We start from the raw sequence: 43,966 nt of genomic DNA, 5'->3' as shown, positions 1-43,966 counted from the left end.
CTCCACCCCACGCGACTCAACCTCCGGTATAGTTGCCATAGTGTCGGTCTTGCCCTCACCCCAGCACCCGCAACACCCGACTCACCGTGCGCTGGCCTGGACACAGGATGGCTCCCACCAACATCACTGCCCCCTTCTGCCAACGCCGCTGCGGCACAAAGAAGACTGGAAACGGAGCAAGCACTTCGGCCCTCTCTTTTGATAGACTCAGCATCAGTTTAATGAACAATCACAATGGAGCCAAGCCTATTGTTCGGTGCTGGCTTGACTCCATTTTCTTCACATTTTGTGGAGCCTATTGCTCCGCCCAAATGGCTAAAGTCGAGTTCAAAACCTTCGAGGTCTGAACATGAACTGATTGATCCCTTGATGTCGTCCAGATAGCCATGCTGAAACGCCTCCCTAGTCGTATGCTGCTCATAGCTGCACTGTCAGCCTTGCTCAGCCTCCTGACTCTGCTTCCAACCCCTGCCATGTCTACAAAACCAACCCTCTTGACCGAGCCATTTCTGCAATTGCCCACCGAGTCGTCGGTGCGCGTCGTCTGGTTCACCGATTTTGCAGGCAGCAGGCACACCGTTACCTATGGTGCAGAGTTGTCTCGAAAGGCGATCGCCCATACCACGCAGCTCAGCCGCACTCGCGAAGATGCCGCGTCCAAATTGGCTAAAAAGTACTCTGGTTTAACGGTTCGTCCCATCTGGCGGCACGAAGCCGAAGTAACGGGTTTGAAGCCCGATCAGCCTGCACCATACCAAGTGACGAGTGTGCGTGAAGATGGTATGGCAGTAAGCAGCGAAACGTATACGTTAGCGGCGAAACCATCACCCGGAAAACCACTCAAGATCTTGCTGACCTCCGATCATCAAATCAAGCCGCTGGTGGCAGCGAATTTGCAAAAAGTGGTGGAGACGATCGGGCAGGTCGATCTCGTCCTGTTTGCGGGTGATCTGGTCAATGTTGCCGATCGCGCCTCCGAATGGTTTGATGACGAATGCGGTGGCTCTCTCTTTCCAGCCCTGCAAGGTCGTGCTTGTTATGAACTAGAGAAAAACGGCATCAAAACTCGCTACAAGGGTGGAGCCATTATTCAAAACGCACCCATGTATACGGCGATCGGTAACCACGAAGTCATGGGACGCTTCTCCACTAAAGAGTCTCTCAACGAGCAGTTCTACAATACGGTACCGCATAACGTTGGCGAGGGTTCCTTCTACGATGCCGTTCTGAACGCATCTCGTTCTGCCGACCCGATAGCAACTGACAAGGAGTTGGTAGCCAAGCGCAAGGAATGGGTCAAAGATCATTCGTTTAATACAGACACCTACGAAGAGATTTTCACGTTGCCCCAAAGCCCCCAGGGTGGCAAGCGCTATTACGCAGAGACCTTTGGTGATATGCGCTTGGTGGTTTTATACATTACCAATGTCTGGCGTACACCCAGCCTTGCAGCCGATGCAAAAGGGAAATATCAGGAACGGGATCAGGACATTAAAGATACCCACGCTAGAGAAAACTGGGGCTGGGGGCAGCACCTTTTTGAACCGATCGCTAAAGGCAGCCCTCAACACAACTGGCTAGAACAAGAACTCAATAGCCCAACGTTCAAACAAGCCAAGTATAAGCTGGTCATGTTCCATCATCCACCGCATTCTTTAGGTGAGAACATCGTTCCTGCCTACACTGATCCAGTGCAAATAATGGCTACAGAAGAAGTAGCGGTTAAACCAGATGCTTCAAGGAGATTTGCTTCTTTAGGCAATCAACCACCAGCGCCAATAGACCCATCTAAACCCCTCAAAGAGACCGTCATTAAAGGCATTCATTATGAATATCCCAAGCAGGACGATTACATCATTCGCGATGTCGTGCCACTACTCGAAAAAGCGAATGTGCAACTCGTGCTTTACGGGCATTCGCACCTATGGAATCGCTTTATGAGTCCCAGTGGCATGCACTTTTTAGAAACCTCTAATGTAGGCAACTCCTACGGTGCTTTTGTCGGCGATCGAAAGCGTAACGTGCCAACTGGCTATAAGGAAGAGTACGCTGCAACTGGTAATCCGAATGGGTTAAAGCCGATCGTACCCACGATCGCCCCACTCCTGGATGCCAAAAAGCAGCCCATGCCCTACATCGCCAGCAACGATATCACGGCCTTCAGCATCTTCGATACAGGCACAGGATCGATCAGTAGCTATCGTTTTGATATACGTGAACCAAAATCTGCGGTGATTAAATTTGATGAGTTCAAGCTCAAGCCGTAAACTGATCGCCAGTCTAAAACCTTTGACTCAAAATCATCAGCCTAAACTAATGCCCCAGTGTTTGAGCAGCGCACTAAGGATCTTTTGTAGTAAGCCCAGCAATGGCGCAATCAGCGGAGTCGGTGCTGTCAAGAGATAGCGACGAAACGTTTGTGTATCAAAGGGCCAGATGGGAAACTCATCGGTCAGCGTATACACCGCACGCAGTTCACGAATTTTTTCGGTTCGTTTTTTCAGTGGCTCGGCTTCTTCGGTCAAACTGTTACGAATCTGTGTGTAGTCTGCTTGAAATTGTTGAGCAATCTCATGTAGAAGAACTTCCTTTGCTTGCTCCATTCCTTTGTGAGCGGTTACTAAGGGCCCAAAAAAACACGCGATCGAGAGCGAAATGTAAAGTAAAAAGATCAAACCGGCAAACCAATAATTCTGGCTGTTGCCCTGCGTAATCGTTTGATAGCCTATAACGCCGACCCAAATGCCAATAATGGCAATTAAATACGCTGTTTTAAGTGAATAATGGCTCAATGGTCTAAGACCACCACAGCGATCGGGGTGAAGCGGATTTACATTCAACCTTTTTCTTCTTAAAATGCCGTGAAGAATGCGTATATTTGTGATTAGGTTGAGCACCAGCATACTACCCATATAAACAACGATGAACGTGGCGGCAGTGATTCCCAAATTGGGCAAGAAGCCCGAACCTGTCCAACTTTTCTTCAGACTTGGTTGCGTGACAAAGACAACAACACTGAACGCAACAGCGCTACCCAGCGCTAAAAAAATACGCCATTTTTTGTGATAAAGCGTTGACGTAACGCGTTCAATATCTGCCTGCTCGATTTCGACAACCTTAGATGTTTTAAGGTCTTGAATTACGCGATCGATCGCGTGAAAACTCCACAAGTAATAACCTACAACCACTGGATTAATCAGTACTGCTGCAATCCAGGGAACCCAATCTTGGAGGAGCCCTACTGTCCCTGGTTTAGACCACAGCGTATGGCTAACCCATGCAATTAATAAATAGAACCCAGTAGCGATCGCAATTGACCACAGACCACCAACCAGAGGAAAAAACCGTAACTTTTCAATGAGTAAATAGGCAAAGGGGTCAGAACGATAGAAGTTGTGTCCCGGCGATTGATTACAGTCCACCATCTTTAGTTTGTTGGTAAGTTAGGCGCAGAATGCTCCATACAATTTAGACCAACAGTTAGTGTAATAGCAGTTACATTCCATTAACCTTTTTCCGATAAATTTATGCGAAAGGGCTGTGGGGCCACGACTAACCGTAGTGGTTGATTAGTTTACCGATGATCACTTCTTCGATTATTGTCCCCATCGGCTGCTGGAGGGTCGAAGTTTTTGCCCTTACTCTGCTGCCTCAAATTCTCTCGCGGCGACTTTGAAGAGATTTATAATGGATCGATCGCATTCGATCAAACCCTAAATAACAACACGTTGGCGTGTAAAATGTCTGATCAAGGCGAAAAGAAACCCGGTGAAAGTAAATATCGGCCCTGTTAGACGCGCTACGACAGAACGATCGCTTACAAGTCACTCTGACGTTTACCGAAATCGAAGCCCTGTTGGGTGAAGGCTTGCCACTCTCTGCTCGTAGCAAACGTGGTTGGTGGAGCAATCGTAGTAAGGGTTCACTGCAAGCCACCGCCTGGATGTCGGCAGGTTATCTGGTGGAGACGATGACTCCACCTACTATGCTGACACCTTCCTGAAAAGTTGTCTCGCTTCTGATCTGAGGGTTTAGCGATCGCTCTAATGTCAATTTGATACTGGCAATCTGTAGGGACGTTCCTGTAATGTCCATACAGATTCATATGGCAATCACGTCCTGTCTCGAAAAACAGTTTTCCACGCTTCAACCGTGCCTTTGCCGATTTCAATATCTTTTGTTTTGCCGTTATTCCAAACGAGTCGGATTCTCATATTTCCAGCTGGTGCGTTAGCAAGGGCAGTGACTAACTCAGGCGCGATCGCGCCATCTTCGTAAGTGTAAAGCTGACCGTTGACGGCAAACATAATGGCTTTGGGCGTGTCGTCAAAGCGCGTATAGCGATAGACGGGTTCTTGCTCAGGGTACTGCTCTTCAACCTTTTTACCCTTTCGATGCACCCAGCGACTCCGCCAAACCGTTCGATAGCCATCGATCGCTGATTCATACCAGGTGTAAGTGGCACGGATGCCCCCTTTTGACCAACTGGTGACAAAGACATACCCGTGATCAGACGGGCTAAAGTTTTTGTCGTAAACAACCGTACCGTCAAAGGGATCGCTAATGACCTTAGACCACTGCACGTTTGCATTCCCTTCAACTGGTGCAGGCTGAACCGCTCCAGCGGTCGAACACAGGCTCAACGCGAGTCCCGCACTGAGTCCCAAACCAAAGAATTGTTGCTTCATCTCAATTTACTTTACGAATGCGGCAGGTGATTTAGAGGTACGTATAGTGATGCAACTGAGTCTCTCTACAGTTGTTGTAGGGGCGATCGCGGATGGTTATGCAGGAGAGGGCAGAAGGCAGGAGGGGGCAAGGGAAGTAGAGGGCAGAAGGGGTTGTTGGTTGTTGGTTGTTAGTTGTTAGAAAAAGCTGACTGCTGACCGCTGACCGCTGACCGCGCAATCAACTCAAAACTTCTCCACCTCACCGCTTTGCGATCGCTTCCACCACCGCCGCTATCGCCTCTTCCTTTTGCGGGTCGCGTCCTTGTGCGTAGGGGACTGCAAACGGGACATCGATATCAGGGGCAACACCTTTACCTTCGATGCGCTGTCCGTCTACCAAAACATCGGCAACGGCGAGGTACAGCAGACTGCCATCCTGCATGATGTAAGCGCGTCCAGCTAACACGGCTCCAGCGGTTTTGCTGCCCACGATTTTGCCGACCCGAAACTGTCGAAAGCCGTAGGCGAGGATTTCCTTACCGCTGCGAGAACCCTGGTTAACGAGCATCACGACGGGCTTTTTCCAGGGCAGGTTAAAGCCACCTTTGGTACCGTCGCGATTGGTAAATGTCACAGTGGGCGCGGGTGCTGTAAAAGGATTCAGGTAACTAGGTTCGGCTCCGCCCCAGCCGTCGCGCAGATCCCAGACGAGTCCATCGACTTGGCTGAGGCGATCGCTCAATTCTTGCTCAAGTTGACGCTGATAAATGTCATCGGCATACGACCAGATATGAACGTAACCAATTTTTTTGCTACCGCGATCGATCACCTGGACGCTGGCTTTCATGGCATCCAGAAACATGGTCGTTGGATCTAGCCGTTTGGGCGTGACAGCGATCGTCTGTGGAGCGGTATCCGGTGTGCGCTGAACCCGGATGCTAACTGGGCGATCGGCTTTGTCAGCAAAGGATTTCACAGGCTGAAAGGGTTGTCCCTCTACACTAAGAAGTTGATCCCCAACCTTCAGCCCCGCTTTGGCAGCAGGCGAACCATCCAGCACCGCACGGACGAACGTCTTGCCATCAACGTCACGGGTATAAGCACCAATGCCAGCATACTCTAGCTTGCCATTCGGCAAAAACGGTTTGAGCTGGCGCTGGATGCCTCGTCGCCAAAAAACGCCTGCAAGCTGGTAGTACTCTGGTTCTGCTGATATATAGTAATGCGTATGCGAGGCGTTGAGTTCGGCAAGCATCTGGTTCACCACGACTGCCAGCGCTTCGGGCGATCGCGTCTCTGCCGCTTGAGATGCATACTTCTGCCGCATCGCCTGCCAATTAACGCCATTAAATTTCGAATCATAAAAATTGTCGTTGACTGTCTGCCAGACCTGCTCCAACACCTTTGCCTGCGATGACTCAGTACGTGATAGCACTGGGACAGCAGTCCAAGTCCAGCCCAGCAGAAGCACTAACACAGTGGCTAAGAACGCGATTAACCACTGCTGAGACAGCAGCCTCGATCGCATGAAACGGTTCAAAATCGGCACCTTTGCTCTTGTTCAAACAAGTCGTTTGCTCCTTCAGTTGAATTAAACTGAACACCCAAAGTTCCGCGTTTCCATCGTTAGTCTCAAAAGTGGTTTCTAGGTCAGGCTTACAATGGGCAATAGGGGCTTTTGTTCGTAGGGACGCTACAGGTAACCTCCCTACAAACGGTCTAACGTTTAACCAAACAGGATTGCTCTATGCAGCTGCGTGTTCAACTTTTCACAGTTCACAAACGGTTTCCGCTCACTATTAGTCGTGGCACGACGGCTCGGACAACGAATGTTTGGGTCACGATCGAGCATGAAGGCGTCGAGGGTTGGGGAGAAGCCTCACCGTTTTCGATCGGCGAACACTCCCAAACAACCGAGGCGATTGCGCGATCGTTGCAAAAAATCGCTCCATTACTGAAAGCCCTCAGTCCCTTTGAATGTCAGCGTATTGAGCGGCTTATGCTAGACGCGGGGTTACCGTCTGGCGCACGCGCCGCGTTGGATATTGCCTTGCATGATTGGATTGGCAAGTGGGCAAAGCAACCGTTGTGGCAGCTTTGGGGCTTGGATCGCGATCGCATTGCTCCGACCTCGATTACGATCGGCATTAATCCACCTGAGGTGGCCCAGCAGCGCCTTAAAGCCTGGTTAGAACAAGTGCCCACCATTCGGGCACTCAAGATCAAACTGGGTGGCCCAGCAGGGATTGAGGCAGACCAGGCCATGCTGTTAGCGGTACAAACCGTTGCGCCTCATATCGACCAAATCAGCGTCGATGCTAACGGTGGCTGGAGCCTGGAGGAAGCATTGAAAATGTCTTACTGGCTAGCGGAGCAAGGTATCACTTATATCGAGCAACCCCTTGCTAAAGGCCAGGAAGGTGACTTGCCAGCGCTCTACCGAGAATCGCCCCTCCCCATCTTTGTGGACGAAAGCTGTTTCACCAGTTATGACATTCCGCCATTAGCAGACCGGGTGCATGGTATCAATATCAAACTGATGAAAGCGGGTGGCTTAACCGAGGCATGGCGCATGATCCATACTGCGCGCGCCTGTGGTTTAAAGATCATGTTTGGCTGCTACTCTGACAGCCCGTTGCTCAATACGGCGTTTGCTCACCTTTCGCCCCTTGCCGACTATCTAGACTTAGACAGCCATTTGAATCTTCTGGATGCTCCGTTTTTAGGCGCCAGCTTTCAAAATGGGCGGTTAAGACCAGACGAGCAACCGGGATTAGGCGTACTGCGCGTAAGGGATGAGGGATAAGGAACTTCCCCTGCCGTCCCTGTGCCCTCTTGCCTACTCTTGTTCTTCTCTAATCCCGATCGCCATTTGCATCACAAATGGTTCGCCGCCCGCCTGGTGGTACTTGTCTGCCCACTGTCGGATAACTTTGTCTAACTCATCCAGCGCTTCTTCGGTGCGATCGGCTGGAATATCGAGTTCTTCAAGCACGCGCATGGCTTTAGACTGCCGCTTCGCCCAGGCATTCATTAGGCGGAAATATCTGGCAGTGTCTTCCACCATGATAAACGTTCGCTCTTCTTCATCTGCAGGCGAATAGGATGCCCGTGTCAAGGCATAGAACGGCATGCCCCACGGAGAATCTAGCCGGGTGACGGTGCCAGAGTAAAGTAACCGTCGCTTAATGTGTTCTGCAAGCGCTTCGCTGATCAGCATCTGCTGGTCTTCTGGCACATACTCTTGAGAACGAGCGTGGAGGAACTCAATGAGATCGGAAAACTGAAAGGAGTTGATCAACTGAGCATCGGGCAAATCTCCTGGTGGAAGCTTTTGCTCAATTTGGCGCTTTTCTTCGGACGTGAAGCTGGTGCTAGCAATGCGCGATCGCCCCGGTTGCCAGGGATACTGTTCTAGCCAAACGTAGGGGAACTGAATGAGGTAGCGTGGTTCTTGAGAACCCAGCATTTTGAGCAATTTGCCTTCTGTAAGCGCTTGCCTGACTTCTTCCACAATGGCTTTAACGCGCTTTGGCTCGATATGATGCAAGTGGCCCGTCATGCGGAGGTTCTGATCTTGCTCCAAATAGGTCATGTAAATGGCACATTTGGCAGCCGTCGCAGCCGCATCCAAAAAAGCTCCATGCCGATGCCCACTGGTGCGCATGGCGCTAAATGCCAGGTAGAGCATGATCTGATCCATGGCACTAGGACCGAGACGTTTGATCAGATCGAGGTCTTTAATCATGTCCACAAAACTAACCCAATGGAATCGTTACAGAAAATTGATGATACGACGATCACCTTGCTACAGATTGCCTGCTGAGACACCTAAATCTTACAGAGCAATGACGCTTAAATGAGACTATTCTGCCATTGTGACCATTAAACTGTTTATCTCAGCTACTGGGTCTCTGACCATCCTATAATTCCCAATTAAAACAACTTCAAGCTGATGCGCTAGAACCGTGGGGTTGCCGTTCTAGAATTTCTCTCCTCCTTACTAAGGTTTGGATGTGCTGAGATGCGCTTGAGTAAAAGTAACGCTTACCAGGTAGCGAATGACTCAAAGCACGATCGCAGAGTGAGCAACAGCGGGTCATTCTTCGAATGTTGTTATCTTAACTGAGCGTGCTGGTCTATACAGTCTTTATATAGCCTAATCAGTGCAAACAACAGGAATACAGCGGAATTAGCCCTAAAAAGCCGATTTACTGGTGTTGCTGTATCTCAGCATGTAGGCATAGCACGATAACGGCAACGATTCTGATCACACTTTCATGAATGATTGAGCCAGCACAATAGCCTTGCGGAACAGCTACAGTCTCTCAACACGCACTTGGCGGACAGTACACTGCTCACGCGCCAGCATTGTTAACCTTGAGAGAGCGTCGCTTCCCAAAAAAGCTGATGGCGACCACTGCCACGGTGAAAGGTTTGTACGGTTGCATCCGCTAGCTGGGCAACAGCAGTAGATTGATGATCCGATCGCAGGGTTTGATGAGCGATCGCCTTGGCATCTCTCAATTCAGCTACTAGCAGCACTAGCAGCAAGCCTGACAGCAGAGCAGGAGGATAAAGGCACATAAACGTTTAGTTCGTGTAGGTTCTTTTACCTGTTACAGAAGATTTGTCAACGTTCAGGACGAATCTACGAATTGAATTGAGGCTGTTCTGAGTTGGACTCCCCGGAAGCCGATAAGGTTGTAAACGCGATCGCAGTACAAAAGCTTTTGGCTGCATTTGCCAAGGTCATTTTCACCTCAACTGCCCACACTCCCTGGCACTCAGCGTGGAAAATCGACTTTACTTTTCTTCTCAAAGTCGCATCGGCGCGCGAAAAAGTATCAGAAGCTACTGTTTGCGGTTACTGTCCCCTCTATTCATGAGGGTGTATACATTGGATCTAGCGCTGTGCAATTCGACGACTACGAGCCAGGGAATTTCTATGACGAACTCTTCGCAGCCAAAGGGGAGCCTCGTCCTGACGCGATGCCGTTGATCGATCGCATCAATTCGCTCTCGCCTGAAGAGGTGCAGCGGCGACAGCAAGCAGCGCAGATCGCGCTCTTTAAAATGGGCGTGACGTTTAACGTCTACAGCGACAATCAGGGGACAGAGCGCATCATTCCCTTCGACCTGATTCCTCGCATTGTTTCGGCGAACGAGTGGGCAACGCTGGAAAAAGGCTTGGAGCAACGAATTTACGCGCTTAACTTGTTTCTGGCCGATATCTACAATGAGCAGAAAATTCTGCGAGATGGCATTATCCCGTCTGAAATTATCTATTCTGCCAGTGGCTTTTTGAAGCCGTGCATGGGGCTCAAACCACCTGGTGGCATCTGGTGTCACATTACGGGAACAGATTTAGTGCGCGATCGTGATGGGCAATGGTTCGTCCTCGAAGACAATCTGCGCTGCCCGTCGGGTGTTTCGTACGTCCTCGAAAATCGGCGCGTGATGAAGAGCACGTTTCCGCTTGTTTTTAACACGATGCAGATTCAGCCGGTGGAAGAATACCCCAGTCATCTGCTAGAAACGCTGCTCAACCTCGCACCACCGCACCTGACCGATCCAACGGTTGTTGTGTTGACTCCTGGCATCTACAACTCTGCCTACTTTGAGCATTCCTTCTTAGCGCAGCAGATGGGCGTAGAGCTCGTCGAAGGCCGCGACCTGATTGTGGCAGATGGGTATCTGCAAATGCGGACGACCAAAGGCTTAAAGCGCGTTGATGTGGTGTATCGGCGTATTGACGATATTTTTATTGATCCCAAAGCTTTCCGTCCTGATTCACTCTTGGGCATTCCTGGTCTCATGGATGTTTATCGGGCGGGCAAGGTCGCTTTAGCAAATGCTCTGGGTACTGGCGTAGCGGACGATAAAGTGATCTACTCCTACGTGCCAGCAATGATTCGCTACTATCTCAACGAGGAGCCTATTTTGGCAAACGTGCCAACCTATCTTTGCTGGGAACAGCAGCAGCAGCAGCATGTACTGGCAAATCTAGACAAATTGGTCGTGAAAGCGGCAGATGAGTCCGGCGGATACGGGATGTTGATTGGCCCGATCGCCACATCAGCCGAGCGCGAAGATTTTGCCGGACGGATTCAGGCATCGCCACGCAACTATATCGCTCAACCAACGCTCTCTTTATCGCGAGTGCCAACCCTGGTTGATGATCACTTTGAAGGTCGTCACGTCGATCTGCGCCCCTATATTCTTTACGGCAAAAAAATCTACGTTAGTCCAGGTGGCTTAACTCGTGTCGCGCTGCGCAAAGATTCTTTGGTTGTCAATTCCTCGCAAGGTGGCGGCAGTAAAGATACGTGGGTTGTCTGTGAATAAGGTTTGAGTTTTGATTGACGAGTTCTGAGTTGATCCTCGCTCAAAGATCGATCACTCAAAGACCCGTTGCTCAAAGCTTGAACCTGTATTTAACTCAAGTCTTAAAACTCATAACTCAAAACTCAAAATTTAAAACTTCTTCTTCCCATGCTAAGTCGTGTTGCTGATTCAATTTACTGGCTCAATCGCTATGTCGAGCGGGCAGAGAATGTGGCTCGTTTTGTCGAAGTGAACTTGAACCTGCTGCTCGATTCGCCTGCTGGCACCACTCAGCAGTGGGAACCGATCATCATGACCACGGGCGATTTGCCGCTCTTTCAAGAGCGTTATGGCGAAGCGACCGCCGAAAAAGTCATTCAGTTTCTGGCCTTTGACCCGGATTATCCGAACTCGATCGTGTCTTGCCTACGTAGCGCGCGCGAAAATGCGCGATCGGTACGGGAGATTATTTCCTCAGAGATGTGGCATCAGGTGAATTCGTTTTACCTGATGGTGACTGAAGTGGCACAGACGCGATCGCTCCAGGATCTTTCTGCCGTTCTGCACTTTTTTGAGGAAGTCAAACTGTCGAGCCATCAGTTTATCGGCGTGATGAATGCCACGATGACGCATAACGAAGGCTGGCATTTTGGGCAAATTGGCAGGTTTCTTGAACGAGCCGACAAAACAGCACGGATTCTCGACGTTAAATATTTCATCTTGCTGCCGTCTATTAAAGATGTTGGCAGTACGCTGGACGAGCTACAGTGGATGGCGTTGTTAAAATCTGCTAGCGCTTACGAAATGTACCGCAAGCAAGGCTTACATCGCCTTTCGCCCAATTCGATTGCCGAATTTTTGATTTTAGAGCGAGACTTCCCACGATCGGTGCGGTTTTGTCTGCTGCAAGCAGAGCGATCGCTTCACCAAATTACAGGCACACCCATCGGCACTTGGCGCACTCCCGTTGAGCGCACTCTGGGGCGACTGCGTTCTGACCTTGACTACCTTACGATCGACGACATTATCGAAGCGGGCTTACACGAAACGCTGGATGACTTGCAGATTCGCATGAACGATGTCGGCGTGAAAATTTTTGAAACGTTTATCGCACTAAAGGCGGTGGGGTGAGAGGAGTGAGGGGTGAGGGGTGGGAAAGTTTTGAGTTTTGAGTTGGAAGAGAGGGCTGAGGGCTGAAAGTTTTGAGTTTTGAATTGCCTCCCCTGCTTCCCCTCCCTCCCCCGCTGCCTTCTGCCTTTTGCTAACAACAAACCAACAACACTCCCACAATTGCTTTACCAAATTAGCCACACAACCCACTACGCCTACAGCCAACCCGTGAGCTTGCTGCCTCATGTGGTGCGCTTGCGACCTCGGAGTGATGGGTGGCAGACGTTGCGATCGGTCTCCATGTTGGTCACGCCGACACCATTACAGGAAGCGGTGGTGACTGATTTGGATGGCAATACGCTGGTCAAACTTTGGTTTGAACCGGATCAAACGGAGGCTCTGACGGTTCAAGTATTGTCGCAAGTGGAAACGCACCACACAAATCCCTTTGACTATGTGCCAGAAGCGTGGGCAACGCAATTGCCGATCGATTACCCTTCGTCACTACTCTTACAGCTACAGCCTTATCTCGGTGGTCAACAGGTGCCCTACGCGACGGGCGTTGACCCGATCGCACTGCAGCTTGCACAAGCGATTGCTCAAGCGGTAGAGGGCAATACCATTCGCTTTCTGGGTGAACTGAATCAGCGTATTTATGCGGGCTGCCAATACATGATTCGTGAAACAGGCGATCCGCTGCCAGCGGGTGTGACCTGGACAACGCGATCGGGAACCTGTCGTGATTTTGCGGTGCTGTTTGTGGAAGTCTGTCGGGCGATCGGGCTGGCGGCTCGTTTTGTCAGCGGTTACCAGGAAGGTGATCCAAACAGTGATGACCGCCATTTGCACGCCTGGGCTGAAGTCTACTTACCCGGTGGGGGTTGGCGGGGTTACGATCCCACTCAGGGACTGGCAGTTACCGATCGACACATTGCCCTGGTTGCCAGCCCACTTTCGAGCTATGCTGCTCCCATTTCTGGTGCATTTAAGCAGGTGAATGGTGCCCAGTCAACGATGACCTATCAGCTCACCATTCAAGGGTTGGCATAGAGTTTTAGCGATCAGCAGTCAGCCATCAGCGGTCAGCTATGCGGACTACTAACTACTGAGCACTGACTTAGTAAAGTCGACTTAGAACGTAGTCTGCCAATTTCACTAAGACCTGCCGAGACTCAGATGGTGGTAAATCTGCTAGATGCTCGATCGCGGCGCGTGTGTGATGGGTCGCTAAGGCGCGCGATCGTTCAATGCCCTGACTATCCCGTATCAAGGTTAATGCCTGTTCAAGGTCTCCTGGTTGGGCAAACTCTCGCTCAATCAGCGCTTCTAGATAGGGTTTCTCTTCTAAGGCGTACAGGACAGGTGCGGTCAAGTTGCCGCTTTTCAAATCTGACCCGGCAGGCTTACCTAAGGCTTCTGTCGAGCCTGTAAAGTCCAGAATGTCATCAATGATTTGAAACGCCAGACCAATGTGCCGACCGTAGTGAAACAGATCATCTGCCAAAGCAGTGGATGTCTCACTCAAAGTGGCAGCCGCTTTGGCACTATTGGCTAGCAAACTGGCCGTTTTGTAATAGCTTTTCTCCAGGTATTCGTTGATCGATAGGCTTGTGGCAAAGCGATTCAACCCTTGCTGAATTTCGCCTTCTGCCAAATCCATAATGACTTGGGACAGTAGCTTCACCACTTCCAGGTTGTCTAGATTCGCCAGATACCAGGATGATTGCGCGAATAGAAAGTCGCCTGCCAGTACAGCAATCCGATTGCCAAAGCTGCTGTGAACAGTTGGCACCCCCCGACGCAGTTCAGATTCATCTACGACGTCATCATGCACCAGGCTAGCGGTATGGATCATTTCAGTAATTTCAGCCAGCCTGCGATGGCGCAATGTAATTTCTTGATCCAGCATGGTGGCACGCGAAACAAGAAAGACGATCGCTGGCCTGACTCGCTTCCCCTTTGCTCCAAAAAGGTGTTCTGCGGCAGCATACAGAACTGGGTGACGTGCCCCGATGAGGTTCTTGAGATTCTCTGTCAGCACCTGCAGATCTGCTTCAACAGGAGAGAAAAGGGAAGTAGCTGAAGTCATGGATGTCCGACTCAGGCGATATAAGGTTACGAAACTTTAATTATTCTCCATCTATCTTAAGCTAAGCCATCCGCCTGTAGAACATAAAACTTCCTTTTTGTATATTTCTGCTGGGTGCATCATTGTCTTTAGACGCTTGTTGAGTTGGAATTACACTCATGAAAAAAACGTTTGATCAGAGCGCCTAACATCGTGTTAGCTTAGATCGTAGGTCTTTCAGAAACTAGTTTTTACGACAGCATCTTTCAATGTGCTTGAGATTGGTGCCAATTTACGCAGCTTGATCACAGTCTTATACTCTAGCTTCGCTGTGTCGATGGTTCTCATCTTTGACTCAGGGGGTAAGACTTTTGTAGTCGTTTAATACTCTCTAGTCAAAGACAATTCAGTCAAAGGTATGGGCTTGCCATCAACCTGACTTATACGTTGAAACCTGCTGTTTTAATGTGAGTTTTGTTTGTAGAGCACGGGTTGAGTCTGGTGCTGGTACCTGCTGGATTGTCTGTGCTGTTTGCTTGTCTGGCCTAGTTATCCGTATTGTTCGCTCTCGATCGTTGAACTGTGCTTTGACGAATCGTACCTGCCGTCCCTGCCGTTCTATCGACTCATGACTAGTGCACCGCTGGCCCTTGCCGTTCTCGTTTGTGCGGCTGTTTATTTGTTGACGGTCTACCTGCTGCTGCTATTTGCACAGCGTAGCCGACTCACGCGATCGCGTGAATCAGGTTAGCTTAGGGGCGAAAGACTTTGCGCCCCTACAAAGGGTAGCTTTCTCAGCAATCTCCTTAATCCGCTGACTCCAAAGCAGCTGGCTGAGCCATCGCGTGCGCAGGAATGACGTTTTCTACGATGGGCGTACATCCGAGCCACGGCGCTGCCAGTTGGCTAAATGTGCGTGGCGAGCCACTCACGCAAAAGCGAGTTGGTACAGGTGGTCTGAGGTTTTTGAGCGCCAGTAGATCTAACTCTTGAGCCGCAGCCGCGATGACCGAGACAGCCGGGTCAACCAGTGTCACAGAAGTGGGCAAAAGCTGGCGCAGAATGGGCGCAAGGTAGGGGTAATGGGTACAGCCGTAGACCAGCGTATCGATTTGCTGCTGGATCAGTGGCTCTAGATAGGACTGGGCGATCGCCACTGTATATGGGTCATGCAGTCGATCGCTTTCAATCAGAGGCACAAATTCAGGACAGCCCACCTCCCAAACCTGAGCGGTTCCGTCAGCTTCCAAAATGGCATGACGGTACGCATGGCTAGCAGCGGTAGCAGGCGTTGCAATCACTCCAATGCGACGACCCTGCTGTACAGCGGCCCTGGCTCCAGGCAAAATTAGCCCTAAAACAGGCAGGCTGAACTCAGAGCGAACGGCTTCCAGTGCCAGTGCTGAACTGGTATTGCACGCCATAATCACCATCTTGGTGCCTTGCTGCTCCATCCAGGTGAGAATTTCCCGGACGTACTGCAAGATTTGGGCGGGCGCTTTGGTGCCGTAAGGCAGCCGTGCGGTGTCGCCAAAGTAAATGACTGACTCATAGGGCAACTGGCGATACAGTTCTCGCAGCACCGTTAAACCGCCCACACCACTATCAAACAACCCAATGGGTGCTGCATTTTGCCGGGTGTTACGGCTGTCCAATCGATTTTCCAACACTCCACACGTCTCCTACGCCAAACGAACACTTTAGTAGCGGGCGAGTTTTTGGCTGTTAGTGATTTGTTAAAGACAAAGCCGTTAGCAAACCACTGAGAAACAGAACTCACTCTTGCTAAGCCCTAAACTCTCACAAATCCCCTTTTTTGCAAAGTATGAACCTGCAAGGTTAGGAACTGCGCCCAAGATACCGCAAGATACCACGTGCGATCGCGGTAGCCATGCGGCTGCGATAGTTTGCGTCGGAGAGTTTGGCTGCGTCATCTCTGCCCGTCACAAAACCCACTTCAACCAGCACTGAGGGCATGGATGTTTTGCGAAGTACGTAGAAGCGGGCCGATCGCACGCCTCGGTCTTGAATGCCAGTGCCTTCCAGTACGCTTTGATGAATGACGCGAGCCAGATTCAAACCGCTCTGGTAGTAGTAGGTCTCCAGGCCGCTGATATCCTGGCGGCTCAGATTAATGGAGTTGGCATGGATGCTGACAAAGACTGTCGCGTTAGCTCGTTCTGCTAGCTGGACGCGCGGTTCCAGATCCAAATCGCGATCGTCAGGGCGCGTGATGATTGCTTGAATGCCCTGCTGTTCGAGCATGGCGGCAACTTTCTGCCCAATATCAAGCACGATACCTTTTTCTTGTAGCCCGCCAATGCCGATCGCACCCGGATCGGGGCCGCCATGTCCGGGGTCAATAATGACAACGGGACGACCATTCGTGGCTCTGGGCACATCGGGTATCGGAGCGGTCGATCGGGGCGGTAGTGGGTCAGTGCGAGGTGCGTTAGGTACTGGAATGCTGGCAGTGGACGGATTGGGTAGCGAGGCAATCGGTAAACGACTGCGCTGCAGCTGTAGTGCCAGGGTTTGCTGATTGGGCTGATTAGTGTCATTAATCAGCACTCCAGACGCCGGTGTGACCAGTATGACAGCCGTATTCGCCGTTTCCTGACGGAGCCGCAGCTTCAGCACTGGGCTAGACGCTTCGAGTTGAGGGCCTTTAACGTTCTTAGCCAATTGGGCAGAGTTAACGGTCACGCGATACGTTCCAGTGGCTCGATCCCATCCTGTGCTGTACTTCAACGGTTGGTTCGCACGAATAACAAGCTGGGTATCGTTATTTTCTAATGCCACCGATTCGATCGTGGCCAGTGCTCCCGGACGAAATAGGGGTGGGGGACTACTAGATGGACGGCTATCAGTGCCGCTTGCAACATTCCCGGATGGCAGCAGCACAAGCCCACCCGAACTACTAGTCGTTGCCTGCCAATCAGGGCTGGAGCGATCGACGTTAAGGGTCAAGCGGGCAATCGGCGGTGAGGCTTGCAGTTGGCTGAGCGTGATGCGGCTAACACCCAGGCGATTGACCAACAAATTGCGTGTGGCCGACAAGGCAAGGGTGGCACCCTGGACATCAACGGTGATTTGACTGCGATCGCTACTGCGCCGAACCTCTAAATCAGGCGAGCCGCCGTTTGTGCGCACGAAAATACCATCTGGTGTCACCTGTACACCCTGAATTTGAGTGCTGCTTGCCTGATTGCCGTTGCCTGAAACGCCACCGACTGGTGACGCGGAGGCTGCATCAGCCGGCAATAGCTGCGGTGTGGGTAACTGCACGGTCCACTGACGAGCCGTAAGGCCGCGAAAGCGCACCTGATTGGGGTCGATCGTGTAGCCAGGTGCCAGTTCGACCACCAGCCGAGCAGCACCGCGATCGAACTGCCCCAAACGCACCGAACGAATGGCCCCGCTATAGGACTGTGTAGAGGCGGGACGGCCTAAAACAATACCTGGTAAGTCAATGACTAACCGTGTGGGGTCAGAAATCAACTGCGCCCTGGGCTGTACGTCTTCATCTGTGGTGAATTCGAGCTGATTGCTATTGGTATCAAACCGCCAGGATTCCAGCCGAGATGCGTGAGCAGGAGCCGCAAGGAGCAGAAGCGAGGTGGCAGTCAGTAAAAAATGGGGAAAGTGTTTCACGGTATCTCGTCGATTTCTCAAAAAGCTGGACATCAGCCAGGAACATTTCACAGCGAGGTCTCCTCACATCTGGATCGCCTGGACACAGGACTCGATCGCACGTGCGCTTACAGAAACCGTTGATCGCCATTGAGTCACTAGCGATCGTGATCACTGACTGCTGCTAAAAAACGCGATTGAGTGTGATCATAAGACTCCTCCCTTGCGGCACCGTTCCAAGTTGACTCATCGATCGTTGACTTGCCTTAGGAGCCTTCAATTCAACAACTCCGCCACACCAGAGGCAAAATCCGGTTGTTTTTTAAGCTGAGGATAGCGTTCCCTCAGCCAGTACCAAACGACGCGTACAGGTGCCTGACGCAAACGTGCGCATTTAGTTTCATGCCCACAGAGCATTGACTGTTCACCTTTTTCTGCTTGATTGTTCACCTTTTTTTGTTCACAGAGGGTCATTGAAGACGGTTAGGGGCTGCAAACAAGTAGTATCCAGCATAGGGGCATGACACGGCCATGCCCCTACCAGAATGCGTGGTTGACTGGTACTTTATGGTTGCGTCTGTCCCTTAGCGCTATAACCATTTGCGCCATGCCAATCGGTTATAGTGGCTCCTCTAGTTAAATAGACAAACGTGACTGAGAACTGCCTTAAAGAATGCCTCTGGAACACAAAACTGCTGTAAGAATATAACCGATGTATCAATTGCGCGATCGGAATTTCTCAGCTATTTTGATTCCGGCTCAGCGCTTTCCAGATCAACCAAGCCTGCGTTCAACGTTACAGATGAGTTGGAATCCTTTTCCAGTAGTGTTGTTGACGCGTGATCGGCGCGGGCGAAAACCACCCGTAGTAGTGGCGGCGCGAGAAAGGTTGTCAAAATGACCATGACAATCACGGCGGCCTCCAACGGTTTGGACAGCACGCCGCTCTCCGAGCCAACGGCAGCAAAGACTAGCCCCACTTCGCCACGGGGAATCATGCCAACCCCGATCGCCAACCGATTAATACCGGGCATCCCAAACACGGTGAACCCTGTGACCACTTTCCCTAAAATGGCAACCACCAGCAGAAAGCCCGCGATGATTAGCCCTTCACGGTTTTCCGGTACCAGCGGATTCAACACGCTTAAATCGGTGCGAGCACCCACGACCACAAAGAACACTGGCACCAGCATGTCGGCGATCGGCAGCACCTTTTCCTCCAGCTCGTGCTGCTTCTCCGTTTCTGCCAGCACCAATCCCGCTGCAAACGCACCCAAAATGGCTTCTAGCTGAATGACCGCCGCAATATAGGCCAGGATAAAGGCAAAAATCAGAGACGTAAGCAGCAATTGTCCTCGCGTCTGCATGCCATTGACCAGCGCCACAAAAAACGGGCTGAGGAAGCGACCAATCAAAATGGCGCCGACTAGAAAGGTGCCTGCGCTAAAAATCAGGTAAGCCACATTGGCTGGCTCAACGGTGCCATCGCGCGCAAGGCTGGCAACGACAGCCAAAACGATGATGCCCAAGACATCATCCATTACCGCCGCACCAATAATGATTTGCCCTTCGCGGGTGCTCAGGCGCTGCATTTCAGCTAACACCTTGGCTGTAATACCAATACTCGTTGCCGTCAACGCTGCGCCTGCAAAAATAGCCGGTACCGTTGGAACGCCAAAAAACACACTGAGCCCAACCGTGCCCATCGCAAACGGGGCTGCAACACCCACAACCGCTACTACAGTTGCCTGTGGACCCACTCGCAGCAGTTCTTTCAAGTCGGACTGTAGGCCAATCTCAAACAGCAGAATAATGACACCTAATTCCGAGAGGACGGAAATCACCTCGCTCTGCGCTTGAAAGACAGACGTCAACGCCTCTGGGCTGAGGTTCGCTGTTAGCTGCATCAAATGCATAATAAGCGAGTGGCTACCGTCTTCTCCCCCTTCTGGAAACACCAACAGACGCAGCGCCGAAACGCCTACTACGACGCCACCTACCAGTTCTCCTAAGACAGGTGGCAGGTCAACGCGAGCACAAAGCTCTCCGCCGATTTTACTTGCCAGAAAAATAACGACCAGACTTAAGAGTACTCCAGCCAAAACTAGAGAGCCGTTTGCAGGCTCAACCGCTGCTGCAAACAACGGTTTGAATAGCCCAATTGAAGCGTGCTGAGACAGCATCAGTGCTGTTGAACAAGTGATAGAGCCTAGCATCAGGTGAAGGAAAAATGTTCCTTTCCAATGTACAGGTTCTCTCTAAGAAGGTTAAGTTTCTTTTCGTAGAACCGCTACAGGGAAGGGCTCTACGTCCGCCGCCGCTAAATAAAGACGCGATGTTGAAGGGATGGCATCTGACGGCGCACTTGTTCCAGTCGAGAGGGCTCGATCGCTGCGATCGCCACCCCCGGTTCATCGCCTGCATCTGCGAGTACCATCCCCCAGGGGTCAATAATCATCGCGTGTCCGTGAGTCTGACGCATGGCGTAATGCCGTCCTGTTTGGGCAGGAGCCAGCACATAGCAGGTATTTTCGATCGCGCGGGCTTGCAGCAACACCTGCCAGTGATCTTTACCCGTAAAGGCGGTAAACGCTGCTGGTACAAACAGCACCTCTGCCCCCATTTGGGCGAGATGGCGATACAGCTCTGGAAACCGCACATCGTAGCAAACGGAGAGCCCTAAATTGCCCAGTTCTTTAGACGGGTAAACAGGCGGTAAGCGCACTCCTGCCAGCACCGTACCCGATTCCTGATAAGTATTGCCATCTGGTACATTGACATCAAACAGATGTACTTTTTCGTACCGCGCCAGTTCTGCCCCGCTGGGGTCGATGAGCAAGGCTGTGTTGTAGACTTTGCCGTTGCCGACAGGGACAGGGAACCCACCCCCCAACAGCGTCACTTGAAAGCGTTGCGCCATCGTTTTCAGGAATTTTTCGCTCTCACGAGCGATCGCCTCTGCCTGCGTCAGTTTTTCTTGCTCGTCACCTAAGAACGAGAAGTTTTCTGGCAAGGCGATCAATTCAGCGCCTCGCCGTACGGCCAGGTCAATTAATTCCTCTGCCTGGATTAAATTTTTTTGGAGATTGGGCAGGCTAGTCATTTGCACAGCAGCCGCCAGATAAGACTTCATAGGCTCAACTCAAATCGCAGCTAAAATCATCGGTTCTTAGACTTATTGGAGTGTAACCGCGTTTGGTCGTGGGTTCCTCCAATTTGCCGAAACCTCTAATTACTATTTAAAACCAGGTTTGACCCGCAATGATTCAGAATTGCTGCCTGCACACATCTCTTTACGCGATCGGGGATCATAATTACGCGATCGGGGATCACGCTCGCTCCAGAATGGATCCCTGATTCGCTGAAGGCGTGTGTTAGAGCTACAAACCATTGCAGGCCATTGTGTCAAAATCTTATGCCAACGTTGCTCGATCGCTTCATGTCTACTCGGTTCGTATCTACAGCCTTGGGTGCGCTTACTGGCATTGCGATCGCCAGTCCGTTTCTCACCACTAGCCCAGCCGCCGCCCAATTGCTGGCACAGAAGTCAAATTGCAATGATGCTCAAACGCAGGCAGAGATGAACCAGGCAGAGATGAACTTCTGCGCCGGACTGGGTTACGAGAAGGCCGATCGCGCCTTAAATCGTGCCTATCAAGCCTTAGTACCCAAGCTTTCAGCTACGCGTCGCCAAAAGCTGACGGATGCTCAACTGCGCTGGATTACGTTTCGGGATACTGAATGCGATTTTTATGGCAGTGAGGCAGAAGGCGGCTCAATGCAGCCCATGCTCATTGGAGGTTGTAAGGATCAGGTGACACAACAGCGAACCGCTGACCTAAACGCTTACTTAGCCGGAAGAAGTCCCGCAAGTGTCGGTGGCTATCAATCCGCCGATCGACGACTGAACCAGCTTTACCAGCAGCTTCGGCAAAACCTAGAGACCAACCGCAAGCGTAAACTCGAAACCGCTGAATTTGCCTGGATCGCCTTCCGCGACTCTGCCTGTGGGTTTGAGGCAAGTGGCGGCAGCAATGCAGCGCGCAATCAGTGTCTCACCCGCTTAACAGTAAAGCGTAATCAGCAATTGCAGGGGTATTTGGCAATCGATCTCTAGGTCTTGGCATGCAAAACCCGCATGGGTGAACCATTCGCTATCGCTGGACACAGTGAGCAGAGCGCAACATGAGGTAGTATGCATGTCATTGTTTGATGAAGGCGGCTCTGTTGCTTGTGAACGATCGCGCTCGTTGGTTTTTGCCCGTTTTGTCTCCGGTTTTGGCGATCGCGGCTGCATTGCTGGTGGGAGCAGGGCTGATTTCGATCGCGCATTACGATCGGCTTGTGTGGAACCAGAACGATCCGTCTGAGGAGAACTCATCGCGCTTGAGCTAGCCATATGGGTGCGATTGGTTTTCTGAGACCAAGCTTGTCTGCTGGATAGTGTGCGATCGGGCAACGTTTTTTTGGATGATCAGTTAGAAACGCGACGAAATTGGCAACACTAGATCACAGCTGTGTCATCAGCACAGTTCAACTTGATTCAGTCTCGCTGGGTTAGGATTCTCAGCAAGCCCATATACTCGTTACTAGAGTGTTGAATCGACCGTCAAACGTTCCTGCTTGGTGGCCTGATTGTGTTGATGTCCTTCTGTGTTGTGATCATGCACTGCCCTAGAGACTCTACCCTCGGGCATTGCCAAAGGAGCTTACTGTAACTATGGACTACGCCATGCCTGAGCTTGATACCATTAACCGCCAGCTAGCAGGTCTGGATCGAACCAAGAAGGCAAAAATGCTGGTGGTGGATGACGAGCCAGATAATCTTGATTTGCTCTACCGTACGTTTCGGCGAGATTTTCAGGTGCTGAAAGCAGAAAGCGGCGTGCGTGCGCTGGAACTATTGGAGTCTGAAGGCGAAGTTGCTGTCATCATCTCCGACCAACGGATGCCAGAGATGAAAGGCACTGAATTTCTCAGCCGCACGGTGCCACAGTTTCCGGACACCATGCGGATTATCCTCACAGGCTTCACTGATGTCGAGGATCTGGTAGAGGCGATTAATTCTGGACAGGTTTATAAGTACATTACAAAACCGTGGGACCCAGGTGAACTGAAAGCGGTTGTGCAACGCGCGGCTGAAACCTACGACCTGCTGAAGCAACGGACGGAAGAGCTTCGACGATCGCAAGCGCAAACGGCTTTACTGTCTGCCATTGTGCGCACGGCTCAAGAGTCAACCAGTTTAGAGCAAAGCCTAACGCCGATCGCGACTGCCTTTGGCAAAAACTTTCAGGCAGACGGCTGTGTTCTCCAAGTGGTAGAAGGCAACCATCTCGTAGCGACTCAAGGTACATACAGCGCCAATGGCACGCTAGAGCACTGGCTAGAGCACGATCCTCTCGTGAAGCAAGCGATCGCCGCCCAGACCACTCAGGTCGCGGTTAATATTCCGGCTGATACTGACCTTGCCGCGATCGAGCATTATGTGGCGTCTGGCGTACAGGCGCATTTACTGATTCCCATTATCTATCGGGATGAAGTCCTCGCGGTGTTGTCCTTGCAGTGGTATCGACCCTCAACGCTGCGGGAAGATGAACTGGTGCTGCTACACCTCTCCGCGCAGCAAGTTGCACTAGCGTTGACCTGTACCCGTTATTACCGTCCAGTCGCATAGAACGAATCCCTGTAGAGAGTCTTCTGGAAGCTCTCTACGGAGATTCAGAGCGTTCTAACTAAACATTTACTGTTGGGTAGGGGCAGGTTTGACCAGCGTCTTGGCTCCAGTTGCTAGCTTTATGGTCAAACCTGCCCTTAAGGGCTTTGTTCGCTAAAATGTCCTAAATCCAACAGAGTTGAAACACCAACAGACCACTATAGGTAGGATGCGATCGTCTCCCGATATTGGCTCTTGGGCTTTACGCCTTTCATTTCTGCCACTTTATCTTTGTCTTTGAAGAACTGAATCGTCGGTGTGCCTACTACGCCAGCAGCTTCAGCAATCTCTGGATCTTGCTCAATGTCGATTTCGATGTAGTGGATTTTGCCATCAAATTCATCCACAACCTTATTGAGAATCGGCTTGAGCGTGTGGCAGGGACCGCATTGGGGTGACGCATATTTGACCACAATCAAGCGATCGCTGTCGTGGTAAAGCTTCCGCAATGCATAGCCGCCTTCATGACGAGTCCGCTCCACGCTAAATTCCGTTTCCTGCTCTGCTTCCGTCTTCTTCGCGGCTGGCTCTTCAGCTGGTTTTTCAGAGTCAGTTTGGTGAAATTCCTGGATCAGATTATGGGCAGAAAGCCACCGTTCTGCCAGCATCGCAGACATACAGCCTGTGCCGGCTGCGGTGATGGCTTGACGAAACTCGTGGTCTTGCACATCACCTGCGGTGAAAACGCCCTCAACGCTGGTTTCGACGGACCCGTGCTTGGTAACGATATAGCCCACATCATCGAGGTCTAGCTGCCCTTTGAAGAGGGATGTGTTGGGTGTGTGCCCGATCGCGTAGAACAAGCCTTTAACGTGCAGTTCACTTTCTTCACCCGTCTTCGTGTCTTTGATTTTGACGCCCTTCATGTGGTCTGCTTCGCCAAAAACGTCCAGGATATCGGTATTCCAGTGCAACGTGATTTTGGGATTGTTCAAGACCCGATCTTGCATCGCTTTACTGGCACGCATCTTTTCGCTTCGCACCAGCATGTGCACATGAGAACCATACTTGGTCAAGTAGATTGATTCTTCTGCTGCGGAGTCGCCACCGCCTACAACTGCCAGCTCTGCCGAACGGAAAATCGGTGTTGCGCCATCACAAATCGCGCAGGCAGAGATGCCCCGACTCCAAAACTGCTGTTCACAGGGCAATCCGAGTCGCTTTGCTGTTGCGCCCGTGGCAATCACCACGCTGTGTGCTTTCACTTCTCGTTCGTCGGAGCGGATCACAAACGGGCGTTGGCTGAAATCGACAAACGTGACGTCTTCAGTCACCAATTCTGCGCCCCAGCGGATTGCCTGCGCTTTCATGCGGTCCATCAACTGTGGCCCGGTGATGCCTTCTGGAAAGCCAGGAAAGTTTTCGACCTCGGTGGTTGTCATGAGCTGTCCACCGGGCAAGCCACCTGCCTGGTAACCCTCAAACATAAAAGGCTTTAAGTTGGCGCGAGCAGCATAAATAGCGGCTGTATACCCGGCTGGGCCGGAGCCGATAATCACTACATTTTCGATCGTGGGTGTGGTCATTGGCCTATACAAACTCATAACGACTACGGATAGTATAGCGCGATCGGGATTGGATGGGAACCCCTGTCTGCTCACCCTTCTGCGTGCCTAAATAACATCCTTAAAGATGCTGCCGACTCGGCTTCAATAATGAGACTGTCGAGCAAAGGATTTTGGCAGCTACCTATGGCCTACTTGTAGCCCTTTGCCCAAAGATTGAGTCTGTCTGTATAACTTTCAAGCTGATGAAAGCCTGTTTGCTCCAGCTTTTGGCACAACGTCTTGGCTGTGAAAGCCGTGCGATGAGCCATAGAGTGGTTTCCATTGGCGATCGCCGTCCGCCAACCATAAAGAATATCGATCGCGCTGCTCGGACCAACGGATGAACCGTAAAGTGGTTCCTCTAAGTTGCCTTGCGCCACGTGCTGTGCCACCGCTTGAATATCTGGCAGCGTGATCAGCACAAAGCCACCTGGTTTCAAGACACGATAAAACTCCGCCAGTGCAATTGGCACTTCATGAGCGTAAAGGTGCTTCAGGTTATGAGAGGAATAAACAGCATCAACTGACTCATTCAGAACGGCACTCATGTCAGTCATGGAGCCGATCAGATCTGGCTTCACGCTTGGATCAATATCTAGCCGTACTTCTCGCCAATCTGGAGTGCGTAACGGTTCTGGTAGCGCTGCAGGGTTATAATGCTCACAGCCGACGTGCAGCACTAACTTCGTGGCGGTGACAGTCTGGGTTTCGCTTATCATTGCGGCGGCAGAGCCTACGTGCTGTTGCGCTAATTTTGTAGCGACCACTTGCTGGTAAAACTGCTCCAAACCCCTCACGCAGTCGGTATCATTGAAAAGACGATGCTGCCGTTCGCTCATTTGTTGTGCGATCGCCTGTCTCCATTCTGGCTTCAAGCCAAGGCGTACCGCAATCTCAACATACTCTGCTTCATTTTGGGCGATCGTTTCAGTGATTCCCATCATGGTGAGCATGCCGCACGACTGGCGACCCCGCATAAATTCTCCTGCATGACTAACAATAGGCAGATTGCAGGCGATCGCGTCAAAAGTCGTGTGGCCACCCGAAAAGTCAGGCGTATCCAGAAAGACATCGGCATCCAGTAATAAGCTGGTGTAGTCTTCCCAATTTTGTCCTGGCAGAAAAACGCAATAATCGTCGCTGTCCAACCCCACTGCTACAAACGCTTGCTGTAGACGCTGCCGAAACTGATGTTCTAAACTTCGACTTGAACGGTGTGTGACGGTTGACCGGATGATAAAGACAAATTTTGCCTGTGGTACACGTTGGGCGATCGCGGCAAAGAGACCGTCGTGCTGAGGCAAATATTTGATCAGCATCTGACACGACATATAGAGCACAGCCTGGGCGTCAATCCCAAAGTCAGCACGAGTTTTTGTTGGTGCCGGAATAATGGGCTGAGGATAGCTAATGCCCAGATTGGGTAGCCGAATGAGCCTTTCTGTATAGTGCTCCTGAGCGTTATCTGGCTCGATCAATGCGCCTGACAGATAATAGTCGATCGTCGGAATGCCAGATGTGACAGGATGCCCCCAGGTGCTGCACTGTACTGGAGCTAAGCGCAGACAGGCAGTCATTGCCGTTGGCTTGTGGGTCCCGATCGCCAAAAACACCAGAATATGTAAGTTATCGGCTAACAGTTGTTGACCAAGCGCTTGCAGGTCGTTTGGGATGTAGCGATAGACGTCACTCAACGCCTTAAATTGCTCTGTACGACGATTGCTCGTAGACCCTGTGTTATAGCAATAAATCTCAAAGCGACTGCGATCATGGTGCTGCAACCATCCCAATGCCCAGTGGGACATACTATTAGTCCCCATTGAATCAGCCAGATAACCGATCCGGATTTTGCCTCCCTCCGGGATTGGCGGCATGGCTAAAGGGGTTAACCAATTGGGGTGACTCGCACGCATAGCCCGCTGTAGCAGTTGACCATAAAGTGCCTGCAAATCCCGAACGTTAACAGCTTGATAAGCCAGATAAAACGTTCCGAGAATCGGGATACTTTTGAAGCTAATGGTCTCCTGCCGAGCCTCTGCCCACTCAACGTGCTGTTTGGCGATCGTGAGACCCGTTTTAAACCGCTGATAGTACGTGGACATCTCCTCCACGCTTCGATAAAGCGGCGGTAGAACCAGTTGTGGTAAAACCTGTAAAAAGGGATCGTCTGGTTCCAGATTTGCGGCAGCGTAAATGCAGTCAATGGCTGCTACCAGTTGTCCACACAACTGGTAGCAATCGCCCAGGGTGAGATAGTCATGTACCGTTCCTGCCGCAAGAGCAAGCGAAGACTGAAATGCCTCGATCGCGGCTTCAGGGTTGCCAGCACGATTAAACGCATGGGCAAAATAGTTATGCGCGTTGGCAGAATCTCCGGCGGCAGCATATGCCTCGCCGATTTTCTGTAGGATGTCAGGATCCCGCTGCTTGAGCATCAACGCTTGCCGATAGGCGACGGTAGCGGATTCAGGCTTTTGCTGTGCCATGAGCGCATCACCCAAACTGAGATGTCCAGTAAACTCGTTGGGTGCCACCGCAATCGCCTGCCGAAAGAGTGCTTCTGCCTGGCTAAAGGCCCCGTTTTGAACCAAAAGATTGCCCAAGCGGTAGAGCGTATCAATATAGGCTGCATCCAGCGCGATCGCCTGCTGATAGGCCGCGACCGCCTCCGAAAGACGATCCATTCGTTCTAGCACCAGTCCACTAATATGGTATGCCAGAGCATTCTTTGGCTGTAGTGTGAGCGACTGCTGCAAGGCCTCAAGTGCAGCGGCGTTGTTTTCGGCAAGATGGTAAAGCATGCCCAAGTTAAACCAGATCTCAGCATTTTGCTGATCGCACTCCAGAATCGTTCGATAGCGCTGTTCTGCTTCCGTTAGCTGTCCCTCAAGATGGAGTTGTACGGCTTCTTTGCGTAAGGTTTCATGGTCGATCGGCTGCTGCACTAGAAGTTGGCAAAGGGCATCAATCACTACGCGATCGCGATAGTGCTGCCAATCAAACTCGTCTTGAGCGCGAGGCTGGCTGGCATCCCAACTTAAAAGGAGCCAATCTTGCTGATGCAAATCGTCCTCGGTCAATTGGTTTTGGGTCTCATTCAATGGGTCATGCAACAGTCTTGCCTGCGGATAAGCCGCTAAAAAATCCCATGTTGCCTGTCGAACAGTGTTTAGCGCCCCCTGACTGATGAGCACCACTGACTGATCGGCAAGAAACGACTGCGCCAGCATCAGCCCCAGCATTTGCGATCGATAATCCGTTTCGCCGCAGTAAACATAAACACCAATCCGATCGTCTGAACCCAACTCCCTCAGCTCAGCGAAAAATTCTTCGCACGATTGACCGCAAAAAAGCACCTGTTCTTCTAGCCCAAAGGCGGTCAGATTCTCGAACAGGCAATCAATGCTCGCTTGCCTAAAATTAGGTCTGGTTACATCTTCAACGGCATAAGCCATGCACTGCGGTTGATGAAGCAGTGCGCCAATCAGATTGATTCCTTGCTGGCAACCCACTTCGCAGTAAACTTCTCCCGGCGCTAAAGCGCTGGTAGCGTCGTTGAGCAGGCGCAGCATTGGCGCGCTTGTCAACGACGCCGTTTGCTCCAATAACCGATGAAACTGAGGCTCAAGCGAGTTTAGCGGTGAGTTTTGCCAGTTTTGCTCAAGCAGAGACAGATGTGCAACAAACTGCTGAATGTCCATTTAGCTCACTCAAATCAATCAGGTTAGCGACAAGCCTTTCTAGGCTCATTTTGCAGGTCGTTTTGTAAAAGTGCTCCCCTCCATCTTGCCCAAGTTGCTGCGATCGTGCACAACGCTAATCAGAGCAACCATCCTGCCCGATCGAGACCAAACGTGCACGTTCTTTAACACGCTAGGTTTAGAGAAATTGGGTTCTGGACACTACATGAATGGTCAAACGATATCTAGTCGTGAGTACTCCAGCTTCTGCGTCAACCCATCTGAAAGCCCTTGCCATCTTTGCTTTAAAGGCAGATCAAAACAACCGCTCAACTCATTTTCCCAAAAAAATAGTCGATGGTGATATGAAACTGGAGTTGGGGGGGTACGTTAGGTTCAGGAGTTAGAACCACCAACCCCGCACCTTTAAGGAGACCCTCTCATGAAGTCTGATTTTCAAGCTAAGTTCCTGCAACACCTGATCGCGAAGAAGCAAGAGAAAGGCTTCACCCTGATCGAACTGCTGGTTGTTATCATCATTATCGGTATTCTGTCTGCGATCGCGCTGCCTTCCTTCCTGAACCAGGCAAACAAGGCGAAGGAATCAGAATCCAAACAGTACATCGGCTCCATGAACCGTTCACAACAGGCTTACTATCTTGAGAAGAATACCTTCTCGAGCGACGTATCCCTGCTGGGTCTTGGTATCAAAACCGATACAACCAACTACACCTACGCGATCGTTGGTCAAACGGACAAGCAAGTCGCCAACACGTCTTATCCCAAATTTACCACCACATTGAGAGCTCATACTGGTGGTGTTGGTGTTGGTTTTACAACAGGCGCTACCACTGGTGAAGCAACGACTCTGGCGGTTCTTTGCCAATCCGTTAAACCTACTGCGGGTGATGCCACTAAAGTTACTTTCAGCACACTCACAGGGCCTGTTTGTGATGGCACAGTCTTTCAAGATCTAGGGAAGTAATTGCTTGCCCACTGAGCTATTCTGGGGAGCTTTCCCTTACTCTAGTTCAACTTAAAAGAGACACAGAGTGGACAGATATTTCTGCCCACTCTTATTTTTTGGCGCACCTTCCGCATTGACGCTGACTACACGCTACAACTGTATTAATTCGATTACGACTAGAGCGTGCTTGCATCACTGCTTTCAAGTACGATAGCTACAAAGACTGCCATTGTCGGATGAGGGATTTGGTCAGTAACGGTCATCGATCCGCTTGTTGTCTGCTCGGCTTACTAGGCCTGGCGACTAAGCGTAATCTTTGCTTTTCCAACGCAGACTGAATGAACTGATAGCAAGACTAGATTCATGCAGGTGTGAATGATGAGCCGAAGTTCGTCCGATGCCGCGACCCAAACTTTTTTGGTGGTTGATGACCACGAGGCGATACTGGAAGGTACAGTACCTGCCTTAAAGCGAACGTATCCCGCCGCTGAAATTTTTACAGCACAAGATATTCAAACGGCTCAAACTCAAATCGGCTATTATCACCCCACGTTAGTGGTACTGGACTTGAGCGTCCCCCAGAAGCCCTACGCGATCGCGAGTGCTGAAGTCGGCATTCAGTTTCTCAAAACACTGATCGAAAGTAAGCTCGCACCTAACATTGTGGTGCTGAGTACGAATATTAAACCGCTGGTACAGCTCAAGCCAATGATTAATGCCTACGAGGGTGGCTTTGCAGCAATGGACAAGTCACTGCCGATTCGCGAGATGCTACGACTGGTAGATTTTGCGCTGCGTGGCTCGATTTACTTGCCGCCAGAGCTGCGATCGCGGTCTGAGTTTGACCGCAAATGGCTAGAGGTACTGACGCTGAAATTTCAGGAGGGGCTGACTGACAAGGCGATCGCTGACCGCATGCAGGTCAGTGATCGCACCGTGCGGAATTACTGGATCAGACTTCAGGATGCCTTGGGGATTTACGATGAACCCGATAAAGATTTGCGGATTCAGATTGCGATCGCGGCTCGTAAATTGGGGCTGCTGAACTAAGCATTGGCAGCTGATGAAAGCTCACTGTTAATCATCTGGTCTCAACTTTGGTGAAAAATCACCCAGTTAGAGGGGTACAAGCGTCGTGACCTGGTGTAGTCTGCCGATAACACACTCATCAGTGAATTTAGCGATGACCAATCTTGTTGACGATCGTATCAATCTCAAAACTGCTTTATAGCAATAGACAGATGGGTTAGGACGGGGTGCAGGGGTGGAACCCCTGGCTGGGGGCAACGCCCCCACACACCCTTTGATCCCCATGTCCTAAACGTTGTGACGATCGCTATATTTGTGTAGCGAGGAGATTGGCAAGCGTTACGTACTCCAAGTCATCTACCGTTTACTACCGCATCGTGTTGAAGCCTAGCCACTGTTTACTTGAATGAAAATTAAGGTGAATGCTGGATTGTGGAAACAAATTGAGCAGCATGCTACGGTTTGGCGCATTGGGTTACTTCCGGGGCTGGTGGTCATTGGTCTGGTGGCGATCGCGCGTATGACTGGCTCACTACAGCTTTTGGAGTTGGCTACCTTTGATAATTTTCTGCGTTCACGCCCCCTAGAGCCACCGGATGAACGCGTTGTTATCGTCGGTATTAATGAAGAAGACATTCGTCTTGTAGGCAAGTATCCAATCCCTGACCATGAGTTGGCAGTGCTGCTACGAAACCTACAGCGCTATCAGCCAGCGGTGATTGGGCTCGATCTGTTTCGTGACTTGACTACAGACCCCAATCGGGCTGAACTGGCACAGGTGTTTCGCACCAGTCCAAACCTCATTGGTATTGAAGCCGATGGCGGAGGGTCTGCCAAGCTTAAAGTCAAGCCTCCCCCAGAGTTGCCCGCATCGCAGGTCGGTTTAGCGGACATTGTGCTTGACTCAGATGGCAAACTACGACGGTGCTTGTTAGCCAGCAAGGTGAGCTCTGGGAAGATCAAATACTCGCTGTCATTGTTGCTTGCGGCGCACTACCTCCGCACTAAAGGGATCATGCTTCAGCATGGCACCCGTGCAAGCGATCCCATTCAGCTTGGGCTGATCGCCTTGCCGCGCTTTCGTGCCAATACGGGTGGTTACGTGCAGGCAAAAGCAGGGGGCAACCAAATTCTGCTTAACTTTCGCAGCCATCCGCGTCCCTTTCGGGTGATCTCAATGACAGAGGTTCTAAAGGGCCGAGCGCAGCCAGAATGGCTTCGCGATCGTATCGTCCTGGTGGGCGTGACTGCCCCAAACAGCCTGAATGATACGGTGACGACGTTTGCTACCAAAGGCAGCTTAATAACGAAGGCGATCGGCACAAGCGATGATGACTATCAGTTGCTTTACGGTGTTGAAAATCATGCCCACTCGATCAGCCAACTGATCAGTGCAGTGCTGGATCAACGTCCGCTGCTAAGTAGTTGGTCAAAAGGCGCAGAATACCTCTGGATTTTGTTCTGGGGAGTGCTTGGTATTGTACTGGGCTTGCTGTTGCAATCGCCCTGGAAAACGTTTTTGGGACTAGCAGGGAGTGGCGCTTGCTTACTCACGTTGAGCTACGGGTTCATGGCTATCAGCTGGTGGGTTCCAGTGGTACCAGCGCTGTTAGCCCTGATTGCAGCAGGCTTGACCACAGCGCTGTTTGATCGTGACGCTCGGCTGTTGCTAGAACAGCGTAGTTTGACGCTCAAGCGTACGTATGACTCAGTGCATAATGGTCCGCTGCAAACGCTGGCAGCCATACTGCGAAGTCTGGACGATTTGCCAACAGAAAAATTGCGATCGCAACTACAAGCGTTGAACCAGGAGTTGCGATCAGTCTACGAGTCCATGCATCAGGCGATTGCGACGGGTGATCAGCGTTATACACAAACGCCGATTCATGAACTGCTCTATCAGATCTACGAAAACACCTTAAAACGTGATTTGCCAGGTTTTGCCTCTATTCGTACGCTCATTCCGCCCGATTTTACGCCGCTCAAAGAATGTCCTCTCTCTACCGACCAAAAGCAAGCGCTGTGCATTTTTTTACAGGAAGCGTTGTGCAACGTGGGTAACCACACGGTCGATGCCAGCTGTTTGGATGTTATTTGCCGACATCATAAAAGCTGGTATGCTTTGCAGGTGATCGATAATGGCTTGTCAAATTTTTCTCTAGTGACCCGAGAAGGACGGGGAACCGCTCAAGCTAGAGAATTAGCGCGATCGTTGAGAGGCAGCTTCCAGCGTCGCCCTCATGTTCCCCACGGTATGATTTGCGAGCTTGTCTGGCGTAGCCCAAAACCCTGGTGGCAGTTTTATCACCCATTTCAGTCAACGCAACACCCGCCAAACAGGCTTCAATAGTCTTAAGCGTTTTTGGAGCGTTCTTGGATAGTCATGAATCATCAAGTTGCATTGGTTCTTACGCAACGAATTGTTACAAGGCTAGCCGCTAGCCTTGTCCTAGGGCTGTGGCTTGTTCCTGTCTTGAGTCTTGCGCAAGATAGCGACACTGCACCGGCTAGTGGTCGGTCATCGGGTGGCAGAGGTTGTGGTACCAACACACTATCTGTCGCCTCTGATGTGCCTGCACTAATTTTGCTGACGCCTGGCCAGCAAGCAGGAAAGACGATATCAACGCGTCCTACGTTTGCCTGGTTTGTGCGTGATGCTGCGTCCTTGCCGATCGAGTTTAGGCTGTACGAACAGGACAATGATCGCTTTAAACTGGTGAAAGAAATCAAAGATGATCGCTTGCGGAGCGTCCCTGGCATCATGTTGATGTCTGCTGGAGGCGCTTTGCCTGAGTTGACGATTGGTAAGCGCTATCGCTGGCAGGTTGAACTAGTCTGCAATCCCAGCCGCCCTTCTAGCAATCTGTTTGCCGAAGCTGTGATCGAAGTTGTACCGCTGCAAGCAGGCTTAAAAACCCAGTTGGCGCAAACCCGAGATCGTGTGAATCAAGCCAAGCTCTACGCTCAGGCTAATCTCTGGTATGACGTGCTGAAAACTGCCTTTACTCCACCGAGCAGCGCTACTCAACTGCACGCACTCCGGCAGTCGCTGTTGAACAGTGTGGCGATCGATGCGACCGAGTGTAAACTGCTGCAAGATAGCTCTATTCATGCCATCCAGCGCTAAAGTTGCAACAGGGGCTGTGAGCCAATGAGCCATTAAGCGTCTGCTATCAGTGGTAAGTGTAGGATTCGCTACTGGTTTCTGTCGCTTGCTTCTCCGTACGAGCTGACTGGCTGCTTTTCCGAACCATGTGCTTACTTTTTGCCCTTAGCAAACATAGCGCCACAACAGTTGGATAGAGATCTTGAGCGAAGCATCACCAGATGAGACATTACCAGACGCCTTTTGGCAAGGGGTAAACCAATTCAACCAGCGAGAGTTTTATGCCTGTCATGACACTCTGGAAGCCTTGTGGATTGAAGCAACAGAGCCGGATAAAAAGTTCTATCAGGGTATTCTGCAAATAGCGGTTGCCCTCTATCATCTGGGTAATCAGAACTGGCGCGGTGCCGTGATCTTAATGGGCGAAGGCATGAGTCGTCTGCGTGGCTATCAGCCAGCCTACGCCGATATCGATATCGAGCATTTTTTGGCGCAGACGTTGCAATTATTCATAGTCCTTCAGCAAGCAGGCCCTGAGCAGGTCATGACTGTGATGCAACGGCTGGGTCTGCCGCTATTGCATGATGGCTCTGATGAGAATCATGCCAATAGGGGTTCAAACACCGCGATCAGCGCGCTAGAAACCGATTCGCTCCAGATCCTCGCGTTTCCAACGCTCCAAAAAGTGTCTGGTTAAGGTTGATGATAGCGAACACGCTTCCACGCAAAGACCCGATCGCACGGCAACTTCTCTTGCCCCTTACCAGTCATAGAACCCGTCACACTCCCCTTTTGCTTGTGATTTGAGTGCGATGCGGCGGCAGTCAGCAAGACAGTCTCCTTGTCAAATCCGCTTCAGTTCAGGCAGGATTGAGTAAACTACCTAAAGCATCTGTCAGCGTTGCACATCTATTTTTCGCTATCTCGCTGAGTTTCCTCCCCCATGAAGTCTCTTTTTCGTTCACTTGATGTCTCTTTAAAGCCGCTCAAACTAGCAGCCATCATCCCCTCTGCTTTGGCAACTGTGTTGTTGCTGGATAGTGCGGCGTCTCTTCTCCTGGCGCGCAACCCAGCGATCGCTCAAACTGAGGCGGGTCGCTCGCTGACGTTACGATCGGACGTGCAAGAAGCAAACTCCAAAACGGGCGTGATTACAGCGCGCGGTAATGTCCAGATTAACTATCCGGCGCGTCAAATTCAGGCAACGTCGGCTCAGGCTCAATACTTCAGCCGTGAACGCCGCATTGTGCTCAGTGGCAATGTTTATGTTTTGCAACAAGGCAACAGCCTTCGAGGCGAAACGGTGACGTACTTGATTGATGAAGGCAAATTTGTTGCGTTGCCGGATGCTCCGAAGCAGGTGGAGTCGATTTATCTCGTCCCAGAGGCTACGGCAGCACCCGCTCCGACTGCAAATTCTGCGCCATTTACGCCGCAACCACAGTTTACGCCAGCCGTGCCAGTCTTGCCGCGTAAGCAACCAGATCTCGCTCCGCCGCTCTCTAGCCCCTCGTCTCCTGGTTCACGCTGACACATCGCTCGCTGATACGCGATAAGATTGACGTCAGTTTTGTCGTTCTTGCACCACACAGCCAGGAGTGGACTGTTGAAGATTGCGCTTGAAAATGTTCATAAGTCCTATGGCGCACGGGTTGTTGTCAGTCGTGTCAGCCTATCTGTATCCCAGGGAGAAGTGGTGGGGTTGCTGGGGCCCAATGGTGCTGGCAAAACGACCACGTTTTATATTGCAACTGGTCTGGAGAAACCGAATCAGGGGCGCGTTTGGCTGAATGACACGGAAATTACGTCGCTCCCGCTGCATCGACGGGCGCGTTTGGGCATTGGTTATCTGGCACAAGAAGCCAGCATTTTTCGGTATTTGACGGTGCAGGAAAACATTCTCCTGGTTATGGAGCAGTCTAACGTGCCTCGGCAAGAGTGGCATGAACGACTCGGTTATTTGCTCAAAGAGTTCCGCCTGGAAAAAGTAGCCCACACCAAAGGGGCTCAGGTATCTGGCGGGGAGCGCCGGCGTACTGAATTAGCCAGGGCACTGGCAGCAGGGCGGAATGGGCCAAAGTTTTTGCTACTCGATGAGCCTTTTGCTGGTGTTGACCCGATCGCCGTTGCCGAAATTCAGCAAATTGTTGCGGCTCTGCGCGATCGCCAGATTGGTATCTTGATTACAGACCACAACGTCCGGGAAACGCTAGCCATTACCGATCGCTCTTACATTATGCGAGACGGACAAATTTTGGCTTCCGGTAGTTCTGAAGAGCTCTACAGCAATCAGCTTGTCCGGCAATATTATTTGGGAGACAGCTTTCAACCTTAGAGGCGATGAGGTGGAAGGGTTAAGAGAAGCAGAGGGGGCAAAAGAGATATTTTGAGTTAATTCTGACTTTTGTCTTTTTACCTGACTTTGACTCAGTTCTGCTGACTTTACTCCCCCTTCTACCTCCCCTGCGCGTTCGCCTCCCCAGTCCCTCTGATCAACCCACTTCCACATCTCCTTCCTCTATGTCTTCAGTCTCCACAGCACCGCTGCCGCCTTTAAGACCCTTCAGTTGGCTCACAGCTATTTTTTCGGTGATGGATCGCTATATCGCCAGCGAACTAATCATGCCGTTTCTTTTTGGGGTCGGTGCCTTTTCATCCATTGGCGTAGCGATCGGCGTGCTGTTTGACTTGGTGCGGCGGGTTACAGAAGCGGGTCTGCCGGTTTCGATCGCGGCTCAGGTTTTTCTGCTCAAGCTGCCCTACTTCATCGGGCTTTCGTTTCCAATGTCGATGCTGTTGTCATGCCTGACCGTGTATGGTCGTCTTTCTAGTGATAGTGAGCTGATCGCGTTACGAAGCTGTGGCGTGAGCATTTATCGCCTGATTGCGCCCGCGATCGTGATGGGATTGATTGTGACTGGCATTACATTTGCCTTTAACGAAGCGGTGGTTCCTGCTGCCAATCGACAGGCATCCGAAACGCTCGATCGAGCCCTCAACAAAAAGGAACCATCGTTCCGGGAACAAAATATTCTGTATCAAGAATTTAACGATTTCAAGCAGCCAAACGGCGATCGTGAAAAAGCGTTATCCCGCATTTTCTATGCCAAACAGTTCGATGGCAAACGCATGAAAGGTTTGACCATTCTTGATTTTTCTCAGAATGGCTTGAACCAGATTGTAGCCTCTGAATCGGCTCTCTGGAATACTGACCAGAAAACCTGGGATTTCTTCAATGGCACCATTTACGTCGTGGCGCCTGATGGTTCCTACCGAAACATCATCCGTTTTGAGCAACAGCAGATTCAACTGCCACGTACACCGCTCGATATTGCTCAGACATCGCTTGACCCCAGCGAAATGAATATTGCTCAAATCCGAGATTACTTGAGCCTGATCAGTCAAACGGGTAACCAAAAAGAAACTCGTAAGCTCACGCTACGGATTGATCAAAAAATGGCGTTCCCTTTCGCCTGTTTGGTCTTTGGGCTAGTGGGTGCCACTCTGGGCACGCAGCCTCGTCGCGGCGTTGGTCGTGGCACCAGCTTTGGGATCAGCCTGGTGTTGATTGTGTCTTACTACCTCTTCATTAGTATTTGTGAAGCCCTTTACCAGTTTGATATTCTCTCCTCCTTTTTGGCAGGCTGGTTGCCTACGCTGATTGGGCTCGTGTTTGGTGGTGCCTTGCTGGTGCGGATTAATCGGTAAGGTGTTTTATTCACCTGAGGGACGACGGGTTGCCTATCTCTGAAGATACAAGGGACGTTACCTGTAACGTCCCTGCATAAAGAGGTGGAGGCAAGGGGAATCGATTACTGCTAGGATGACTCAGTCTACCTAGTGTCTCTCGTTTAGACCCCTCGGCACTTCAACTGACCGCGCCAATGCCACCCGTTCACCGCCTGCCTCCACCGATCGCTTCAGGGCTCCCGTTCACGGCGCTTGCGCCCATGCAAGACGTGACGGATCTCCGTTTTATGCGTGTGATCGCTCACTATGGCAGCCCCGACTACTTCTTTACGGAATATTTTCGCGTTTATGCCAATTCGGGGCTGCATAAAAACATTCTGCGATCGATTACAGAGAACACGTCTGGTCGCCCTGTTTTTGCGCAACTTATCGGCGAGAGCATTCCCGACCTGATGCGTGTGGCTGGTGAACTGAGCCGTTATCCGATCGCGGGCATCGACCTGAATCTAGGCTGCCCTGCGCCTCGCATTTATCGCAAAAATGTGGGTGGCGGACTCTTGCGCGATCCTGACAAGCTCAACAGTATGTTGGGCGAGTTGCGCCAGGCCGTAAACGGACGCTTCACCGTCAAAATGCGGGTTGGCTTTGATGACACTGCCAACTTCGATCGGATTCTTGACCTCATCAACCGGCACAATATCGACTTGCTGAGCTTGCATGGTCGCACGGTGAAGGAGATGTACCATAGCGACGTGCATTACGACTTGATCGCTCATGCGGTGCAACGGGTGCAGTGTCCCGTTTTAGCCAATGGTAATGTCACGTCTGCCGTTGCCGCTGCGGCTGTTCTGTCTCAAACGGAAGCCGCCGGCGTCATGATCGGTCGTGCCGCGATCCGCAACCCCTGGATTTTTCAGCAAACTCGCCAACACTTGAGCGGTCAACCCGTTTCAAATATCATGCTACCTGCGGTGCGCGACTATATTGAACGCCTGCGTTGTGCGACAGCTATGCCGTCCATACCAGAACGTGCGCGCGTCAGCCACATGAAGATGTATCTCAACTACATTGGTCAGGGAGTGGATGCGACGGGTGCCTTTTTAAGCGATATGCGACAAGCTCGTACAGAAGCAGAACTGTTTGGCGCATGCGATCGTCACCTCCTCAGCGAACCAGACCAACCCTTTGCCGTTGAACCGTACCCAGGGCAGGCAGCTCGCCCTAATCGTGAAACCGCTCATGTTTTAGAAGCGTGTTAGAGCATAGCTTTCTAGCTATCAGCCATCAGCTATCAGCTATCAGCTTTTCTCTAAAGGCTGACCGCTGACCGCCCATTTAAAGACACAGTTTCTTGCCGACCTACAACAAAATCAGACCCTGACGAGCGCCTAAAATAACGGCTTCTGTACAACTAGACGCATGGAACTTGCTGAAGATCGAGCGAATGTGAAACTTGACCGTATGCTCAGAAAGGGTTAAGCGACGGGCGATCGCTTTGTTGCCCAAACCTTCTGCCAGCATGCCCAGCCCCAGGAAGCCCCGCTCAGAACTGCCACCTTGCAGAAGGCGATCGACCACTCGATCGACAGTAGAAGCAGGAATGGTCAATGCCATGTGACGGGGGCCAGCTGTGTTGACGCCTACAATCTGCCCTTGCGTATTCACGAGCGCACTTCCTGAAAAGCCTGGATAGAGTGTTACAGACGGACGAATGAACTGATCAATGCGTCCACCATGCCAGCTTCGCCAAGTGCCGCCAATGGCACTAATTACCCCCATACTGGCACTGACGCCGCTATCACCACTACGCGCGATTGCCAGCACCAGATGCCCCACTTTTAGCGTTGAATCCCCGATCGCTGCCACCTCCAAGGAAGCGACTGCCTGTGCCTCATCACTCAGTCTCAACACGGCTAGATCAGTGACAGCATCGCGGCCGACCAGGGTTGCTGGTAAGGTGCGATCGTCTGGCAAAGTTACAGCCATCTCATCATCGCGACCGATCGTATGTTCAGCCGTGACGACAATCCCCTGTCGCCAATAAACGCCACTGGACGATCGCCGTCGTCTACCATTGACGGAAACAATCGATGTACCTGTCTGTTCCACGATCGCTGCGAGGTCATTCGAAAGCGCCAGTAACGGGCTCATCCCCTCAGATAAGACATTGGTCATATTTATTCTCCATTTCATTCAGCGGTCAGCCGTCAGCCATGAGTGCTTTGTGCTTCAATGCTGTTGCCAAGCTGTTGCCAAGCAAAAACGGTTCGCTCACTGGCTTTTGGCTATCACCGCCTGTCTTTAGAATGCAACGATCGTCAACAAAGTGACATCGACGAAATGGGGAGTGAGCACCTAGAAAAATGGTTAGGATCGTGGATTAACTGAACCACGACCCTTAGTATTCAAACAAAAAGGTATTGAAGTCCTCTGGCTTTGCTGGCGGCTGGACGATCGCCTTCCCCAAGGGCACCCCATCACGCAACTGATGAGCCGTGATCTCAAGCTTTGCCACTTCGCTGTTTAAGACTTCCAGGCGTTTTTCAACGCGATCGCGCCGCTCACTGAGTGATTCCAATTCTTTCTGTAAGCGTGTCCGCTCGTTCACTAGCTTATAGATGTCCAGATAAGCAGCGGCCTCAGTTTTTTGGCGAGGCATCGTGCTGATTTGAGGGCGAATCTGACCTTGTGAGAGTTGAGGGCGCATAAGAAAACCAGTGGAGTTAGCTTAGTGTGCCCGGTTTTTCTGCACTCGAACATCTACGGCAGCGTTCAGGCATGGCCTACATTAGCGCTGCTGGGCTCAAAACCCCGTTTCTTGTAGATACTTGCAGAGGCATACGCTGCTCCAGAAAACCGGTTGCTTGTTCAAGCACCCTCGCTTTAAACCGTAACCAACTGCTTTGGCTCCGCAAGACTATCCTTGCTCAAGGTGCGTCCCACTGCCCGTGCGATCGGCTCCAGGCTATGCACTAGAGCCACCATTGCCTCTAACGAAAGAGCCTGGCGCGCGTCCGATACAGACTGGTCAGGCTCAGGGTGGCATTCAACAATCAAGCCATCGGCTCCACAGGCAACAGCGGCTCTTGCGAGATCGGCAACCAGTTCGCGCTTACCCGCTGCGTGGCTGGGATCTACGATGACAGGCAAATGGGTTAACTGACGCAAGGCGATAACTGCCCCCAGATCCAGTACATTGCGGGTGTAGGTGTCGAAGCTCCGAATGCCGCGTTCGCACAGCACCACATGGGGATTACCATGCGCCATGATGTATTCTGCTGCCATCACGAATTCTTCAATAGTGGCTGAGAGTCCCCGTTTTAGCAACACGGGCTTGCCTGCTTGCCCCAACGCTTTCAGCAATTCGAAGTTTTGCATATTGCGACTGCCAATCTGGAGCATATCGGCATAGGCCGCAACCGGTGCCATTTGGGCGATCGACATCACCTCTGTCACCACAGGCATTCCGTAGCGCGATCGTGCCTCTGCCAGAATGCGCAGCCCCTCCACACCCATCCCCTGAAACGCATAGGGAGAGGTGCGTGGTTTGTACACACCGCCTCGCAGAGCATGAATGGGAGCCGTTGCTAACTGACTGGCGACTTGCTCCATTTGCTCAGCGCTTTCCACCGTACAGGGGCCACCGATTACGATAACAGTACTGCCACCGATCGCCACCTGTTCAGACAGTTGTACAACGGTGCGATGGTTGGCATGAGACTTCTTGACTAACCGGGCATCTAACATGAGACTACTCCTAAAGTTTGATGATGTGATTGCAAACAAAAAGCCCGGAACCTCTAGGTTCCGGGCTGTACGAACGAAGGCGCAACAGACTTTACCCGGAACAGTGCCTGGTCCAAAAGTAAAAGCCGTAAAACCAACTCATTGACGATGCCATTGCTTTTTTCGGTCTCTCTTTCTGCTTTCTCACAAGAACTTAAAACGAAAAAACCGCAGAGTTGTCTCTGCGGTTCACCTGGACGCGTTCATCAAGAACGGTCGTCACTCCAGGTGAACCGATGGATACCAAAAATAAAAGAAAAAGCTAGCGCTCGCCATTTGCCAAGACCTGCTGAGATAGTTGAGAGATTGCTCTCGATTCTTTGAAGCTAACAGAGGCTTCAGGTTGAGTCAAGTACCCGATCGGACGAGATGGGTAGTCTTATAACTATGGCTAACTACAAAATGCCGCGCCTGCACACAATGCAGAAGTCATTGAGAATTGTCACAAGATTGCCTTAATGATTGATGGAATGAAGGTTGGATTGCCGGGGATGGATCTGGTGATTTTTCTGGAATATTCCACTCACGGCATCATGTATGACGCCAAAGAAATGATGGAAACAGCGGCAACAATCCCCGGTGAAGAACCTTTTCGGTTATTGCGTACGTTCATTGCACGTTTGTTTGATTCACCAGTCGAGGTTCCACTCATTAAAGCAGCCTCGACTGAGGCCGCGTTCACTCCCATCCATCTGGAAGCGCCGATTGCCAGCAAGCAGCGTCACTCTACCTCAGACAAGGAAAAACCAAGGAGCACTATGCACTTCAAATGCGGCAAAAACTTCAGCCGTAACATCTGAGGCAGAACTCCCTTGCAAACGTTTCTAAGATCTTACTAATCATGTATGCTGAGTCCACGACTCGGTTCTGACGGGGAGCAACCGTCGGAGGTAACAGGGAAAGTGTAGTGCGATTCTACCGCTGTCCCGCAACTGTGAAAAAAGTTTTGAGTTTTGAGTTTTGAGCTTTGAGTTAGTCCAACTCGAAGGTTAGAAACGAACACTTAACACTCTTTAAGTCAGAACGCCTGCCGAATTGCCCTACAACATCGTCTTATCTGCGAGGTACAGGATGAAGACACGCTATCGGAAATGGGTCAACCTGGGATTAATGGCTGGCTTGAGTTGCTATTTGCTGTTGGGTTCCGCTACGCCTGCGTCTGCAATGCACATTGCAGAAGGCTTTTTGCCTGTGCAGTGGGCAGTGTTTTGGTGGGCGGTATCACTACCGTTTTTTCTGGTGGGGCTGCGATCGCTCACCCGCATTACAAAACAAAATCCTGAATTAAAGCTTTTGTTGGCATTGGCAGGTGCCTTCACCTTTGTCCTCTCTGCTTTAAAGATTCCATCGGTCACTGGCAGTTGTTCACATCCCACAGGCACTGGGCTAGGCACAATTCTGTTTGGTCCATTGACAATGACGGTATTGGGTAGCCTGGTGTTGGTGTTCCAGGCCGTTCTACTCGCGCATGGTGGCATTACGACGTTGGGTGCAAACGTGTTTTCCATGGCGATCGTCGGCCCACTGGTTGCCTATGTGGTTTACAAAACAGTGATGAAAACAGGCAAGCAAAAGCTGGCAGTGTTTCTGGCTGCCACATTGGAAGATTTGCTGACTTATCTGATGACCGCTGTACAACTGGCCTTGGCCTTTCCGGCTGTGCAGGGTGGCTTTATTGCCTCATTCATTAAGTTTGCAGGCATTTTTGCTATCACTCAACTGCCCTTAGCCATTAGTGAAGGATTGCTGACCGTGTTGGTTTGGGGCTGGCTGCAACAATATGGCAAACAGGAATTGCAAACACTCAAGCTTTTGGAACAGGAGTCGTAAATGATGCCTAAACGATGCGGTAACTGGTTGTTAGTGATTGGGGTTTTGGTTCTAGCCTTTGGACCGCTGTTGGTACTCCAGGGCAGACAGTTTGGTGCTACCGATGGCAATTTTGTCTCCGCGATCGAGAACGATCATCCAAACTATAAACCCTGGTTTGAACCCATCATTAAAGATTCTGGCCCTGAAGTGCAAACGTTCTTATTCGCGGCTCAAGCGGGTGTGGGTGCAGGCGTGACGGGTTACATTCTGGGATTGTACAAAGGGCGATCGGAGAAACGCAAAAAAGACGAGCAAGGTTGAGCCATGCAGCAACATATTCAAAAAGCCCATCCTTGCAAGGACACGTTGCCAGCACCTGAAATCGACCCTACGTAGGGGCGTTCCATGGAACGCCCCTACCATTACAAAATGGTTCATGACTTTGCAAATCGATACGTTGGCATACACCAATCGCCTGCGGCAACTGCCACCCGAACATAAGCTGCTGTTTGCGATCGCCCTTTTACTACTCACCTACTGTACCCGTGCGCCCATCCAGCTTGCGATCGCCGTTTGGCTCAGCGTTTGGACCGTCATCTATGCCAAAATTCCGGCTCCCATCTACTTTCGCCTGCTTTCCATCCCCATTGGTTTTTGGTTGACTAGTTTGCCTGCCTTGATCATCAGTGGCGTCGGTCTAGCCAACCTCTCGTCAGTGCAGGCGGATGTGTGGCAAGGGGCTCCCTGGGGCAGTTACTACTTGTATTTCAGTCATCACGGTATCCATCAAGCTGGGGAGTTGGCTGCACGGGCGATCGCCTCAAC

The 43,966-nt window shown here is 51.2% G+C and carries 39 protein-coding genes and 1 riboswitch (1 of these 40 running past the window's edge); of the genes, 23 read left to right on the top strand and 16 right to left on the bottom strand.

What is annotated here, in order from left to right; translation table 11 throughout:
• Positions 1 to 55: 55 nt before the first annotated feature.
• The gene (locus C7B82_RS32610) at positions 56 to 214 is read right to left on the bottom strand and encodes a hypothetical protein (RefSeq protein WP_181357617.1); all 159 of its coding nucleotides are present in this window, start codon (positions 212 to 214) and stop codon (positions 56 to 58) included.
• Positions 215 to 473: 259 nt separating this feature from the next.
• Between C7B82_RS32610 and C7B82_RS22860 the strand changes: the two genes are divergently transcribed.
• Entirely contained in the window at positions 474 to 2,267 is a 1,794-nt protein-coding gene (locus C7B82_RS22860; protein WP_219904648.1) for a purple acid phosphatase family protein, read from the top strand.
• A 36-nt stretch (positions 2,268 to 2,303) separates the two neighbouring features.
• On the opposite strand, the gene C7B82_RS22855 is transcribed toward C7B82_RS22860, so the two are convergent.
• Positions 2,304 to 3,425 (bottom strand): hypothetical protein, encoded by a 1,122-nt coding sequence (locus C7B82_RS22855; protein ID WP_106258877.1) that lies wholly within the window; start codon positions 3,423 to 3,425, stop codon positions 2,304 to 2,306.
• Positions 3,426 to 3,778: 353 nt separating this feature from the next.
• Here C7B82_RS22855 and C7B82_RS35270 point away from each other — a divergent pair, with 353 nt between their 5' ends.
• Positions 3,779 to 4,003, top strand: a complete 225-nt coding sequence (locus tag C7B82_RS35270; RefSeq protein WP_422632161.1) for a DUF7662 domain-containing protein — start codon at positions 3,779 to 3,781, stop codon at positions 4,001 to 4,003.
• 109 nt (positions 4,004 to 4,112) lie between these two features.
• Here C7B82_RS35270 and C7B82_RS22850 read toward each other — a convergent pair whose 3' ends face one another.
• Positions 4,113 to 4,688 (bottom strand): hypothetical protein, encoded by a 576-nt coding sequence (locus C7B82_RS22850; protein ID WP_106258876.1) that lies wholly within the window; start codon positions 4,686 to 4,688, stop codon positions 4,113 to 4,115.
• A 241-nt stretch (positions 4,689 to 4,929) separates the two neighbouring features.
• A complete protein-coding gene (locus tag C7B82_RS22845; RefSeq protein WP_245940055.1) occupies positions 4,930 to 6,219 on the bottom strand; it encodes a S41 family peptidase in 1,290 nt (429 codons plus the stop codon).
• Between the two features lie 198 nt (positions 6,220 to 6,417).
• Between C7B82_RS22845 and C7B82_RS22840 the strand changes: the two genes are divergently transcribed.
• Positions 6,418 to 7,476: a dipeptide epimerase gene (locus C7B82_RS22840; RefSeq protein ID WP_106258872.1), complete on the top strand. Its 1,059-nt coding sequence runs from the start codon at positions 6,418 to 6,420 to the stop codon at positions 7,474 to 7,476.
• 33 nt (positions 7,477 to 7,509) lie between these two features.
• On the opposite strand, the gene hetR is transcribed toward C7B82_RS22840, so the two are convergent.
• Positions 7,510 to 8,418: a heterocyst differentiation master regulator HetR gene (hetR, locus tag C7B82_RS22835; RefSeq protein ID WP_106258870.1), complete on the bottom strand. Its 909-nt coding sequence runs from the start codon at positions 8,416 to 8,418 to the stop codon at positions 7,510 to 7,512.
• Positions 8,419 to 9,044: 626 nt separating this feature from the next.
• Positions 9,045 to 9,257, bottom strand: a complete 213-nt coding sequence (locus tag C7B82_RS22830; RefSeq protein WP_106258868.1) for a hypothetical protein — start codon at positions 9,255 to 9,257, stop codon at positions 9,045 to 9,047.
• Between the two features lie 327 nt (positions 9,258 to 9,584).
• On the opposite strand from C7B82_RS22830, the gene C7B82_RS22825 reads away from it, so the two are divergent.
• From C7B82_RS22825 to C7B82_RS22815, 3 genes are all read left to right on the top strand, one after another.
• Positions 9,585 to 11,018, top strand: coding sequence for a circularly permuted type 2 ATP-grasp protein (locus C7B82_RS22825; protein ID WP_106258867.1), 1,434 nt, complete (start codon positions 9,585 to 9,587; stop codon positions 11,016 to 11,018).
• A gap of 147 nt (positions 11,019 to 11,165) precedes the next feature.
• Positions 11,166 to 12,128 carry an alpha-E domain-containing protein gene (locus tag C7B82_RS22820; RefSeq protein WP_106258865.1) on the top strand — a complete coding sequence of 321 codons (963 nt, stop codon included), beginning with the start codon at positions 11,166 to 11,168 and terminating at the stop codon, positions 12,126 to 12,128.
• Positions 12,129 to 12,287: 159 nt separating this feature from the next.
• A complete protein-coding gene (locus tag C7B82_RS22815; RefSeq protein WP_106258864.1) occupies positions 12,288 to 13,157 on the top strand; it encodes a transglutaminase family protein in 870 nt (289 codons plus the stop codon).
• Between the two features lie 67 nt (positions 13,158 to 13,224).
• Here the strand turns inward: C7B82_RS22815 and sds are convergent, their stop codons facing one another.
• Positions 13,225 to 14,196, bottom strand: a complete 972-nt coding sequence (sds, locus tag C7B82_RS22810; protein WP_106258862.1) for a solanesyl diphosphate synthase — start codon at positions 14,194 to 14,196, stop codon at positions 13,225 to 13,227.
• Between the two features lie 607 nt (positions 14,197 to 14,803).
• On the opposite strand from sds, the gene C7B82_RS34390 reads away from it, so the two are divergent.
• Positions 14,804 to 14,926: a hypothetical protein gene (locus C7B82_RS34390; RefSeq protein WP_281259032.1), complete on the top strand. Its 123-nt coding sequence runs from the start codon at positions 14,804 to 14,806 to the stop codon at positions 14,924 to 14,926.
• Positions 14,927 to 14,981: 55 nt separating this feature from the next.
• On the opposite strand, the gene murI is transcribed toward C7B82_RS34390, so the two are convergent.
• The 4 genes from murI to C7B82_RS22785 all read right to left on the bottom strand — a co-directional run bounded on the left by murI (position 14,982) and on the right by C7B82_RS22785 (position 20,941).
• Positions 14,982 to 15,842 (bottom strand): glutamate racemase, encoded by an 861-nt coding sequence (gene murI / locus C7B82_RS22805; protein ID WP_245940054.1) that lies wholly within the window; start codon positions 15,840 to 15,842, stop codon positions 14,982 to 14,984.
• Positions 15,843 to 16,014: 172 nt separating this feature from the next.
• Entirely contained in the window at positions 16,015 to 17,880 is a 1,866-nt protein-coding gene (locus tag C7B82_RS22800) for an N-acetylmuramoyl-L-alanine amidase (RefSeq protein ID WP_245940053.1), read from the bottom strand.
• A 671-nt stretch (positions 17,881 to 18,551) separates the two neighbouring features.
• The gene (locus tag C7B82_RS22790) at positions 18,552 to 19,991 is read right to left on the bottom strand and encodes a cation:proton antiporter (protein ID WP_106258856.1); all 1,440 of its coding nucleotides are present in this window, start codon (positions 19,989 to 19,991) and stop codon (positions 18,552 to 18,554) included.
• A 137-nt stretch (positions 19,992 to 20,128) separates the two neighbouring features.
• Positions 20,129 to 20,941: a carbon-nitrogen hydrolase family protein gene (locus C7B82_RS22785; RefSeq protein WP_106258855.1), complete on the bottom strand. Its 813-nt coding sequence runs from the start codon at positions 20,939 to 20,941 to the stop codon at positions 20,129 to 20,131.
• Between the two features lie 282 nt (positions 20,942 to 21,223).
• Here C7B82_RS22785 and C7B82_RS22780 point away from each other — a divergent pair, with 282 nt between their 5' ends.
• The 3 genes from C7B82_RS22780 (at position 21,224) to C7B82_RS22770 (ending at position 23,485) form a co-directional block, all read left to right on the top strand.
• Positions 21,224 to 21,925 carry a lysozyme inhibitor LprI family protein gene (locus tag C7B82_RS22780; RefSeq protein WP_106258854.1) on the top strand — a complete coding sequence of 234 codons (702 nt, stop codon included), beginning with the start codon at positions 21,224 to 21,226 and terminating at the stop codon, positions 21,923 to 21,925.
• A gap of 95 nt (positions 21,926 to 22,020) precedes the next feature.
• Positions 22,021 to 22,203 (top strand): hypothetical protein, encoded by a 183-nt coding sequence (locus tag C7B82_RS22775; RefSeq protein WP_106258852.1) that lies wholly within the window; start codon positions 22,021 to 22,023, stop codon positions 22,201 to 22,203.
• Between the two features lie 337 nt (positions 22,204 to 22,540).
• Positions 22,541 to 23,485 carry a response regulator gene (locus C7B82_RS22770; protein ID WP_245940052.1) on the top strand — a complete coding sequence of 315 codons (945 nt, stop codon included), beginning with the start codon at positions 22,541 to 22,543 and terminating at the stop codon, positions 23,483 to 23,485.
• A 197-nt stretch (positions 23,486 to 23,682) separates the two neighbouring features.
• Here C7B82_RS22770 and trxB read toward each other — a convergent pair whose 3' ends face one another.
• Together trxB and C7B82_RS22760 are read right to left on the bottom strand one after the other, a co-directional pair.
• Positions 23,683 to 25,068, bottom strand: a complete 1,386-nt coding sequence (gene trxB, locus C7B82_RS22765) for a thioredoxin-disulfide reductase (protein WP_245940051.1) — start codon at positions 25,066 to 25,068, stop codon at positions 23,683 to 23,685.
• Between the two features lie 152 nt (positions 25,069 to 25,220).
• Positions 25,221 to 28,772, bottom strand: coding sequence for an O-linked N-acetylglucosamine transferase family protein (locus C7B82_RS22760; protein ID WP_106258848.1), 3,552 nt, complete (start codon positions 28,770 to 28,772; stop codon positions 25,221 to 25,223).
• Positions 28,773 to 29,193: 421 nt separating this feature from the next.
• On the opposite strand from C7B82_RS22760, the gene C7B82_RS22755 reads away from it, so the two are divergent.
• From C7B82_RS22755 to C7B82_RS22715, 9 genes are all read left to right on the top strand, one after another.
• Positions 29,194 to 29,736, top strand: a complete 543-nt coding sequence (locus C7B82_RS22755) for a type IV pilin-like G/H family protein (protein WP_106258846.1) — start codon at positions 29,194 to 29,196, stop codon at positions 29,734 to 29,736.
• A 360-nt stretch (positions 29,737 to 30,096) separates the two neighbouring features.
• A complete protein-coding gene (locus C7B82_RS22750) occupies positions 30,097 to 30,768 on the top strand; it encodes a response regulator transcription factor (protein WP_245940050.1) in 672 nt (223 codons plus the stop codon).
• Positions 30,769 to 31,153: 385 nt separating this feature from the next.
• Positions 31,154 to 33,097 carry a sensor histidine kinase gene (locus tag C7B82_RS22745; protein ID WP_106258843.1) on the top strand — a complete coding sequence of 648 codons (1,944 nt, stop codon included), beginning with the start codon at positions 31,154 to 31,156 and terminating at the stop codon, positions 33,095 to 33,097.
• A 123-nt stretch (positions 33,098 to 33,220) separates the two neighbouring features.
• The gene (locus C7B82_RS22740) at positions 33,221 to 33,874 is read left to right on the top strand and encodes a DUF928 domain-containing protein (RefSeq protein ID WP_181357616.1); all 654 of its coding nucleotides are present in this window, start codon (positions 33,221 to 33,223) and stop codon (positions 33,872 to 33,874) included.
• 181 nt (positions 33,875 to 34,055) lie between these two features.
• Positions 34,056 to 34,550 (top strand): DUF309 domain-containing protein, encoded by a 495-nt coding sequence (locus C7B82_RS22735; protein WP_106258840.1) that lies wholly within the window; start codon positions 34,056 to 34,058, stop codon positions 34,548 to 34,550.
• Between the two features lie 246 nt (positions 34,551 to 34,796).
• Positions 34,797 to 35,384, top strand: a complete 588-nt coding sequence (locus C7B82_RS22730) for an LptA/OstA family protein (RefSeq protein WP_106258838.1) — start codon at positions 34,797 to 34,799, stop codon at positions 35,382 to 35,384.
• Between the two features lie 75 nt (positions 35,385 to 35,459).
• Positions 35,460 to 36,188 (top strand): LPS export ABC transporter ATP-binding protein, encoded by a 729-nt coding sequence (gene lptB, locus C7B82_RS22725; RefSeq protein ID WP_106258837.1) that lies wholly within the window; start codon positions 35,460 to 35,462, stop codon positions 36,186 to 36,188.
• A 185-nt stretch (positions 36,189 to 36,373) separates the two neighbouring features.
• Positions 36,374 to 37,561: an LptF/LptG family permease gene (locus C7B82_RS22720; RefSeq protein ID WP_281259031.1), complete on the top strand. Its 1,188-nt coding sequence runs from the start codon at positions 36,374 to 36,376 to the stop codon at positions 37,559 to 37,561.
• Between the two features lie 176 nt (positions 37,562 to 37,737).
• The gene (locus C7B82_RS22715) at positions 37,738 to 38,802 is read left to right on the top strand and encodes a tRNA-dihydrouridine synthase family protein (protein WP_245940049.1); all 1,065 of its coding nucleotides are present in this window, start codon (positions 37,738 to 37,740) and stop codon (positions 38,800 to 38,802) included.
• A 100-nt stretch (positions 38,803 to 38,902) separates the two neighbouring features.
• Here the strand turns inward: C7B82_RS22715 and C7B82_RS22710 are convergent, their stop codons facing one another.
• The 3 genes from C7B82_RS22710 to aroF form a co-directional block, all read right to left on the bottom strand.
• On the bottom strand, positions 38,903 to 39,718 hold the full coding sequence (locus C7B82_RS22710; protein WP_219904647.1) for a trypsin-like peptidase domain-containing protein: 816 nt from the start codon (positions 39,716 to 39,718) through the stop codon (positions 38,903 to 38,905).
• A gap of 223 nt (positions 39,719 to 39,941) precedes the next feature.
• Positions 39,942 to 40,250, bottom strand: a complete 309-nt coding sequence (locus tag C7B82_RS22705) for a hypothetical protein (RefSeq protein ID WP_106258832.1) — start codon at positions 40,248 to 40,250, stop codon at positions 39,942 to 39,944.
• A gap of 176 nt (positions 40,251 to 40,426) precedes the next feature.
• Complete coding sequence (gene aroF, locus C7B82_RS22700) at positions 40,427 to 41,290, bottom strand: 3-deoxy-7-phosphoheptulonate synthase (RefSeq protein ID WP_106258831.1); 864 nt, start codon at positions 41,288 to 41,290, stop codon at positions 40,427 to 40,429.
• A 497-nt stretch (positions 41,291 to 41,787) separates the two neighbouring features.
• Here aroF and C7B82_RS35265 point away from each other — a divergent pair, with 497 nt between their 5' ends.
• The 4 genes from C7B82_RS35265 to cbiQ all read left to right on the top strand — a co-directional run.
• Entirely contained in the window at positions 41,788 to 42,129 is a 342-nt protein-coding gene (locus tag C7B82_RS35265; protein WP_245940048.1) for a hypothetical protein, read from the top strand.
• Positions 42,130 to 42,174: 45 nt separating this feature from the next.
• Positions 42,175 to 42,378: riboswitch (cobalamin riboswitch) on the top strand.
• 22 nt (positions 42,379 to 42,400) lie between these two features.
• Positions 42,401 to 43,159, top strand: coding sequence for an energy-coupling factor ABC transporter permease (locus C7B82_RS22690; protein ID WP_106258829.1), 759 nt, complete (start codon positions 42,401 to 42,403; stop codon positions 43,157 to 43,159).
• Positions 43,160 to 43,162: 3 nt separating this feature from the next.
• Positions 43,163 to 43,462 carry an energy-coupling factor ABC transporter substrate-binding protein gene (locus C7B82_RS22685; RefSeq protein WP_219904646.1) on the top strand — a complete coding sequence of 100 codons (300 nt, stop codon included), beginning with the start codon at positions 43,163 to 43,165 and terminating at the stop codon, positions 43,460 to 43,462.
• Between the two features lie 115 nt (positions 43,463 to 43,577).
• Positions 43,578 to 43,966: the 5' portion of a cobalt ECF transporter T component CbiQ gene (cbiQ, locus tag C7B82_RS22680; RefSeq protein ID WP_106258826.1), read on the top strand. It continues 415 nt past the right edge of the window; the window shows 389 of its 804 coding nt (coding positions 1-389); the start codon lies at positions 43,578 to 43,580; its stop codon lies off the right edge, out of view.

Origin of the sequence: Stenomitos frigidus ULC18 (genome assembly GCF_003003795.1) — a bacterium.
In the GTDB taxonomy this organism is placed as follows: domain Bacteria; phylum Cyanobacteriota; class Cyanobacteriia; order Leptolyngbyales; family Leptolyngbyaceae; genus Stenomitos; species Stenomitos frigidus_A.
This window is presented reverse-complemented; position numbering and strand designations above follow the sequence as displayed.

Excerpts from the sequence above, each read along its gene's own strand:
- C7B82_RS22785 (WP_106258855.1), bottom strand. The coding sequence starts at position 20,941 with ATGAAGTCTTATCTGGCGGCTGCTGTGCAAATGACTAGCCTGCCCAAT.
- hetR (WP_106258870.1), bottom strand. The coding sequence starts at position 8,418 with ATGATTAAAGACCTCGATCTGATCAAACGTCTCGGTCCTAGTGCCATG.
- C7B82_RS22685 (WP_219904646.1), top strand. The coding sequence starts at position 43,163 with ATGCCTAAACGATGCGGTAACTGGTTGTTAGTGATTGGGGTTTTGGTT.
- trxB (WP_245940051.1), bottom strand. The coding sequence starts at position 25,068 with ATGAGTTTGTATAGGCCAATGACCACACCCACGATCGAAAATGTAGTG.
- C7B82_RS34390 (WP_281259032.1), top strand. The coding sequence starts at position 14,804 with ATGACTAGTGCACCGCTGGCCCTTGCCGTTCTCGTTTGTGCGGCTGTT.
- C7B82_RS22720 (WP_281259031.1), top strand. The coding sequence starts at position 36,374 with ATGTCTTCAGTCTCCACAGCACCGCTGCCGCCTTTAAGACCCTTCAGT.
- C7B82_RS22760 (WP_106258848.1), bottom strand. The coding sequence starts at position 28,772 with ATGGACATTCAGCAGTTTGTTGCACATCTGTCTCTGCTTGAGCAAAAC.
- C7B82_RS35265 (WP_245940048.1), top strand. The coding sequence starts at position 41,788 with ATGATTGATGGAATGAAGGTTGGATTGCCGGGGATGGATCTGGTGATT.
- C7B82_RS22790 (WP_106258856.1), bottom strand. The coding sequence starts at position 19,991 with ATGCTGTCTCAGCACGCTTCAATTGGGCTATTCAAACCGTTGTTTGCA.
- C7B82_RS32610 (WP_181357617.1), bottom strand. The coding sequence starts at position 214 with ATGCTGAGTCTATCAAAAGAGAGGGCCGAAGTGCTTGCTCCGTTTCCA.
- C7B82_RS22690 (WP_106258829.1), top strand. The coding sequence starts at position 42,401 with ATGAAGACACGCTATCGGAAATGGGTCAACCTGGGATTAATGGCTGGC.
- C7B82_RS22820 (WP_106258865.1), top strand. The coding sequence starts at position 11,166 with ATGCTAAGTCGTGTTGCTGATTCAATTTACTGGCTCAATCGCTATGTC.
- C7B82_RS22855 (WP_106258877.1), bottom strand. The coding sequence starts at position 3,425 with ATGGTGGACTGTAATCAATCGCCGGGACACAACTTCTATCGTTCTGAC.
- C7B82_RS22775 (WP_106258852.1), top strand. The coding sequence starts at position 22,021 with ATGAAGGCGGCTCTGTTGCTTGTGAACGATCGCGCTCGTTGGTTTTTG.
- C7B82_RS22750 (WP_245940050.1), top strand. The coding sequence starts at position 30,097 with ATGAGCCGAAGTTCGTCCGATGCCGCGACCCAAACTTTTTTGGTGGTT.
- C7B82_RS22715 (WP_245940049.1), top strand. The coding sequence starts at position 37,738 with ATGCCACCCGTTCACCGCCTGCCTCCACCGATCGCTTCAGGGCTCCCG.
- aroF (WP_106258831.1), bottom strand. The coding sequence starts at position 41,290 with ATGTTAGATGCCCGGTTAGTCAAGAAGTCTCATGCCAACCATCGCACC.
- C7B82_RS22745 (WP_106258843.1), top strand. The coding sequence starts at position 31,154 with ATGAAAATTAAGGTGAATGCTGGATTGTGGAAACAAATTGAGCAGCAT.
- C7B82_RS22860 (WP_219904648.1), top strand. The coding sequence starts at position 474 with ATGTCTACAAAACCAACCCTCTTGACCGAGCCATTTCTGCAATTGCCC.
- sds (WP_106258862.1), bottom strand. The coding sequence starts at position 14,196 with ATGACTTCAGCTACTTCCCTTTTCTCTCCTGTTGAAGCAGATCTGCAG.
- C7B82_RS22770 (WP_245940052.1), top strand. The coding sequence starts at position 22,541 with ATGCCTGAGCTTGATACCATTAACCGCCAGCTAGCAGGTCTGGATCGA.
- C7B82_RS22755 (WP_106258846.1), top strand. The coding sequence starts at position 29,194 with ATGAAGTCTGATTTTCAAGCTAAGTTCCTGCAACACCTGATCGCGAAG.
- C7B82_RS22705 (WP_106258832.1), bottom strand. The coding sequence starts at position 40,250 with ATGCGCCCTCAACTCTCACAAGGTCAGATTCGCCCTCAAATCAGCACG.
- C7B82_RS22780 (WP_106258854.1), top strand. The coding sequence starts at position 21,224 with ATGCCAACGTTGCTCGATCGCTTCATGTCTACTCGGTTCGTATCTACA.
- C7B82_RS22830 (WP_106258868.1), bottom strand. The coding sequence starts at position 9,257 with ATGTGCCTTTATCCTCCTGCTCTGCTGTCAGGCTTGCTGCTAGTGCTG.
- C7B82_RS22850 (WP_106258876.1), bottom strand. The coding sequence starts at position 4,688 with ATGAAGCAACAATTCTTTGGTTTGGGACTCAGTGCGGGACTCGCGTTG.
- C7B82_RS22840 (WP_106258872.1), top strand. The coding sequence starts at position 6,418 with ATGCAGCTGCGTGTTCAACTTTTCACAGTTCACAAACGGTTTCCGCTC.
- C7B82_RS22710 (WP_219904647.1), bottom strand. The coding sequence starts at position 39,718 with ATGACCAATGTCTTATCTGAGGGGATGAGCCCGTTACTGGCGCTTTCG.
- C7B82_RS22730 (WP_106258838.1), top strand. The coding sequence starts at position 34,797 with ATGAAGTCTCTTTTTCGTTCACTTGATGTCTCTTTAAAGCCGCTCAAA.